55 protein-coding genes (2 of these 55 only partly in view) are annotated in these 56785 nt (G+C 62.3%); 18 read left to right on the top strand and 37 right to left on the bottom strand.

Annotated features, from left to right (window positions below; translation table 11 throughout):
* Together GJV18_RS02035 and GJV18_RS02030 are read left to right on the top strand one after the other, a co-directional pair.
* Positions 1-382, top strand: the end of a protein-coding gene (locus tag GJV18_RS02035; RefSeq protein WP_160343058.1) for an efflux RND transporter periplasmic adaptor subunit. The gene continues 713 nt to the left of window position 1, outside the view; the window shows 382 of its 1095 coding nt (coding positions 714-1095); its start codon lies beyond the left edge, outside the window; it ends in the stop codon at positions 380-382.
* Complete coding sequence (locus GJV18_RS02030) at positions 383-3451, top strand: efflux RND transporter permease subunit (RefSeq protein ID WP_160343057.1); 3069 nt, start codon at positions 383-385, stop codon at positions 3449-3451.
* A 102-nt stretch (positions 3452-3553) separates the two neighbouring features.
* Here the strand turns inward: GJV18_RS02030 and GJV18_RS02025 are convergent, their stop codons facing one another.
* The 23 genes from GJV18_RS02025 to rpmH all read right to left on the bottom strand — a co-directional run bounded on the left by GJV18_RS02025 (position 3554) and on the right by rpmH (position 24838).
* A complete protein-coding gene (locus GJV18_RS02025; protein WP_160343056.1) occupies positions 3554-4321 on the bottom strand; it encodes a YoaK family protein in 768 nt (255 codons plus the stop codon).
* A gap of 10 nt (positions 4322-4331) precedes the next feature.
* Positions 4332-4562: a hypothetical protein gene (locus GJV18_RS02020; RefSeq protein WP_160343055.1), complete on the bottom strand. Its 231-nt coding sequence runs from the start codon at positions 4560-4562 to the stop codon at positions 4332-4334.
* An 11-nt stretch (positions 4563-4573) separates the two neighbouring features.
* A complete protein-coding gene (glmS, locus tag GJV18_RS02015) occupies positions 4574-6424 on the bottom strand; it encodes a glutamine--fructose-6-phosphate transaminase (isomerizing) (protein ID WP_160343054.1) in 1851 nt (616 codons plus the stop codon).
* Positions 6425-6434: 10 nt separating this feature from the next.
* Positions 6435-7208: a DeoR/GlpR family DNA-binding transcription regulator gene (locus GJV18_RS02010; RefSeq protein ID WP_160343053.1), complete on the bottom strand. Its 774-nt coding sequence runs from the start codon at positions 7206-7208 to the stop codon at positions 6435-6437.
* Between the two features lie 192 nt (positions 7209-7400).
* Complete coding sequence (glmU, locus tag GJV18_RS02005) at positions 7401-8759, bottom strand: bifunctional UDP-N-acetylglucosamine diphosphorylase/glucosamine-1-phosphate N-acetyltransferase GlmU (protein ID WP_160343052.1); 1359 nt, start codon at positions 8757-8759, stop codon at positions 7401-7403.
* Positions 8760-8965: 206 nt separating this feature from the next.
* Entirely contained in the window at positions 8966-9391 is a 426-nt protein-coding gene (locus GJV18_RS02000) for a F0F1 ATP synthase subunit epsilon (RefSeq protein WP_160343051.1), read from the bottom strand.
* A 39-nt stretch (positions 9392-9430) separates the two neighbouring features.
* Complete coding sequence (atpD, locus tag GJV18_RS01995; RefSeq protein ID WP_160343050.1) at positions 9431-10807, bottom strand: F0F1 ATP synthase subunit beta; 1377 nt, start codon at positions 10805-10807, stop codon at positions 9431-9433.
* A 30-nt stretch (positions 10808-10837) separates the two neighbouring features.
* A complete protein-coding gene (gene atpG, locus GJV18_RS01990; RefSeq protein ID WP_160343049.1) occupies positions 10838-11701 on the bottom strand; it encodes a F0F1 ATP synthase subunit gamma in 864 nt (287 codons plus the stop codon).
* Positions 11702-11749: 48 nt separating this feature from the next.
* The gene (gene atpA, locus GJV18_RS01985) at positions 11750-13294 is read right to left on the bottom strand and encodes a F0F1 ATP synthase subunit alpha (RefSeq protein ID WP_160343048.1); all 1545 of its coding nucleotides are present in this window, start codon (positions 13292-13294) and stop codon (positions 11750-11752) included.
* Between the two features lie 15 nt (positions 13295-13309).
* Complete coding sequence (locus GJV18_RS01980) at positions 13310-13846, bottom strand: F0F1 ATP synthase subunit delta (RefSeq protein ID WP_160343047.1); 537 nt, start codon at positions 13844-13846, stop codon at positions 13310-13312.
* Positions 13847-13858: 12 nt separating this feature from the next.
* Positions 13859-14329, bottom strand: coding sequence for a F0F1 ATP synthase subunit B (locus GJV18_RS01975; protein WP_160343046.1), 471 nt, complete (start codon positions 14327-14329; stop codon positions 13859-13861).
* A 92-nt stretch (positions 14330-14421) separates the two neighbouring features.
* Positions 14422-14649, bottom strand: a complete 228-nt coding sequence (gene atpE / locus GJV18_RS01970; protein ID WP_160343045.1) for a F0F1 ATP synthase subunit C — start codon at positions 14647-14649, stop codon at positions 14422-14424.
* 66 nt (positions 14650-14715) lie between these two features.
* Positions 14716-15534: a F0F1 ATP synthase subunit A gene (atpB, locus tag GJV18_RS01965; RefSeq protein ID WP_160343044.1), complete on the bottom strand. Its 819-nt coding sequence runs from the start codon at positions 15532-15534 to the stop codon at positions 14716-14718.
* Between the two features lie 24 nt (positions 15535-15558).
* Positions 15559-15948 carry an ATP synthase subunit I gene (locus GJV18_RS01960; protein ID WP_160343043.1) on the bottom strand — a complete coding sequence of 130 codons (390 nt, stop codon included), beginning with the start codon at positions 15946-15948 and terminating at the stop codon, positions 15559-15561.
* A 136-nt stretch (positions 15949-16084) separates the two neighbouring features.
* Positions 16085-16957 (bottom strand): ParB/RepB/Spo0J family partition protein, encoded by an 873-nt coding sequence (locus tag GJV18_RS01955; protein WP_160343042.1) that lies wholly within the window; start codon positions 16955-16957, stop codon positions 16085-16087.
* A 10-nt stretch (positions 16958-16967) separates the two neighbouring features.
* Positions 16968-17756, bottom strand: a complete 789-nt coding sequence (locus GJV18_RS01950; protein WP_160343041.1) for a ParA family protein — start codon at positions 17754-17756, stop codon at positions 16968-16970.
* A 12-nt stretch (positions 17757-17768) separates the two neighbouring features.
* Positions 17769-18416 (bottom strand): 16S rRNA (guanine(527)-N(7))-methyltransferase RsmG, encoded by a 648-nt coding sequence (gene rsmG / locus GJV18_RS01945; protein ID WP_160345929.1) that lies wholly within the window; start codon positions 18414-18416, stop codon positions 17769-17771.
* Positions 18413-20305 carry a tRNA uridine-5-carboxymethylaminomethyl(34) synthesis enzyme MnmG gene (gene mnmG, locus GJV18_RS01940; RefSeq protein WP_160343040.1) on the bottom strand — a complete coding sequence of 631 codons (1893 nt, stop codon included), beginning with the start codon at positions 20303-20305 and terminating at the stop codon, positions 18413-18415. The genes rsmG and mnmG overlap by 4 nt, the downstream gene beginning before the upstream one ends.
* Positions 20306-20864: 559 nt before the next feature.
* Positions 20865-22232 (bottom strand): tRNA uridine-5-carboxymethylaminomethyl(34) synthesis GTPase MnmE, encoded by a 1368-nt coding sequence (gene mnmE / locus GJV18_RS01935; protein WP_160343039.1) that lies wholly within the window; start codon positions 22230-22232, stop codon positions 20865-20867.
* Between the two features lie 75 nt (positions 22233-22307).
* Complete coding sequence (yidC, locus tag GJV18_RS01930) at positions 22308-24047, bottom strand: membrane protein insertase YidC (protein WP_160343038.1); 1740 nt, start codon at positions 24045-24047, stop codon at positions 22308-22310.
* A gap of 2 nt (positions 24048-24049) precedes the next feature.
* A complete protein-coding gene (yidD, locus tag GJV18_RS01925) occupies positions 24050-24295 on the bottom strand; it encodes a membrane protein insertion efficiency factor YidD (RefSeq protein ID WP_160343037.1) in 246 nt (81 codons plus the stop codon).
* Positions 24288-24689, bottom strand: coding sequence for a ribonuclease P protein component (gene rnpA, locus GJV18_RS01920; protein ID WP_325065234.1), 402 nt, complete (start codon positions 24687-24689; stop codon positions 24288-24290). The genes yidD and rnpA overlap by 8 nt, the downstream gene beginning before the upstream one ends.
* Positions 24690-24703: 14 nt before the next feature.
* Positions 24704-24838 carry a 50S ribosomal protein L34 gene (gene rpmH / locus GJV18_RS01915; protein WP_003246698.1) on the bottom strand — a complete coding sequence of 45 codons (135 nt, stop codon included), beginning with the start codon at positions 24836-24838 and terminating at the stop codon, positions 24704-24706.
* Positions 24839-25362: 524 nt separating this feature from the next.
* Between rpmH and dnaA the strand changes: the two genes are divergently transcribed.
* From dnaA to gyrB, 4 genes are read left to right on the top strand one after another with little or no spacing between them, the layout of a single operon-like run.
* Positions 25363-26847 (top strand): chromosomal replication initiator protein DnaA, encoded by a 1485-nt coding sequence (dnaA, locus tag GJV18_RS01910; RefSeq protein WP_160343035.1) that lies wholly within the window; start codon positions 25363-25365, stop codon positions 26845-26847.
* Between the two features lie 31 nt (positions 26848-26878).
* Complete coding sequence (gene dnaN, locus GJV18_RS01905; RefSeq protein WP_160343034.1) at positions 26879-27982, top strand: DNA polymerase III subunit beta; 1104 nt, start codon at positions 26879-26881, stop codon at positions 27980-27982.
* A 7-nt stretch (positions 27983-27989) separates the two neighbouring features.
* Positions 27990-29093 (top strand): DNA replication/repair protein RecF, encoded by a 1104-nt coding sequence (gene recF, locus GJV18_RS01900; RefSeq protein WP_160343033.1) that lies wholly within the window; start codon positions 27990-27992, stop codon positions 29091-29093.
* Positions 29094-29097: 4 nt separating this feature from the next.
* Complete coding sequence (gyrB, locus tag GJV18_RS01895; protein ID WP_160343032.1) at positions 29098-31515, top strand: DNA topoisomerase (ATP-hydrolyzing) subunit B; 2418 nt, start codon at positions 29098-29100, stop codon at positions 31513-31515.
* A gap of 171 nt (positions 31516-31686) precedes the next feature.
* Here gyrB and GJV18_RS01890 read toward each other — a convergent pair whose 3' ends face one another.
* The 4 genes from GJV18_RS01890 to glyQ form a co-directional block, all read right to left on the bottom strand.
* The gene (locus GJV18_RS01890) at positions 31687-32460 is read right to left on the bottom strand and encodes a lysophospholipid acyltransferase family protein (protein WP_160343031.1); all 774 of its coding nucleotides are present in this window, start codon (positions 32458-32460) and stop codon (positions 31687-31689) included.
* A gap of 33 nt (positions 32461-32493) precedes the next feature.
* Positions 32494-33027, bottom strand: a complete 534-nt coding sequence (gene gmhB, locus GJV18_RS01885) for a D-glycero-beta-D-manno-heptose 1,7-bisphosphate 7-phosphatase (protein WP_160343030.1) — start codon at positions 33025-33027, stop codon at positions 32494-32496.
* Between the two features lie 141 nt (positions 33028-33168).
* The gene (glyS, locus tag GJV18_RS01880; RefSeq protein ID WP_160343029.1) at positions 33169-35223 is read right to left on the bottom strand and encodes a glycine--tRNA ligase subunit beta; all 2055 of its coding nucleotides are present in this window, start codon (positions 35221-35223) and stop codon (positions 33169-33171) included.
* A complete protein-coding gene (gene glyQ, locus GJV18_RS01875) occupies positions 35223-36203 on the bottom strand; it encodes a glycine--tRNA ligase subunit alpha (protein WP_160343028.1) in 981 nt (326 codons plus the stop codon). The genes glyS and glyQ overlap by 1 nt, the downstream gene beginning before the upstream one ends.
* 81 nt (positions 36204-36284) lie before the next feature.
* On the opposite strand from glyQ, the gene GJV18_RS01870 reads away from it, so the two are divergent.
* The 3 genes from GJV18_RS01870 to GJV18_RS01860 all read left to right on the top strand — a co-directional run bounded on the left by GJV18_RS01870 (position 36285) and on the right by GJV18_RS01860 (position 38120).
* Positions 36285-36842 carry a DNA-3-methyladenine glycosylase I gene (locus GJV18_RS01870; RefSeq protein WP_160343027.1) on the top strand — a complete coding sequence of 186 codons (558 nt, stop codon included), beginning with the start codon at positions 36285-36287 and terminating at the stop codon, positions 36840-36842.
* A 55-nt stretch (positions 36843-36897) separates the two neighbouring features.
* Positions 36898-37785: a lysophospholipid acyltransferase gene (locus GJV18_RS01865; RefSeq protein ID WP_160343026.1), complete on the top strand. Its 888-nt coding sequence runs from the start codon at positions 36898-36900 to the stop codon at positions 37783-37785.
* A gap of 68 nt (positions 37786-37853) precedes the next feature.
* Positions 37854-38120 (top strand): PilZ domain-containing protein, encoded by a 267-nt coding sequence (locus GJV18_RS01860; protein WP_160343025.1) that lies wholly within the window; start codon positions 37854-37856, stop codon positions 38118-38120.
* Between the two features lie 7 nt (positions 38121-38127).
* On the opposite strand, the gene GJV18_RS01855 is transcribed toward GJV18_RS01860, so the two are convergent.
* From GJV18_RS01855 to def, 5 genes are all read right to left on the bottom strand, one after another.
* The gene (locus GJV18_RS01855) at positions 38128-38448 is read right to left on the bottom strand and encodes a tetratricopeptide repeat protein (RefSeq protein WP_160343024.1); all 321 of its coding nucleotides are present in this window, start codon (positions 38446-38448) and stop codon (positions 38128-38130) included.
* A 340-nt stretch (positions 38449-38788) separates the two neighbouring features.
* The gene (gene trkA, locus GJV18_RS01850) at positions 38789-40162 is read right to left on the bottom strand and encodes a Trk system potassium transporter TrkA (protein ID WP_160343023.1); all 1374 of its coding nucleotides are present in this window, start codon (positions 40160-40162) and stop codon (positions 38789-38791) included.
* Positions 40163-40173: 11 nt separating this feature from the next.
* The gene (gene rsmB / locus GJV18_RS01845) at positions 40174-41487 is read right to left on the bottom strand and encodes a 16S rRNA (cytosine(967)-C(5))-methyltransferase RsmB (protein ID WP_160343022.1); all 1314 of its coding nucleotides are present in this window, start codon (positions 41485-41487) and stop codon (positions 40174-40176) included.
* Complete coding sequence (gene fmt / locus GJV18_RS01840) at positions 41484-42428, bottom strand: methionyl-tRNA formyltransferase (protein WP_160343021.1); 945 nt, start codon at positions 42426-42428, stop codon at positions 41484-41486. Before fmt ends, rsmB begins: the two co-directional genes overlap by 4 nt.
* Positions 42429-42486: 58 nt before the next feature.
* Positions 42487-42993: a peptide deformylase gene (def, locus tag GJV18_RS01835; protein ID WP_160343020.1), complete on the bottom strand. Its 507-nt coding sequence runs from the start codon at positions 42991-42993 to the stop codon at positions 42487-42489.
* A 153-nt stretch (positions 42994-43146) separates the two neighbouring features.
* On the opposite strand from def, the gene GJV18_RS01830 reads away from it, so the two are divergent.
* The 3 genes from GJV18_RS01830 (at position 43147) to GJV18_RS01820 (ending at position 46046) form a co-directional block, all read left to right on the top strand.
* Positions 43147-44172, top strand: a complete 1026-nt coding sequence (locus tag GJV18_RS01830) for a LysM peptidoglycan-binding domain-containing protein (RefSeq protein ID WP_160343019.1) — start codon at positions 43147-43149, stop codon at positions 44170-44172.
* Between the two features lie 81 nt (positions 44173-44253).
* Positions 44254-45375, top strand: coding sequence for a DNA-processing protein DprA (gene dprA, locus GJV18_RS01825; protein WP_160343018.1), 1122 nt, complete (start codon positions 44254-44256; stop codon positions 45373-45375).
* Positions 45376-45488: 113 nt separating this feature from the next.
* Entirely contained in the window at positions 45489-46046 is a 558-nt protein-coding gene (locus tag GJV18_RS01820) for an L-threonylcarbamoyladenylate synthase (RefSeq protein ID WP_160343017.1), read from the top strand.
* 181 nt (positions 46047-46227) lie between these two features.
* On the opposite strand, the gene GJV18_RS01815 is transcribed toward GJV18_RS01820, so the two are convergent.
* Positions 46228-47205 carry an NADPH:quinone reductase gene (locus GJV18_RS01815; protein ID WP_160343016.1) on the bottom strand — a complete coding sequence of 326 codons (978 nt, stop codon included), beginning with the start codon at positions 47203-47205 and terminating at the stop codon, positions 46228-46230.
* Between the two features lie 182 nt (positions 47206-47387).
* Between GJV18_RS01815 and hemF the strand changes: the two genes are divergently transcribed.
* The 3 genes from hemF to GJV18_RS01800 all read left to right on the top strand — a co-directional run bounded on the left by hemF (position 47388) and on the right by GJV18_RS01800 (position 50095).
* Positions 47388-48305 carry an oxygen-dependent coproporphyrinogen oxidase gene (hemF, locus tag GJV18_RS01810; RefSeq protein WP_160343015.1) on the top strand — a complete coding sequence of 306 codons (918 nt, stop codon included), beginning with the start codon at positions 47388-47390 and terminating at the stop codon, positions 48303-48305.
* Between the two features lie 75 nt (positions 48306-48380).
* Positions 48381-49205 carry a shikimate dehydrogenase gene (aroE, locus tag GJV18_RS01805; protein ID WP_160343014.1) on the top strand — a complete coding sequence of 275 codons (825 nt, stop codon included), beginning with the start codon at positions 48381-48383 and terminating at the stop codon, positions 49203-49205.
* 152 nt (positions 49206-49357) lie between these two features.
* A complete protein-coding gene (locus tag GJV18_RS01800; RefSeq protein ID WP_160343013.1) occupies positions 49358-50095 on the top strand; it encodes a hypothetical protein in 738 nt (245 codons plus the stop codon).
* Positions 50096-50302: 207 nt separating this feature from the next.
* Here GJV18_RS01800 and GJV18_RS01795 read toward each other — a convergent pair whose 3' ends face one another.
* A complete protein-coding gene (locus GJV18_RS01795) occupies positions 50303-50827 on the bottom strand; it encodes an Mpo1 family 2-hydroxy fatty acid dioxygenase (RefSeq protein WP_160343012.1) in 525 nt (174 codons plus the stop codon).
* A 105-nt stretch (positions 50828-50932) separates the two neighbouring features.
* Between GJV18_RS01795 and GJV18_RS01790 the strand changes: the two genes are divergently transcribed.
* Entirely contained in the window at positions 50933-51616 is a 684-nt protein-coding gene (locus tag GJV18_RS01790) for a Crp/Fnr family transcriptional regulator (protein ID WP_160343011.1), read from the top strand.
* A gap of 58 nt (positions 51617-51674) precedes the next feature.
* A complete protein-coding gene (locus tag GJV18_RS01785) occupies positions 51675-53636 on the top strand; it encodes a metallophosphoesterase family protein (RefSeq protein ID WP_160343010.1) in 1962 nt (653 codons plus the stop codon).
* Between the two features lie 109 nt (positions 53637-53745).
* Here GJV18_RS01785 and GJV18_RS01780 read toward each other — a convergent pair whose 3' ends face one another.
* Complete coding sequence (locus GJV18_RS01780) at positions 53746-55059, bottom strand: NAD(P)/FAD-dependent oxidoreductase (protein WP_160343009.1); 1314 nt, start codon at positions 55057-55059, stop codon at positions 53746-53748.
* A 73-nt stretch (positions 55060-55132) separates the two neighbouring features.
* Positions 55133-55294: a hypothetical protein gene (locus GJV18_RS18490; RefSeq protein WP_178113402.1), complete on the bottom strand. Its 162-nt coding sequence runs from the start codon at positions 55292-55294 to the stop codon at positions 55133-55135.
* Between the two features lie 148 nt (positions 55295-55442).
* Here GJV18_RS18490 and GJV18_RS01775 point away from each other — a divergent pair, with 148 nt between their 5' ends.
* Positions 55443-56093: a class I SAM-dependent methyltransferase gene (locus GJV18_RS01775; protein WP_325065233.1), complete on the top strand. Its 651-nt coding sequence runs from the start codon at positions 55443-55445 to the stop codon at positions 56091-56093.
* 89 nt (positions 56094-56182) lie between these two features.
* Here the strand turns inward: GJV18_RS01775 and GJV18_RS01770 are convergent, their stop codons facing one another.
* Positions 56183-56785, bottom strand: partial view of a methyl-accepting chemotaxis protein gene (locus tag GJV18_RS01770; RefSeq protein ID WP_407692343.1) — the final stretch only. It continues 882 nt past the right edge of the window; 603 of the gene's 1485 nt are visible here — the last part of the coding sequence; the start codon falls outside the window, past its right edge; the stop codon is at positions 56183-56185.

The following is a 56785-nucleotide window of genomic DNA, read 5'->3' as shown; positions in this document are numbered from 1 at the left end:
CGACCCCAAGACCCTGACCTATCAGGTGACCCTGTCCATGCCGCGTCCCGAAGGCCTCAACCTGCTGCCGGGGATGAGCGCCACGGTCAAGGTCGACTTCGCCCAGATCAGCCATAACCTGGGCAGCCGCCTGCTGGTGCCCGTGGAGGCGGTGTTCAGCCCGGACGACAGCAGCCCCGAGGTCAAGCAGGTGTGGGTGGCCCGCGAGCAGGATGGCATGCTACGCCTGACGGCGCGCCAGGTCGAGGTGGGCCAGCTGAGCCGCAACAGCATCGAGGTCCTCAGCGGCATCGAGCCCGGCGAGCAGATCGTTGCCGTGGGTGGCGCCGAGCTGGAGGAAGGTCAGGCGATTCGGCCCTGGGTTCGCGAGCGGGGGCTGTAAATGGATATCGCCGGTTATTTTATCCAGCGTCGCGTCACCAGCTGGCTGGTCACCCTGGTGCTGGGCATCGGCGGGCTACTGGCCTTTCTCGGCATCGGCCGCCTGGAAGACCCGTCCTTCACCCTGAAGAACGCCATGGTCATCACCAGCTACCCCGGCGCCTCGCCGCAGCAGGTGGAAGAGGAGGTCAGCTACCCGCTGGAGAACGCCATCCAGCAGCTGCCCTCGATCAAGAAGGTTACCTCCATCTCCAGCGCCGGGCTGTCGCAAATCAGCCTGGAGCTGCACAGCCAGTACAAGGCCGAGCAGATCCCGCAGATCTGGGACGAGCTGCGGCGCAAGATCAACGACCTGCAACCCAACCTGCCACCAGGGGTCAATCCGCCCCAGGTGCGCGACGACTTCAGCGATGTGTTCGGCTTTTTCCTGCTGCTTACCGGCGAAGGCTACAGCGCCCAGGAACTGCGCGACTTCGCCGACTACCTGCGCCGCGAGCTGGTGCTGCTGCCGGGTGTGGGCAAGGTCAGCCTGGCCGGCGTGCGCCAGGAGCAGGTGCAGGTGGAAATCTCGCGCAGCAAGATGAGCAGCCTGGGCATCGCGCCGCAGCGTCTGGCCGAGGTGCTCAGCCAGCAGAACGTGGTGTCCAACGCCGGGCGCATCCTCGCCGGCAGCGAATCGATCCGCCTGCACCCCACCGGCGAGCTGCAGGATGTACGCGAGCTTGAGCGCCTGGTGATCAGCGACCCGGGCAGCCCGCAGCAGATCACCCTCGGCGATATCGCTCAGGTCAGCCGCGGATTCAGCGAAACCCCGAGCAACCTCTACCGCATGAACGGCCAGCCGGCCCTGACCCTCGGCGTGTCCTTCGCGCCCAAGGTCAACGTGGTGGACGTGGGCGCGGCAATCAATGCGCGTCTGGCCGAGCTGGACAACCAGCGCCCGGCCGGCATGCAGCTGCAGGTGTTCTACGACCAGGCCGCCGAAGTGGAAAGCTCGGTGCGCGACTTCGTGATCAACTTCGTCGCCTCGGTGGTCATCGTCATCGTCGTACTGCTGATCTTCATGGGCCTGCGCAGCGGCCTGCTGATCGGCCTGATCCTGGCCCTGACGGTGCTCGGCAGCTTTATCTTCATGCGCATGCTGGGCATCGAGCTGCAGCGTATCTCCCTCGGCGCCCTGGTCATCGCCCTGGGCATGCTGGTGGACAACGCCATTGTCATTGTCGAGGGCATCCTGGTTGGCCGTCAGCGCGGCCAGAGTACCCTGGAAGCAGCACGGGCCATCGTCAAGCAGACCAACCTGCCGCTGCTCGGTGCCACCCTGATCGCCATCATCGCCTTTGCCCCCATCGGCCTGTCTGACGACTCCACCGGCGAGTTCTGCCTGTCACTGTTCCAGGTGCTGCTGATCTCCCTGCTGCTCAGCTGGGTCACCGCCATCACCCTGACGTCCTTCTTCGCCAGCCTGTTCTTTCGCGATAACCAGACCCTGACCAGCCAGGATCAGGGCGATCCCTATGGCGGGGTGATCTTCACCGCCTACCGTGCCCTGCTGGACTTCGCCCTCAAGCGCCGTGGCCTGACCCTCGGGCTGCTGGCGGTGCTGCTGGTGGTGGCCATCGGCGGTTTCGGCAAGGTGCGCCAGAGCTTCTTCCCGCCATCCAACACGCCGATGTTCTTTATCGACCTGTGGCTGCCCCAGGGCACCGATATCCGCTACACCGAGCAACTGGTGGCCGAGCTGGATCAGCATGTACTGCAGCAGGAAGGGGTGACCACGGTCAGCAGCAGCATCGGCCAGGGCGCCCTGCGCTTTATCCTCACCTACTCGCCGCAGAAGCAGTACCCCAACTATGCCCAGCTGCTGGTGCGCACCGACAACCTGGAGCGCATCGAGCCGCTGATCAACCAGCTGGAACTGCATGTTGCCGAGCAGTACCCGCAGGTCAAACCCAAGTTCAAGCAGCTGATGCTTGGCCCTGGCAACGACAGCAAGATCGAAGCGCGCTTTATCGGTGCCGACCCCGATGTGCTGCGCCAACTGGGCAGTGAAGCCATTCGGCGGATGCGCCAGGACCCGGTGGCCAATGCGGTGATGCACGACTGGCACGAGCGCACCAAGCTGATCCGCCCGCAGTTCGCCGAGGCCCGTGCCCGCGAGCTGGGGGTGGACAAGCATGAGCTGGACGAACTGCTGCGCATGAGTTTCTCCGGCACCACGGTCGGCCTGTACCGTGACGGCACCCGTTTGCTGCCGATTGTCGCGCGCCCCCCCGACAGTGAGCGGCTGAATGCCGACAGCCTGGGTGACCTGCAGATCTGGAGCAGTGTGCGCGGCATCTACCTGCCCATCGAGCAGGTGCTGCAGGGCTTTGCCACCGAATGGGAAGATCCGCTGATCATGCGCCTGGACCGCAAGCGCACCCTCACCGTGCAGGCCGATCCGGCCCTGCTTAGCGGCGAAACTGCGGCCCAGCTGTTCCAGCGCATCAAGCCCGAGGTCGAAGCCATCCCCCTGCCCGAGGGCTACAGCCTGGAGTGGGGCGGTGAATACGAAAGCTCGCGCAATGCCCAGGGCGCGGTATTCGGCAGCCTGCCCCTGGGTTATCTGGTGATGTTTATGATCACCATCCTGCTGTTCGACTCGTTCAAGCGCGCCACCGTGATCTGGCTGACCGTGCCCCTGGCGATGATCGGCGTAACCCTGGGCTTTTTGCTCACCGGCATTCCCTTCGGCTTTATGGCCCTGCTTGGCCTGCTCAGCCTGAGCGGCATGCTGGTGAAGAACGGCATCGTCCTGGTAGATGAAATCCAGCTGCAGCTGGCCAGCGGCAAGGATGCCCTGCAGGCCGTGGAAGAAGCCTCCATCAGCCGCGTGCGCCCGGTTTCCATGGCCGCCCTGACCACCATCCTGGGCATGAGCCCGCTGCTGACCGACGCCTTCTTCCAGAGCATGGCGGTGGTGATCATGTTCGGCCTGGGCTTCGCCACCCTGCTCACCCTGGTGGTGCTACCGGTGCTTTATTGCGTGTTCTACGGGATCAAGGCGCAGGCCACGGCAGAGGCCTGAGGTGCTGGTGGAAAACCCTTCGCGGTTTTCCACCCTACCCTCGCGTGACGTGACGACGTAGGGTGGACAACGCGCAGCTTGTCCACCGACTTTGATCCCCTGCTAACCCGGTCTGGCGCGCCTAAAGCGCCGCCAGCCCGAGCGCAGGTCATCCAGCATCGGCACCAGAGCCAGGCTGATCAGCAGCAAGGCCAGCGGCAGGGTAGAGACATAGCCCAGGCGATTAAAGCCAAAGGCCCCGGCAATCCCGCCCATAAAGAAATACAGGGCCAGCAGGCTCAGCACCTGCAGGCGCTGACGATCGACCTGAACCCGGCCGGGCTTGTGTTCATGGCGGTTCCAGTACAGCAGCTTGCCCAGCTCGATGCCGATATCGGTGACGATGCCGGTGATATGGGTGGTGCGGATTTCCGCCCGCGACAGCTTGGTGATCAGGGCGTTCTGCAGGCCCATGATGAAGCACAGCAGCATCACCGTCAGCGGCACGAACAGCCCCTCGATGCTCGCCAGGGTGGCGCCGAGCAAACCGAAGCACAACAGCAACGCGGCCTCGCAGAGCAGCGGCAGGGCGTTCTCGCTGTGCAGGCGACGACGCCGCGAATAGTTGACCAGCAGGGTCGAGGCGATGGCCCCGAGGATGAAGGACAGCACCCCGCCCAGGCCGCCGAGCACCAGACCATAGGCGCCCAGGGCGATATGGTCGGCCATGGCCGAGACGATCCCGGTCATATGCGAGGTGTACTGCTGCACGGCGAGAAACCCGCCGGCATTGATCGCCCCGGCGACAAAGGCCAGGGCATAGCCCAGGTGCCGGTTGGCCAGCACGCTGCGTTTGCGCCCGGTCAGACGCCTGGCATAGCGGATTGGCATGGCGCCCGCCCTAGCAGTGGATTTCCGCGTTCTTGATACCCAGCTGGCGCAACTCGTCGATCAGGGCGTTGAGGTCGGCGAAGGACTCCACCTCATCCTGCTCATCGATCAGGAAATAGCTGGTGCCCACGCCCTTCTTCAACAGCACGATCCACTCCCGGGTATTGCCCGGGTTGGGGATCAGATGGGTGTCGAACTGCACCCCGGCGGCATGCCGGGCACGGATATCTGCACGCTTCATGTCCGCTCCCGTTATTCCACCGTGACGCTTTTCGCCAGATTGCGCGGCTGGTCCACATCGGTGCCCTTGAGCACGGCGACATGGTAAGACAGCAGCTGCAAGGGGATGGTGTAGAGAATCGGCGCCAGCAGGTCATGGATATGCGGCATGTTCACCACATGGGTGCCCTCGCCGTTGCGCATGCCGGCCTGCTGATCGGCGAAAACGATCAGTTCACCGCCACGGGCGCGTACTTCCTGCAGGTTGGACTTGAGCTTCTCCAGCAGTTCGTTGTTCGGCGCCACGGTAACCACCGGCATATCGCTGTCCACCAGGGCCAGCGGCCCGTGCTTGAGCTCGCCGGCCGGATAAGCCTCGGCGTGGATATAGGAAATTTCCTTGAGTTTGAGCGCCCCTTCCATGGCCACCGGGTACTGGGCGCCACGGCCGAGGAACAGGCTGTGGTGCTTCTCGGCGAACAGTTCGGAGATTTTCTCCACGGTCTTGTCCATGGCCAGGGCTTCGCCCAGGCGGGTCGGCAGGCGCCGCAGCTCGTCCACCAGTTCGGCCTCCAGGGCCTTGTCCAGGGTGCCGCGCACCTGGCCCAGGGCCAGGGTCAGCAGCATCAGGCCGACCAGCTGGGTGGTGAAGGCCTTGGTCGAGGCCACGCCGATTTCCGGGCCGGCCTGGGTCAGCAGGCACAGGTCGGACTCGCGCACCAGGGAGCTGGTGCCAACGTTGCAGATCACCAGGCTGGCCAGGTAGCCGCCCTGGCCCGGGGCCTTGTCCTTGGCGTTGCGCAGGGCCGCCAGGGTGTCGGCGGTCTCGCCGGACTGGGAAATGCTGACAAACAGGGTATCGGGCTGCACCACCACCTTGCGGTAGCGGAACTCGCTGGCCACCTCGATCTGGCAGGGAATGCCGGCCAGCTCTTCCAGCCAGTAACGGGCCACCATGCCGGCGTGGTAACTGGTGCCGCAGGCGACGATCTGCACGTTCTTCACCTTGGCGAACAGCTCGGCGGCCTGGGGGCCGAAGGCCTGCACCAGAACGTGATCGCTGCCCAGGCGGCCTTCCAGGGTGCGCTGCACTACCCTGGGCTGTTCGAAGATTTCCTTGAGCATAAAGTGGCGGTACTCGCCCTTGTCGGCGGCTTCCGCGCCTTCGTGGTACTGCACGCTCTCGCGCTCCACTGCCTCGCCATCCACCGTCCAGATCTGCACGCTGTCGCGCTTGATCTCGGCGATATCGCCTTCTTCCAGGTACATAAAGCGGTCGGTGACCTGACGCAGGGCCAGCTGGTCGGAGGCCAGGAAGTTCTCGCCGAGCCCCAGGCCGATCACCAGCGGGCTGCCGCTGCGAGCGGCGAGCAGGCGATCCGGCTGGCGGGCCGAGATCACCGCCAGGCCATAGGCACCATGCAACTGCTTGACCGCTACCTTGAGGGCGTCGGCCAGGTCGGCATAGCTCTTGAGGGTGTGTTCCAACAGATGGACGATGGTTTCGGTGTCGGTATCCGAGGTGAACACATAGCCCAGGCCCTTGAGCTGTTCACGCAGCTCTTCGTGGTTTTCGATAATGCCGTTATGCACCACCGCAAGCTCCTGGCCGGAAAAATGCGGGTGGGCATTGCGCTCGCTCGGCGCGCCATGGGTGGCCCAGCGGGTGTGGGCGATGCCCAGACGTCCGGCCAGGGGTTCGGCCTGCAGGGCGGCCTGCAGTTCGCTGACCTTACCCACCCGGCGGCGGCGATCGAGCGCGCCCTGCTCGGTCAGCAGCGCCACCCCGGCGCTGTCATAGCCGCGGTATTCCAGGCGCTTGAGGCCCTCCACCAGCACGGCGGTGATATTGCGTTCGGCGACGGCGCCTACGATTCCACACATGGTCTTCTCCTTAAGAGGCGGTCAGCGGCGCGATAATTAGCTGGATATCGCGCGCGCATAGTTGTTCGGCCGCCTGGTCATCCAGGCGCTCATCGGTAATCAGGGTATGCACGCTGCTCCAGGGCAGTTCCAGGTTGGGAATGCGCCGGCCGATCTTGTCGCTCTCGACCATCACCACCACCTCGCGGGCCACCTCGGCCATGACCCGGGACAGGCCGAGCAGTTCATTGAAGGTGGTGGTGCCCCGGGCCAGGTCGATACCGGCGGCGCCGATAAACAGCTGGTCGAAGTCGTAGGAGCGCAGCACCTGCTCGGCCACCTGGCCCTGGAAGGATTCTGAATGGGGATCCCAGGTGCCGCCGGTCATCAATAGCACCGGCTCGTGTTCCAGTTCGCGCAGGGCATTGGCCACGTTCAGCGAGTTGGTCATCACCACCAGGCCGGGCTTGTGGCCGAGCTGGGGAATCATCGCCGCGGTGGTGGTGCCGCTGTCGATAATGATCCGCGCATGCTCGCGAATACGCGCCACGCCGGCACGGGCAATGGCCAGCTTGTAGGGCGAGAGCGCCTGCGCCGCCTCACCGATCAGCTCCTGGGGCATGGGCACCGCACCGCCATAGCGGCGCAGCAGCAGGCCGTTCTTTTCCAGGGCGGCGAGGTCCTTGCGAATGGTCACTTCACTGGTGGCGAAGGCTTTCGACAACTCATCCACACTCACCTCGCCCTGCTCGGCGAGCAGAGCGAGAATGGTATGACGACGTTGCGGCGTATTGCGCTTCGACATGCTTAAGTTTCGATTCGAAAGATAATGGCGCGAATCAAAACCTAACGAAGCTTTCGAGTCAAGCGCGAATCGACGTAGGGCAAGCATGAATGCCAGTGGCAAGTCGTAGGGTGGATGACGCTTTGCTCATCCACCCACCAAGCAACACTGGTGGAAACGCTGCGCGGTTTCCACCCTACTTCATACCCTGAGTTACTTCTTGGTTGGCCGCTTCCAGCCTTCGATATTGCGCTGCTTGGCGCGGCCCACGGCCAGGGTATTGGCGGGTACATCACTAGTCACCACCGAGCCGGCGCCGGTGGTGGCGCGGTCGCCCAGGGTCACGGGCGCGACCAGGGCGCTGTTGGAGCCGATAAACACGTCCTCGCCCAGCACCGTCTTGAACTTGTTGGCGCCATCGTAGTTGCAGGTGATGGTGCCGGCGCCGATATTGGTCCGCGCGCCGATCTCGGCATCGCCCAGGTAGCTCAGGTGACCGGCTTTGGCGCCTTCACCCAGCACCGCATTCTTCAGCTCCACGAAGTTACCCACATGGGCCTTGGCGCCCAGCACTGCACCGGGACGCAGACGGGCAAACGGACCGCAGTCGGCACCCTCGCCCACTTCAGCCCCTTCCAGATGGCTGTTGGCCTTGACGATAGCGCCACGGCGCAAGGTGCTGTTCTTGATCACGCAATTGGGGCCGATCTGCACACCGTCTTCGATCACCACCTGGCCTTCGAGTATCACGTTGACGTCGATGCTGACATCACGGCCTACCGTCACTTTGCCACGCAGGTCGAAGCGCGCCGGGTCGATCAGGGTCACGCCCTGCACCATCAGGCGGCGGGCGGCGCGGTACTGGTAATGGCGCTCCAGTTGCGCCAGCTGGATGCGGTCGTTGGCGCCCAGCACTTCCATCTCATCAATAGCCTGTTCGGTGGCGACCACCAGACCATCGGCCACCGCCATGGCAATCACGTCGGTCAGGTAGTACTCGCCCTGGGCGTTGCTGTTGGACAGACGACCGAGCCAGTCGCCGAGTTTTTTCCCCGGTACGGCGAGGATGCCGGTATTGCCCTCACGGATCAGGCGCTGCTCGGCACTGGCGTCCTTGTGCTCGACAATGGCTTTAACAACGCCGGCCGGGTCACGCACGATACGGCCATAGCCGGTGGGATCGTTCAGATTCACCGTCAGCAGGCCCAACTGCTGCTCGCTGACCTGTTGCAGCAGGCGCTGCAGGGTGTCCACCTCGATCAGCGGCACGTCGCCATAGAGAATCAGCACGCGCTCGGCGCTCAATGCCGGCAGCGCCTGGGCCACGGCATGGCCGGTGCCCAGCTGTTCGCTCTGCAAGACGAAGTTCAGGTCATCCGCCGCCAGACCCTCGCGTACCCGCTCCGCGCCATGGCCGATCACCACATGGATACCCTGGGGCTTGAGCTGGCGGGCGGTGTCGATCACATGGCCAAGCATGGCCTTGCCGGCCACCGGGTGCAGCACCTTGGGCAGGGCCGAGCGCATGCGGGTGCCTTGGCCGGCGGCGAGAATAACGATATCGAGGGACATAAGTGCGGGTCCTGAACAGCCCGGGCAGTGGCCCGGGGTTAAACGATTGCGAATATGCTGCATCCCCGTAGGGTGCGCCGTGCGTACCATCAAACAGCTGGGCCGGTGCGCACGGCGCACCCTACAGCATGCCGGGTAAAAACTGCAGGCAAAGAAAAAGGGTAGCCAAGGCTACCCTTTATCCTGTCAGCATTGAAGCCGGTGGCTTAGCCGCCGAACTTCTTGCGCAACTGCTGGACGGTACGCAGCTGGGCTGCAACCTCGGCCAGGTGAGCGGCTGCGGAACCGTAGTCGAACTCCGCGCCCTTCTCGTGCAGTGCACGCTCGGCAGCCTTGAGGGCTTCCTGAGCGGCCGCTTCATCGATATCAGCAGCACGCTGCACGGTATCGGCGAGCACTTTCACCACATTCGGCTGAACTTCCAGGAAGCCACCGGAGATGTAGTAGACCTCGGCCTGGCCACCCTGCTTGATCAAGCGAATCGGGCCTGGCTTGAGATCGGTCAACAGAGGCGCGTGGCCGGGTGCAATACCCAGGTCGCCCAGGTTGCCGTGTGCGATCACCATTTCCACCAGGCCGGAGAAGATTTCTCCCTCCGCACTGACGATATCGCAATGGACTGTCATGGCCATATCTAACCTCACGTGAGCGCCCGTTGCCGGGCGCACCGATTACAGCTTCTTGGCTTTTTCGACGGCTTCTTCGATACCGCCGACCATGTAGAACGCCTGCTCCGGCAGGTGGTCATAGTCGCCGTTGAGAATGCCGCTGAAGCCCGCGATGGTGTCCTTCAGGGAGACGTACTTGCCCGGGGAACCGGTGAAGACTTCGGCCACGAAGAACGGCTGGGACAGGAAGCGCTGGATCTTACGAGCACGGGCAACCAGCAGCTTGTCTTCTTCAGACAGCTCGTCCATACCGAGGATCGCGATGATGTCCTTCAGTTCCTTGTAACGCTGCAGCACGTACTGCACGCCGCGCGCGGTGTCGTAGTGCTCCTGGCCAATGACCAGCGGGTCCAGCTGACGGCTGGTGGAGTCCAGCGGGTCAACGGCTGGGTAGATACCCAGGGAAGCGATGTCACGGGACAGAACGACGGTGGCGTCCAAGTGGGCGAAGGTGGTCGCCGGGCTCGGGTCGGTGAGGTCGTCCGCAGGTACGTATACGGCCTGGATCGAGGTGATCGAGCCGGTCTTGGTGGAGGTGATGCGCTCCTGCAGAACGCCCATCTCTTCGGCCAGGGTCGGCTGATAACCTACTGCCGACGGCATACGGCCGAGCAGTGCGGATACTTCGGTACCGGCCAGGGTGTAACGGTAGATGTTGTCAACGAACAACAGTACGTCACGGCCTTCGTCACGGAACTTCTCGGCCATGGTCAGGCCGGTCAAAGCGACGCGCAGACGGTTGCCTGGTGGCTCGTTCATCTGACCGTAGACCAGGGCTACCTTGTCGAGAACGTTGGAGTCCTTCATCTCGTGGTAGAAGTCGTTACCCTCACGAGTACGCTCACCCACACCGGCGAACACGGAATAACCGCTGTGCTCGATGGCGATGTTACGGATCAGCTCCATCATGTTTACGGTTTTGCCCACACCGGCACCACCGAACAGACCGACCTTACCACCCTTGGCGAACGGGCAAACCAGGTCGATTACCTTGATACCGGTTTCCAGCAGCTCGTTGGAGCCAGCCTGGTCGGCATAGGACGGCGCAGCGCGGTGGATTTCCCACTGCTCTTCTTCGCCAATCGGACCGGCTTCGTCGATCGGGTTGCCCAGCACGTCCATGATCCGGCCCAGGGTCGCTTTACCGACCGGTACGGAGATGGCCTTGCCAGTGCTGGCGACGTCCAGGCCACGCTTGAGGCCTTCGGTCGAACCCATCGCAATGGTACGTACCACGCCGTCGCCCAGCTGCTGCTGGACTTCCAGAGTGGTTTCAGCGCCCTGAACCTTCAGGGCTTCGTAGACGCTCGGTACCTGATCGCGGGGGAATTCCACGTCGATAACGGCGCCGATGATTTGAACGATACGTCCGCTACTCATCTTTGGTTCCTCTGAATATTTGAACCGTTCTTAAACCGCGGCAGCGCCGCCGACGATTTCCGAAATCTCTTGGGTGATCGCTGCCTGACGCGCCTTGTTGTAGATCAGCTGCAAACCGCTGATCAGTTCACCGGCGTTGTCGGTGGCGTTCTTCATCGCGATCATCCGTGCGGCTTGTTCGCACGCACTGTTTTCCATCACGGCCTGGTACACCTGGGATTCAACGAAACGAACCATCAGGTTATCCAGCAGGTACTGTGCATCCGGCTCGTAGAGGTAATCCCACAGGCCCTTCTGCACGCCTTCTTCCTCGACCGCGGCCAGGGGCAGCAGCTGCTGCACTTCCGGCTTCTGCGTCATGGTGTTGACGAACTTGTTCGACACCAGATACAGACGGTCGATACGGCCTTCGGTATAGGCGTCGAGCATTACCTTGACGCTACCAATCAGGTCGTTGAGCGAAGGCTCTTCACCCAGCTTGCTCACGGCTGCAACCACGTTGCCACCGAAACTACGGAAGAAGCTCGCACCCTTGCTGCCGATAACGCAGAAATCAGCCTCGACCTTGGCTTCACGCCATTCGTTCATGTTCTTCAGCAACGACTTGAACAGGTTGATGTTCAAGCCACCGCACAGACCACGATCGGTCGATACCAGGATGTAGCCGACACGCTTGACTTCGCGTTCCACCATAAACGGGTGGCGGTATTCCGGGTTGGCCTTGGCCAGATGGCCAATCACCTGACGGATACGCTCGGCGTAGGGACGACCAGAAGCCATGCGCTGTTGAGCCTTGCGCATCTTGCTGACCGCCACTTTTTCCATGGCGCTGGTGATCTTCTGCGTGCTTTTGATGCTCGCGATCTTACTGCGAATCTCTTTTGCGCCTGCCATTTCACACCTTTTGGTTCAAGCAGGCGGGGGCCGAGGCCCCCGCTGCGGTTACCAGGTTTGGGTGGCTTTGAACTTCTCGATGCCGGCTTTCAGGCCTGCGTCGATCTCGTCGTTGAAGTCACCCTTCTCGTTGATCTTCGCCATCAGATCGGCGTGATCACGGTTGAAGAAGGCAAGCAGCGCTGCTTCGAAAGCGCCCACTTTCTTCACGTCCACGTCCTGCAGGAAGCCACGCTCGGCGGCATACAGGGAAACGGACATGTCGGCGATGGACATCGGCGCATATTGCTTCTGCTTCATCAGCTCGGTAACGCGCTGACCGTGCTCAAGCTGCTTGCGGGTGGCTTCGTCCAGGTCAGAGGCGAACTGGGCGAAGGCCGCCAGTTCACGGTACTGAGCCAGAGCGGTACGGATACCACCGGACAGCTTCTTGATGATCTTGGTCTGGGCTGCACCACCGACGCGGGATACCGAGATACCGGCGTTGACCGCAGGACGGATGCCCGAGTTGAACATGGCCGATTCCAGGAAGATCTGACCGTCGGTGATGGAGATCACGTTGGTCGGAACGAAGGCGGAAACGTCGCCAGCCTGGGTTTCGATGATCGGCAGAGCGGTCAGGGAACCGGTCTTGCCCTTCACGGCGCCATTGGTGAACTTCTCGACGTACTCTTCGGAAACGCGGGAAGCGCGCTCCAGCAGACGGCTGTGGAGATAGAACACGTCGCCCGGGTAGGCTTCACGGCCTGGTGGACGGCGCAGCAGCAGGGAGATCTGGCGATAAGCCACAGCCTGCTTGGACAGATCGTCATAAACGATCAGCGCGTCTTCACCGCGGTCGCGGAAGTATTCACCCATGGTGCAGCCGGCGTAGGGAGCCAGGAACTGCAGGGCAGCGGATTCGGAAGCCGAAGCTGCAACCACGATGGTGTTGGCCAGGGCGCCGGTTTCTTCCAGCTTGCGCACCACGTTGGCGATGGTCGACTGCTTCTGACCAATGGCGACGTAGACGCAGCGGATGCCGCTGTTCTTCTGGTTGATGATGGCGTCGACAGCCAGGGCGGTCTTACCGATCTGACGGTCACCGATGATCAGCTCGCGCTGGCCACGGCCGACCGGGATCATGGCGTCAACCGACTTGTAACCGGTCTGTACCGGCTGGTCGACCGACTTACGCCAGATCACGCCAGGGGCTACTTTCTCGACAGCGTCAGTGGCCTGGGCATTGACCGGGCCTTTGCCATCGATCGGGTTGCCCAGGGCATCGACCACGCGACCCAGCAGCTCCGGACCAACCGGAACTTCCAGGATGCGGCCGGTGCACTTGGCGCTCATGCCTTCGGCCAGGCTGGTGTAGGCACCCAGGACCACAGCACCCACGGAGTCTTGCTCCAGGTTCAGGGCCATACCGTAGACGCCACCAGGGAATTCGATCATCTCGCCGTACATCACGTCGGCGAGGCCGTAAATGCGCACGATACCGTCGGATACGCTGACGATGGTGCCTTCATTACGGGCTTGAGCGGTCACATCGAGCGCGCCAATGCGCTGCTTGATGATTTCGCTAATTTCGGAAGGATTCAGTTGCTGCATGCCAGTTCCCTCAAATCAGGATTTCAACGCTTCGGCCAGCTTGTTCAATTTGCCGCGGACCGAACTGTCGATGACCAGGTCACCCGCACGGATCAACAGACCACCAATCAGGGCAGTATTGATAACCGGCTTGGGCTGGACAGTTCGATCAAGCCGCTTGGAAAGGGCGGCAGCCAGGGTTTGGAGTTGCTCCGCAGAGAGCTCGAATGCAGTCTGCACCTCGACTTCGAGGGTGCTTTCGGCAACGGCCTTCAACGCGGTGAATTGCTCAAGTACGACGGGGAGCAGCGACAGACGGTCATTGCTGCCCAGGGTGCCGAGGAAGTTGACGAAGGTTTCGTCAACCTGACCACTGCAGACCTGTGCCAGCATTTTCACTTTCTGATCGCTGGTCAACGCGGGGTTGCCCAGCTGCTGTGCCACTTCCGGGGTCTGCACGGCGGCAGCGGAAAAGGACAGCATGGCCAACCAGGCGTCTGCCTTACCGGCATTGCTGGCGAACTCAAAAGCGGCTTTGGCGTAGGGCCGACCAAGCGTAATGGTATTGATCATCGCTTGCCTCGCTTAGAGTTGGGAGGCCAGTTTTGCGACCAGATCATTGTGCGCAGAGCCATCCACGGAGGACTCAAGAATCTTCTCGGCGCCTGCAACGGCCAGAGCCGCTACCTGTGCACGCAGTTGATCCTTGGCACGATTCACTTCCAGATCGATTTCGGCTTTGGCACCGGCAATCAGCTTCTCACCTTCGGTGCGAGCCTGAGCCTTGGCTTCCTCAACGATCGAGTTGGCGGTTTTATTCGCCCGATCGATGATGGCGGCAGCCTGCTCTTTGCTCTCGCGCAGCAGTTGGGCGGCGCGTTCCTGGGCGAGTTGCAGATCGTGCTCGGCACGTCCGGCAGCATCCAGACCTTCGGCGATTTTCTTCTGGCGTTCTTGCATGGCACCGGTGAGCGGCGGCCATACGTACTTCATGCAGAACCAGACGAAAATAGCGAAGGCAATCGTTTGACCGAACAGGGTCAGATTAATGTTCACAGCGATCTACCTCGTACTTTCTCGTGTTCCGGGAGGAAATACCTGAAGAGGCAGCCCCCGGGTGGGTGGCTGCCTCCGAAATTCAGGAACTCTTAGCCGGCAACAACGAAGATCAGGTACATCGCGATACCAACACCGATCATCGGAACGGCGTCGAGCAGACCAGCCATCAGGAAGGTCTTGGTTTGCAGCTGCGGGCCCAGCTCAGGCTGGCGAGCGGTGGATTCCAGCAGCTTGCCGCCCAGCAGGGCGAAGCCGATACCAGTACCCAGGGCACCCAGACCGATCATGAGGGCAGCGGCGATGTAGACGAGTTCCATAGTTAGCTCCAGAGTTTCAGAAGTTAAGGTTTTGTGTTGAACAGGTTGCGGGTGTCATGTTGCCGATTAGTGATGATCTTCGTGCGCTGCACTCAGATACACCACGGTCAGCACCATGAAGATAAAGGCCTGCAGCGGGATCACCAGGATGTGGAAGATCGCCCATGGCACGTTGAGCCCGAACTGGATATAGAACGGCAGCAACGCGATCAGGATGAACACCACTTCACCGGCATACATGTTGCCGAACAGACGCAGAGCCAGGCTCAGCGGCTTGGTCAGCAGACCGATGATTTCCAGGAACAGGTTGAACGGAATCAGCGCCCAGTGGTTGAAGGGGGTAAACGACAGTTCCTTGGTGAAACCGCCCAGGCCCTTGACCTTGATGCTGTAGAAGATGATCAGGATAAACACGCCCAGGGAGATGCCGAAGGTACCGTTCGGGTCGGCGGTGGGCACGATCTTGAAGTAGGGCAGTCCCAGCACCGAAGCCAGACCGGGAATGTAGTCAACCGGGATCCACTTCAGGCTGTTCATCAGGAACACCCAGACGAAGATGGTCAGGGCCAGCGGGGCCACCACCGGGTTACGCCCATGGAAGGTGTCCTTGACGATGCCCTGCACGAACTCGATGCACATCTCGGCCATGTTCTGCAGACCGCCGGGAGTACCGGTGGTGGCCTTCTTGGCGGCCAGGCGGAAAATGAACAGGAAGATCAGTCCCATGAACAGGGACCAGCCCATGGTGTCCACATGAACGGCCCAGAAGCCCATGGCTTTCACGTCTTCCGGGGTCTGGGCGATGACCCAGCCTTTTTCCGGGTGGGCGCCATAGACCAGGTTCTGCAGGTGATGCTGGATATATTCTGCCGGGGTGTTTGCCATAAACGCCTCAAACGCTCTAATGCTTCAGAAGTTTTTTATCAGTAGTGGAGCGCTGGCGGCTGCCGCCACAGCCAGCAGGTACCCGACGAACAACGCCGCGATATCCAGCTGCCTAATGCCCACAAACACCAGTGCAAACAGCACTGCTGTGAGAATCCATTTACCCATTGCTCCGGACCAGATGGCCTGGACAATCTCTCTTGCCGAACGCGCGCCAAAATAACGAAAGGCTTTGTACGCAAAAAACGCATTCGGGAGAAGGGCGATCAAACCACCCAGTAAAGCCGAATAACTCGCGGTCATGCCCTTGCCGAGAAAAAACAGCAGAGCGACCAACAGACCCACCAGGGCCTGGACAAACAAAACAGGAAACCCGGGCTGCTGGTGAAACGGGGCTTTATTGCGAATGGCCACGTCAACCTTACACTTGATTCAAGCCGCGAATGACGAGCCTGAAGCTCACAAAATTGCGCGGGGAGTATAGGGTCCTACCTGTTAGGGATCAACCGTCCTGTAGTCGGAGTTCCCCCCTACTACAGATGGAATTGTTTCAACGAATGTGGGCCAGCACACCCTGCAGTTCATCCAGGGAGCTGTAACTGATCACCAACTGGCCCTTGCCCTTTTGCCCATGCTTGATCTGCACCGGTGAGCCCAGACGCTCAGCCAGACGTTGTTCGAGACGGGTAATATCGGGGTCGGCCTTGGCCACCACGGCGGGCTTGTCCTTGCTGTTCAACCACTGGCGCACCAGGGCTTCGGTCTGACGGACGGTCAGACCCCGTGCGACAACATGTCGCGCCCCCTCGGTCTGCTGTTCGGCGGGCAGACCCAGCAGGGCACGGGCATGGCCCATTTCCAGGTCGCCATGGGCCAGCAGGGTTTTCACTTCTTCCGGCAGGGCGATCAGGCGCAGCAGGTTGCTGATGGTCACTCGCGACTTGCCCACGGCATCGGCGACCTGTTGCTGGGTCAGCTGGAACTCCTGCTGCAAACGCTGCAGGGCCATGGCTTCTTCGATGGGGTTGAGGTCTTCGCGCTGGATATTCTCGATCAGCGCCATGGCGATGGCCGCTTCATCCGGCAGCTCGCGGACCATGGCCGGAATCTTGTCCACCCCGGCCTGCTGGCTGGCCCGCCAGCGCCGCTCACCGGCGACGATCTCGAAGCGGCCGCCGCCGATGGGGCGCACGACGATGGGCTGCATCACCCCATGCAACTTGATCGACTGGGCCAGCTCTTCCAGGGCAGTGGCATCCATGTCGCGGCGCGGCTGGTATTTGCCGCGCTGCAGCAGATCCAGGGGCAGGTGCTGCAGTTCGCGGCTGTCGACCTGGGCGGCTTCTTCCTGCAGGGCACTGACGCTGGTTCCGCCCAGCAGGGCATCCAGACCGCGCCCCAGTCCTCGTTTTTTGACAGCCATGGGAATTTCCTTATGCGGTTGCGGTGTGGGCGCCTGCGCGCTGACGGCGGACCAGCTCGCCGGCCAAGGCCAGATAGGCAATGGCCCCACGGGATTGCTTGTCATACACCAGCGCCGGCATGCCGAAGCTGGGTGCCTCGGCCAGGCGCACGTTGCGCGGGATGACCACGTCGTACAGCTTGTCGCCAAAGTGCTGCTTGAGCTGGGCGCTGACGTCGTTGGTCAGGCTGATGCGTGGGTCATACATGGTGCGCAGCAGGCCTTCGATCTTCAATTTCGGGTTGAGCATCTCGCCGATGCGCTGGATGCTGTTGACCAGGTCACTCAGGCCTTCCAGGGCGTAGTACTCGCACTGCATGGGGATGATCACGCCATCGGCGGCTACCAGGGCGTTGACCGTGAGCATGGACAGGGCCGGCGGGCAGTCGATCAGGATGTAGTCGTAGTTCTCGCGGATCGGCGCCAGGGCGTACCGCAGGCGACTTTCCTTCATCTTCATTTCCAGCAGCGAGACTTCGGCGGCGGTGAGGTCGCGGTTGGCCGGCAGCAGCTGATAGCCGCCGTGCTCGGAGAACTGCATGGCTTCGACCAGATTGCATTCGCCGATCAGCACGTCATAGATCGAGTGCTCCAGGGCATGCTTATCCACACCACTGCCCATGGTCGCGTTGCCCTGGGGGTCGAGGTCGATCAGCAGCACGCGACGCTTGGTCGCCACCAGGGACGCAGCCAGATTGATGCAGGTGGTGGTCTTGCCCACGCCGCCTTTCTGGTTAGCGATTGCGAATACCTTAGCCATGTTGCGTTCCCCCTAGACCGAGCGACGCAGTATCAGCAGATGGCGCTGACCTTGGCAACCGGGAACCTTGAGTACATGGGTGGCGCTGAGACGAAAGTCCGCCGGCAGGGCCTGCAGTTCGTCGTCCGGATGCACGCCCTTCATCGCCAGCCACTGGGTTTGCCCGTCACCGAGATGGCGGGTCCAGTTGCTGAAATCTTCCAGCGAGCTAAAGGCCCGGGAGCAGATGCCACTGAACGGCACAGCCGGAGTAAACGCTTCAACCCGGCTGTGGATAACCTGCAGGTTGTCCAGTTTCAGCTCCAGCTTCACCTGGGTCAGAAAGCGCGTCTTCTTGCCGTTGGAGTCGAGCAGGGTGAATTGCCGCTGGGGAAACAGGATGGCCAAGGGAATACCCGGCATGCCACCACCGCTGCCGACGTCCAGCCAGTTATCCCCAGCCTCGGCCACGAAGGGCGCGACCGACAGGCTGTCGAGCAGATGACGCGAGACCATTTCGTCCGGGTCGCGCACCGCGGTGAGGTTGTAGGCCTTGTTCCACTTGATCAGCAGGGCCAGGTAGGCGAGCAGCTGTTCGTGCTGCTGCGGGCTGAGTTCGACGCCCAGTTCGCGAGCCCCCTGGCTGAGCTCTTCGGCATGGCGCTGGGTAACTGACATCAGGCGCTGTGCTCCAACTGCTGACCGGCAGTGCGCTTTTTCAGATGGATCAGCAGCAGGGAAATCGCCGCCGGGGTGACACCTGGGATACGCGAGGCCTGGCCCAGGGTCTGGGGCCGGGCATTGCCAAGCTTGTGCTGGATTTCCTTGGACAGCCCGGAAATCCCGGCATAGTCGATATCGGTCGGCAGCAGGGTGTCTTCGCTGGCGCGCAGGCGAGCGATCTCATCCTGCTGGCGGTCGATATAGCCGGCGTACTTGGTCTTGATTTCCAGCTGTTCAGCCACTTGCGGGTCCACGCTGGGCGCCTGGCTCAGTTCAGCCAGGGTCGCATAGTCGATTTCCGGACGCGCCAGCAGGTTGAGCAGGTTGTATTCGTGGGTCAGTGGGGTGCCGAAACGACTGGCAATGGCATCGCCCAGCGGCGTGCCGGGCCGTACCCAGGTGCTTTTCAGGCGCTGTTCTTCCTGGGCAATGCCTTCGCGCTTGGCCTCGAAGGCGGCCCAGCGTTCGTCATCCACCAGGCCCAGCTCGCGGCCCTTCTCGGTCAGACGCAGGTCGGCGTTGTCTTCACGCAGGATCAGCCGGTATTCGGCCCGCGAGGTAAACATGCGGTAGGGCTCCTGAGTACCCAGGGTGATCAGGTCGTCGACCAGCACGCCGATATAGGCTTCATCACGGCGTGGGCACCAGCTGTCCTTGCCCTGGGCGCGCAATGCGGCGTTGCAGCCGGCCAGCAACCCCTGGGCACCGGCTTCTTCATAGCCGGTGGTGCCGTTGATCTGCCCGGCAAAGAACAGCCCGCCGATCACCTTGGTTTCCAGGCTGTACTTGAGGTCGCGTGGGTCGAAGTAGTCGTACTCGATGGCGTAGCCCGGGCGCACGATATGGGCGTTTTCCATGCCGCGGATGCTGCGCACGATCTCCAACTGCACATCGAAGGGCAGCGAGGTAGAGATGCCGTTGGGGTACAGCTCATGGGTGGTCAGGCCTTCCGGCTCGATAAACACCTGATGGCTGTCCTTGTCGGCGAAGCGGTGGATCTTGTCTTCGATGGACGGGCAATAACGCGGGCCGACGCCTTCGATCACCCCGGAATACATGGGCGAGCGATCGAGGTTGGCCGCGATGATCTCGTGGGTGCGCGCATTGGTATGGGTGATCCAGCAGCTGATCTGCCGTGGCTGCTGCTCGGGCTTGCCAAGGAAGGACATCAGCGGCGTGGGCGTATCACCGGGCTGCTCGGTCATCACCGAAAAGTCGACCGTCCTGCCATCGATACGCGGCGGTGTACCGGTTTTCAGGCGGCCAACACGCAGCGGCAGTTCGCGCAGACGCTGCGCCAGGGCGATGGAGGGTGGATCACCGGCGCGACCACCGGAGTAGTTCTGCAGGCCTATGTGGATAAGTCCACCGAGGAAGGTGCCGGTGGTCAATACCACAGAATCCGCGTGGAAACGCAGGCCCATCTGGGTCACTACGCCTTTGACTTCGTCATTTTCGACGATCAGATCATCGGCGGCCTGCTGAAATATCCACAGGTTGGCCTGGTTTTCCAGCGTTTCGCGAATCGCGGCTTTGTACAGCACCCGGTCCGCCTGGGCGCGAGTGGCCCGCACCGCCGGGCCCTTGCGGCTGTTCAGTACACGGAACTGGATGCCGCCACGGTCGGTAGCCAGGGCCATGGCGCCGCCCAGGGCATCGATTTCCTTGACCAGATGGCTCTTGCCGATACCCCCAATGGCCGGGTTGCAGCTCATCTGCCCGAGGGTTTCCACATTGTGGGTCAGCAGCAGGGTTTTCACCCCCATACGGGCAGCTGCCAATGCGGCTTCAGTGCCGGCATGGCCACCGCCGATGACGATCACCTGAAAACGGGAAGGGAAATCCACCACGCACCTCGTGCCTGTTGAGAAAGGGGGTTTTCGAAAGGCGGCAAGTATAGGGACTTAACCGATGTGAAAGAAGCCTTTTGCACAAAAAATAGCCAGCTGCTCCGGGCGGTGTACTAGGGATCAGGTAAATAAAGAATAAAAGAAAGAATTTTTATAAAGCCTTGTTTATATGTTTATTAAGTATGCAGCGCTTTTCTGTGGATAGATGGCTGCAGCCCTTTAACAGCAGGTGCTGTAGCCTTTCAAAAGGCTGTGATAATCCTGGCGTCTGCCTGTTCAGTTGCCGTACGCAAGCTGTGGATGAATAGGCACCTTATCCACAGACGCAGTTATGCGCTGGTTTATCACAGGCTTATGGGCATAGCTCAGGGCTGGTTTTCCACAGGGCTCAGGGGAATAAATAAGTGCTTGGGCGTGGGGAGAAGTTGCGGATGTGGCGCAGGATTCGATGCGCCGTAACCCATCGGGAATGTGGGGCTGGTGATGGGTTACGCGGCGTACGGGTCTCTGCGCTGACTGTATCTGAGATGACCTGCGCCGCTAACCCATCCTAGGGTCATTTACCGATGCAGAAACTGGAGAAGATCCGCCCCAGCAGGTCATCGGAACTGAACGCGCCGGTGATCTCACCCAGTGCCTGTTGCGCCATGCGCAGGTCTTCGGCCAGCAGTTCGCCGGCCCCGGCCAGGGTCAGTTGGGCGTGACCATGTTCAAGGTGGCTGGCCGCCTGACGCAGCGCTTCCAGATGGCGACGACGGGCGCTAAAACTGCTTTCCGCTGTCTGTTCGTAGCCCATGCAAGCCTTTAGATGTTCCCTGAGCAGATCCAGCCCCTCGGTGGATTTGGCCGACAAGCTGATGGTGATATGGCCATCAGCGCAGCTCTCCAGTCCGACGCTTTCTCCTGAGAGGTCGGCCTTGTTGCGGATCAGGGTGACCTTGGCCGGGTCGGGACGCTGGTCGAGAAACTCCGGCCACAGGGCAAAGGGATCGGCCGCTTCGGGGGCGGTGGCATCCACCACCAGCAGGATGCGGTCGGCTTCGGCAATGGCCTTTAGTGCACGTTCCACGCCGATGCGCTCCACCTGATCCTCGGTATCGCGCAGGCCGGCGGTATCGACTACATGCAGGGGCATACCGTCGATATGGATATGTTCACGCAGCACATCGCGGGTGGTACCGGCGATCTCGGTGACGATGGCCGCTTCACGCCCGGCCAGGGCATTAAGCAGGCTGGACTTGCCGGCATTCGGCCGGCCGGCGATCACCACGGTCATGCCGTCGCGCAGCAGGGCGCCTTGCCCGGCCTCACGTAGCACGCCCACCAGGTCGCTACGTACGCCATCGAGCAGATTCAGCACATGGCCATCGGCAAGAAAATCGATTTCTTCCTCGGGGAAGTCGATGGCCGCTTCCACATAGATACGCAGACTGATCAGGCGTTCGGTCAGGCCATGTACGCGGCGGGAGAATTCGCCCTGCAGCGAGCGCAGGGCATTGCGCGCGGCCTGTTCGGAGCTGGCTTCGATCAGATCGGCAATCGCCTCGGCCTGGGCCAGGTCGAGCTTGTCGTTAAGAAAGGCGCGCTCGCTGAACTCCCCGGGGCGCGCCAGGCGTGCACCGAGTTGCAGGCAACGACGCAGCAGCAGATCCAGCACCACCGGCCCACCATGGCCCTGCAACTCCAGCACGTCTTCGCCGGTAAAGGAGTTCGGTCCCGGAAAGTACAGGGCCAGGCCCTCATCCAGCACCTGCCCGGCCTCGGCGAAGAAGGGGCCGTAATGGGCATAGCGGGGTTTTAGCTCTCGCTGGCAAATGGCCCTGGCCAGTGCGCCGACCAGAGGCCCAGAGACCCGCACGATGCCCACCCCACCACGGCCCTGGGCGGTGGCGACGGCGGCGATGGTTTCGGTGACGCTGGGCATAGGGCTCTCCTGCAAACGACATAACAAAACGCCCCTGAAAAGGGGCGTTTGTTACAGCTTAGAAGTCATTGCAACTCAGGCACTGGCCGCCTTGGTTGCCGCTTCGATCTTGCGCGTAATGTACCACTGCTGGGCAATGGACAGGACGTTGTTGACCACCCAGTACAGCACCAGACCGGCCGGGAACCAGAGGAAGAAGAAGGTGAAGATAATTGGCATCATCTTCAACACCTTGGCCTGCATCGGGTCCGGCGGAGTCGGGTTGAGCTGCTGCTGAATAAACATGGTGGCGCCCATGATGATCGGCAGGATGAAGTAGGGATCCTTGATCGCCAGGTCGGTAATCCACAGCAGCCAGGGCGCCTGGCGCATTTCCACGGATTCCAGCAGTACCCAGTAGAGGGCGAGGAAGACCGGCATCTGCACCAGGATCGGCAGGCAGCCGCCCAGGGGATTGATCTTCTCCTTCTTGTACAGCTCCATCATGGCCTGGGACATCTTCTGCCGGTCGTCGCCATGCTGCTCCTTCAGCTGGGCCAGCTTAGGCGCCACCGCACGCATGCGCGCCATGGACTTGTAGCTGGCGGCCGAAAGCGGGAAGAAGATCAGCTTGATGATGATGGTCAGAAAGATGATCGACCAGCCCCAGTTGCCGAGCAGGCCGTGGATCGCTTCCAGCAGCCAGAAGATCGGCTGGGCGAGGAACCACAGGAAACCGTAGTCGACGGTCAGCTCAAGTCCTGGCGACAGCTCTTCCAGGTGACCTTGAAGTTTCGGTCCCGCATAGAGAATGGCGCTGGTTTCGGCTTGAGCGCCGGCTGCAACCTGAATGGACGGGCCGGTAAAACCGACGATGTAGTTGCCCTGGCTATCCTTGCGGGTCTGTACCTGGTTGGTGCTGTCTTTGCTGGGAACCCAGGCGGTAACGAAGTAGTGCTGCAGCCAGGCAACCCAGCCTCCTTGAACGCTTTCTTTAAAGGGTTGCTTGTCGATATCGCTCATCGACACTTTCTTGTACGGCTCTTCCGCCGTCCACAGCGCGCCGCCCAGGTAGGTGGCCGTGCCGGTGGCAGTGGTGGAGGACGGATCGCCACTGCTATCGCGCTTGAGCTGGGCGAACATATTGCCGCTCCAGGTCTGCCCGCTCTGGTTGTCGATCAGGTAAGTGATCGTCAGCTGGTAGGCCGCAGGATCCACACAGCCGGTCTTCTTCTGCTCCTGCTCGCGCGGTGAGCACTCCGGATTGAGCCCACGCTTGAAGGTAAAGCGCTTGATGTAATTGACGCCCTCTTCGCTCAGGGTCAGATCGACAATCAGGCTGTCCTGGCCTTCGGCCAGTTCGTAGCTCTGTTTCTCACTGGCCCACAGCGCTCGACCACTGGACTTGTCCGGAGCATTGACACCGATCAGGCCGCTTTGCGCCAGGTAGGTACGCTCGCCACCGTTATCGAACAGCTGGAAGGGCACGTCCGGACGATCCTGACGACGTGGGTACTGCGGCAGACGCAGTTGCACCACGTCACCGCCGCGCGGATCAATGGCCAGATCCAGTACGTCGGTCTTGACCCGGATCAGCTGATCGCTGACGGCGGCCGGCATCACGCTGGCGGCACTGGGTTCAACCACGGCGCTGGGGATATCGTCGGCGCTGCTTTCAGCACCTGGAATGCTGTCCGGCAAGGCGGGAATGGTCACATTGGCTGACTGCGCCTGCTGCGGCAGTTCTGCCTGCCCATAATCCTGATTCCATTGCAGGACCATCAGGTAGGACACGACTGCCAGGGCGACGATCAGGATCGAACGTTGAATATCCATGATTATTCGGCCATCGAAGAGGAACGGGAGGATTGCACGGGTGGAACCGGATCGTAGCCGCCGGGATTCCACGGATGACAGCGACCAAGCCGACGAGCAGCCAGCCAGCCACCGCGCAGGACACCATATTGCTCAATGGCCTCTTGCGCGTAGCAGGAACAGCTTGGATAGAAGCGACAGTGACTGGCCATCAAAGGGCTGATGGCGTAGCGGTAGAACTGGATGGGAAGCAGGGCCAGTTTACGCATCGGGACAGTCGCTTATCCCGGCTGGGGCAGTAACTGCGGGCGTGACCTTGCTGCGTGCCAGGCGTTTCCAGAGTTTGCCAAACTGTTCAGCCAGTTCGGTGTTTTCCAGATCGCCCAAGCCCTTGCGCGCTACCACCACGATATCCCAGCCCACCAGTTTGTCCTGGTTGAGGCGAAAGGATTCACGGATCTGGCGTTTCAGGCGATTGCGCTCAACAGCGAGCTTGACGCTCTTCTTGCCAATCACCAGGCCCAAACGGGGGTGATCGAGCTCGTTGTTGCGCGCGAGCAGCAGGACATTTTTGCCCGGAGCTTTACCGCTAGGGGAGTCGAAGACTGCCTTGAACTGTCGGGGGGTTAGCAGACGCTTTGCCCGACTGAAGTCTCGACTCACCACAAGAACGGGATTTAGACGGTCAGACGCTTACGGCCCTTGGCGCGGCGACGCGACAGGACAGCACGGCCGTTCTTGGTGGCCATACGGGCACGGAAACCGTGGGTGCGGGCGCGTTTGATAGTGCTGGGTTGGAAAGTACGTTTCATGGTGCGGTACCTGGGTGGTCGACTACGGGCCGGAATGGCCCCCGTTTTTAAGAGACCGGCAATTCTAGAGAAACCAGCGGGTCAGGTCAATTTCCAACCAGCGCTTTTCCTGAATAAAAGAATATAGTGAAGAAAATCTTTAAAGATGTTTAGTAGCGTTTAAAGCTATTAGTCGGCACATGAGCTGTGCATAAGTGCCTGCAGCCCTTTGCTGATGGGCGCTTTCCGGAACCTGAAGCCTGTCGAAAAGCTTTGGGGCAACTGTGTGATCAGGGCGTACAAGCTGGGTATGAAAGGCTGATTTACCCACAGGCAGGTTTTCAACGGGTCTGCCCACAGGCTTATATGCAGGGCTCAAGAACGTTTATCCACAGGTTTTATGAGTCCGTACAGGATTACCCCGTGAGTCAATAAGGCATTGATTTTCCTTGGCTGCATCGGCGTTTTCATGTGGATAACTTGTCTGCCCGGGACTACAATGGCGGCTTGTTTTTGCCTCACCGCCTTTCCATTAGGGGACGCCTGTGTCTGTGGAACTTTGGCAGCAGTGCGTGGAACTTCTGCGCGACGAACTGCCTGCCCAGCAATTCAACACCTGGATCCGACCGTTGCAGGTCGAAGCGGAAGGCGATGAGCTGCGTGTCTACGCGCCAAACCGCTTTGTGCTCGACTGGGTCAACGAGAAATACCTGACCCGTCTGCTGGAGTTGCTCGGCGAACGTACCAATGGCCTGGTCCCCGCCCTTTCCTTATTGATAGGTAGCAAGCGTGGCGCTGCAGCACGTTCTGTGGCGCCCAGCACGGCAGCTCCAGCAGCTGCCAGCGCGGCGCCGCTCAACGAGCCGCTGGCACAGACGTCCCGGCAGTCGAACACTCAGGACGCCTTTAACGCCAACACCGCGCACGTGCATGTGTCGCCGGCCAGCAGTCCCTCCCAGCAGCCGGCACGCACAGAACGGACCGTGCAGGTCGAAGGCGCGCTCAAGCACACCAGTTATCTGAATCGGACCTTTACCTTCGACAACTTCGTCGAGGGCAAGTCCAACCAGTTGGCCCGCGCCGCAGCTTGGCAGGTGGCGGATAACCCCAAGCACGGTTACAACCCGCTGTTCCTCTATGGGGGTGTGGGCCTGGGCAAGACTCACCTGATGCATGCGGTGGGCAACCATCTGCTGGCCAAGAACCCCAACGCCAAGGTGGTCTACCTGCATTCCGAGCGCTTTGTCGCCGACATGGTCAAGGCGTTGCAGCTCAATGCGATCAACGAATTCAAGCGCTTCTACCGTTCGGTGGATGCGCTGCTGATCGACGACATCCAGTTCTTCGCCAAGAAAGAGCGTTCTCAGGAAGAGTTTTTCCACACCTTCAACGCCCTGCTCGAAGGCGGTCAGCAGGTGATTCTCACCAGTGACCGCTACCCGAAGGAGATCGAAGGCCTGGAAGAGCGCCTGAAATCACGCTTCGGCTGGGGCCTGACCGTGGCAGTGGAGCCGCCGGAGCTGGAAACCCGGGTGGCGATCCTGATGAAGAAGGCCGACCAGGCCAAAGTCGATCTGCCCCACGACGCCGCCTTCTTTATTGCACAGCGCATTCGCTCCAACGTGCGCGAGCTGGAAGGCGCGCTGAAACGGGTGATTGCCCACTCGCACTTCATGGGCCGTGATATCACCATCGAACTGATTCGCGAATCGCTCAAGGATCTGCTCGCCCTGCAGGACAAACTGGTCAGCATCGACAATATCCAGCGCACCACGGCCGAGTACTACAAGATCAAGATTTCCGACCTGCTTTCCAAGCGCCGTTCTCGTTCGGTGGCGCGACCGCGTCAGGTGGCCATGGCGTTGTCCAAGGAGCTGACCAATCACAGTCTGCCGGAAATTGGCGATGCCTTTGGTGGGCGCGATCACACGACGGTATTGCATGCTTGCCGTAAGATTGCTGAACTTAGGGAATCCGACGCGGACATCCGCGAGGACTACAAGAATTTGCTGCGCACGCTGACTACTTAATCCGCGACTCCACTAGGCAAGGGACTAGACCATGCATTTCACCATTCAACGCGAAGCCCTGTTGAAACCCCTGCAACTGGTCGCTGGTGTCGTGGAACGACGCCAGACCTTGCCAGTGCTCTCCAATGTGCTGCTGGTGGTCGAAGGCCAGCAATTGTCCCTGACCGGTACCGACCTTGAGGTCGAGCTGGTGGGCCGTGTCACCCTGGAGGAGCCGGCCGAGCCAGGCGAGATCACCGTACCGGCGCGCAAGCTGATGGACATCTGCAAAAGCCTGCCCAGTGATGCCCTGATCGATATCCGCATCGACGAGCAGAAGCTGCTGGTCAAGGCCGGGCGTAGCCGCTTTACCCTTTCCACCCTGCCGGCCAACGATTTCCCCACGGTCGAAGAAGGTCCCGGCTCTTTGACCTTCAACCTGGTGCAGAGCAAGGTACGTCGCCTGATCGAGCGCACCAGCTTCGCCATGGCCCAGCAGGATGTGCGCTACTACCTCAACGGCATGCTGCTGGAAGTGCAAAGCGGTCTGTTGCGCGCGGTAGCCACCGATGGTCACCGTCTGGCCATGTGTTCCATGGAAGCGGCCATCGAACAGGACGGCAAGCATCAGGTTATCGTGCCGCGAAAAGGTATCCTGGAGCTGGCACGTCTGCTCACTGAGCAGGATGGAAACGTCAGCATCGTGCTCGGTCAGCACCACATTCGCGCCACCACTGGTGAGTTTACCTTCACCTCCAAGCTGGTCGACGGCAAGTTCCCCGACTACGAGCGCGTGTTGCCCCGTGGCGGCGACAAGCTGGTGGTGGCTGATCGTCAGGGCCTGCGTGAAGCCTTTAGCCGCACGGCGATTCTCTCCAACGAGAAGTACCGTGGCATCCGTCTGCAACTGGAATCTGGTCTGCTGAAAATTCAGGCCAACAACCCGGAGCAGGAAGAAGCCGAAGAAGAAATCCTGGTGGACTACAATGGCAGCTCTCTGGAAATCGGTTTCAACGTCAGCTACCTGCTCGATGTGCTGAGCGTGATGACCACCGAACAGGTGCGTCTGATTCTCTCTGATGCCAACAGCAGTGCCCTGGTGCAGGAAGCCGACAACGACGATTCCTCTTACGTCGTTATGCCGATGCGTCTGTAATAGTTGCATGTCCCTTACTCGCTTTGCCGTCACCGCGGTGCGCAACCTGCACCCGGTGACCCTCTCCCCTTCCCCGCGTATCAATATCCTTTCCGGCGACAACGGCAGCGGCAAGACCAGTCTGCTTGAAGCCATTCACCTGCTTGGCCTGGCCCGTTCCTTTCGCAGCACCCGCCTGCTTCCTGTCATTCAGTACGAACAGCTGGCCTGCACCATCTTTGGCCAGGTGCAGTTGGCCGATGGGCGGCAGAGCAGTCTGGGTATTTCCCGGGATCGACAGGGTGAGTTTCAGATTCGTATCGACGGACAGAATGCGCGTAGTGCGGCCCAGCTTGCCGAAACCCTGCCACTGCAGTTGATCAACCCGGACAGTTTTCGCTTGCTGGAAGGCGCCCCAAAGATTCGTCGGCAGTTTCTCGACTGGGGAGTGTTCCACGTGGAACCTCGCTTTATGCCGGCCTGGCAGAGGCTGCAGAAGGCCCTGCGCCAGCGGAACTCATGGCTGCGCCGTGGTACACTTGACGCCGCTTCACAGGCGGCCTGGGACCGTGAATTGTGCCTGGCCAGCGACGAGATCGATGCCTACAGACGGGCCTATATTCAAGCCCTCAAGCCGGTCTTCGAGCGTACCCTGAGCGAGTTGCTGGACCTCGAAGGTTTAACCCTGAGTTACTACCGAGGCTGGGACAAGGAGCGCGAGTTGAATGACGTGCTCGCTGCCAGCCTGATCCGTGATCAGCAACTGGGGCACACCCAGTCGGGCCCGCAGCGCGCCGATTTACGATTGCGCCTAGGCGCCCATAATGCCGCGGAGATTCTGTCCCGTGGCCAACAGAAGTTGGTTGTATGTGCCCTGCGCATTTCTCAGGGCCATCTGGTTAACCAGGCCAAGCGCGGCCAATGCATCTATCTGGTGGATGACCTGCCGTCAGAACTGGATGAGCAGCATCGACGCGCTTTGTGCCGATTGTTGGAAGATTTGCACTGCCAGGTATTTATCACCTGTGTAGACCATGAATTGTTGAGGGAAGGCTGGCGCACGGATACGCCAGTGGCCATGTTCCACGTGGAACATGGTTGCATCACCCAGACCCACGACCACCGGGAGTGAAGGCATGAGCGAGAACCAAACGTACGACTCCAATAACATTAAGGTCCTCAAAGGCCTGGATGCCGTACGCAAGCGGCCTGGTATGTACATCGGCGATACCGACGATGGCAGCGGTCTGCACCACATGGTCTTCGAGGTGGTCGATAACTCGATTGACGAAGCTCTGGCCGGGCATTGCAGTGAGATCGTCATCACCATTCACCCGGATGAGTCGATCAGTGTGCGCGACAACGGGCGCGGTATTCCGGTGGACATCCACAAGGATGAAGGTGTTTCCGCCGCTGAAGTGATCATGACCGTACTGCATGCGGGTGGTAAATTCGACGACAACAGCTACAAGGTCTCCGGTGGTCTGCACGGTGTGGGTGTCTCCGTGGTCAACGCCCTGTCCAAGGAACTGGTCCTGACTATCCGTCGTGGCGGCAAGATCTGGGAACAGACCTATGTGCATGGTGTGCCCCAGGCTCCCCTGGCCGCCGTGGGTGATACCGAAGGCACCGGCACGCAGATCCACTTCAAACCCTCGGAAGAGACCTTCGCCAATATCCACTTCAGCTGGGACATTCTGGCCAAGCGATTGCGCGAACTGTCTTTCCTCAACTCTGGCGTCGGCATCCTGCTCAAGGATGAACGCAGCGGCAAGGAAGAGCTGTTCAAGTACGAAGGTGGTCTGCGCGCCTTCGTCGAATACCTCAACCACAACAAGACGGCGGTCAACCAGGTGTTCCACTTCACCGTGCAGCGTGATGACGGTGTCGGTGTGGAGGTCGCTCTGCAGTGGAACGACAGCTTCAACGAGAATCTGCTGTGCTTCACCAACAATATTCCCCAGCGTGATGGCGGTACCCACCTGGCCGGTTTCCGCTCGGCCCTGACGCGTAACCTGAACGCCTATATCGAGCAGGAAGGCCTGGCCAAGAAGCACAAGATCGCCACCACCGGTGACGATGCCCGGGAAGGTCTGACAGCCATCATTTCGGTAAAAGTACCGGATCCGAAGTTCAGCTCGCAGACCAAGGACAAGCTGGTTTCCAGCGAAGTGAAAACTGCGGTCGAGCAGGAAATGGGCAAATACTTCTCCGACTTCCTGCTGGAGAACCCCAACGAAGCCAAGGCCGTGGTCGGCAAGATGATCGACGCCGCGCGCGCCCGTGAAGCCGCGCGCAAGGCGCGGGAAATGACCCGCCGTAAAGGCGCTCTGGATATTGCCGGGCTGCCAGGCAAACTGGCCGACTGCCAGGAGAAGGACCCTGCCCTCTCCGAACTCTACATAGTGGAGGGTGACTCCGCGGGCGGTTCTGCCAAGCAGGGCCGCAACCGCAAGACCCAGGCCATCCTGCCGCTCAAGGGCAAGATCCTCAACGTCGAGAAAGCCCGCTTCGACAAGATGATTTCCTCCCAGGAAGTCGGCACCCTGATCACCGCCCTGGGCTGTGGTATCGGCCGCGATGAGTACAACATCGACAAGCTGCGTTATCACAACATCATCATCATGACCGATGCTGACGTCGACGGTTCGCACATCCGTACCCTGCTGCTGACCTTCTTCTTCCGTCAGCTGCCGGAGCTGATCGAGCGCGGTTATATCTATATCGCCCAGCCGCCACTGTACAAGGTCAAGAAGGGCAAGCAGGAGCAGTACATCAAGGACGACGAGGCCATGGATGAATACATGACCCAGTCGGCCCTGGAAGATGCCAGCCTGCATGTCAATGAAAGCGCCCCAGGCCTGTCCGGCGGTGCGCTGGAGCGTCTGGTCAATGATTACCGCCTGGTGATGAAGACCCTCAACCGTCTATCGCGTCTCTACCCCATCGAACTGACCGAGCATTTCGTCTATATCCCGCGGGTGGAAACCGAACAACTGGCGGACAAGGCAGCCATGCAACAATGGCTAGGACTGCTCGATACCCGCCTCAAGGGCATGGAAAAGTCCGGCCTTGTGTACAAGACCAGCCTGCACGAAGACACTGAACGCCACCTCTGGTTGCCTCAGGTAGAACTGGTTTCCCACGGGGTTTCCAGCTACATCATCTTCAACCGCGACTTCTTCGCCAGCAACGACTACAAGACGGTGACCAGCCTCGGTGACCAGCTGAACAACCTGCTGGAAGACGGTGCCTATGTGCAGCGTGGCGAGCGCAAGAAACCGGTCAGCACCTTCAAGGATGCGCTGGCCTGGTTGATGGCCGAAAGCACCAAGCGCCACAGCATTCAGCGCTATAAGGGGCTGGGTGAAATGAACCCGGACCAGCTGTGGGAAACCACCATGGACCCGGACGTGCGCCGCATGCTCAAGGTGCGTATTGAAGACGCCATCGCCGCCGACCAGATCTTCAACACCCTGATGGGCGATGCGGTAGAACCTCGTAGGGACTTTATCGAGACCAACGCCCTGGCGGTGTCCAACCTGGATTTCTAATCCAATGCGCACATAAAAAACCGGCTTAAAGCCGGTTTTTTATGTGCTGACAAATACTTATGCACCAAGAGCGTAAATTTTCTGATTAGGTAAAAGCTATATAAATCAGCAGACTGCAAGCTGTAATGGCACTCTGCTGGTATTTGACGCACAGCTTATCCACAGAATGGATCAGACCACTTCAGTGGCTTCGCAGGGCACGCTGTTGGCGCTCAGGGAACCGATTTCCCGTTGTGCCTGGCTGACCCATTCAAAGGCTCGGTCGTTGAGCTCGGCGATGGCACGGGGGCCTTCGCCCTGGGCGTGCATCAGCGGGCCGATCACCACCTGGATGGTGCCGGGGGTCTTGCTCCAGCCGTGCTTGGGCCAGAAGTGCCCGGCATTGTGGGCAATCGGCAGTACCGGCAGGTTGGCGTTGACTGCCAGGGCAGCGCCGCCGCGGCTGAACTTGCCGATCTGGCCTGGGGGAATGCGTGTGCCTTCCGGGAAGATCAGGACCCAGGCGCCCTGCCCCAGGCGTTCATGGCCCTGCTTGGCCAGCTGCTTGAGGGCGGCCTTGGGGTTGCTGCGGTCGATGGCAATGGGCTTGAGCATGGCCATGGCCCAGCCGAAGAACGGCACGTACAGCAGCTCACGCTTGAGCACCTGGCTCAGGGGCTCGAACAGGGCGGAGAGGAAGAAGGTTTCCCAGGTGCTCTGGTGCTTGGCCAGGATCACGCAGGGCTGTTCGGGGATGTTCTCCAGGCCTTTGACTTCATAGTTGATGCCAACCAGAACCTTGGCCAGCCATACAGCGCAGCGGCACCAGTTCTGGATCACGAAGCGGTAGCGGGCGCGGAAAGACAGGAAGGGCGCAACGAAGACGCTGATGATGCACCAGACAAAGGCGCTGGATGCGAGAAGAAAGTAGAAAAGAACCGTTCTGAAGGCCTGCACTGTCGACATGGGTAGCGTTACCGTCGCAGGCCTGGGCCTGCTTTATAAGTGGAGGAGCTGGTCGGCGACTGCCGCCAGATCATCGAATACCAGGGTGCCCGCTGGCAATGGCTTGGCCAGGGTACGTTCGCCTTTGCCGGTCTTTACCAGAACCGGCTGACAATCGACGGCCCGGGCGGCGCTCAGGTCACCGCTGCTGTCGCCGACAAACCAGATGCCCTTGAGCATGACGCCATAGTACGCCGCTATCTGCTCCAGCATGCCAGGTTTGGGTTTGCGGCAGCTGCAGTCGTCATCCGGGCCATGGGGGCAGTGGACGATCAGGCCGAGTTCACCACCCTGCTCCGCCACCAGTTCGCGCAGGCGTGTGTGCATGGCCTGCAGGGTGGCTTCGTCGTAGTAGCCGCGAGCGAGGCCGGACTGGTTGGTGGCCACGGCCACGGTCCATCCGGCCTTGGACAAGCGAGCGATGGCCTCGATGGCCCCGGGAATGGGAATCCACTCGTCGAGGGATTTGATATAGGCGTCGGAGTCGTGATTGATCACGCCGTCGCGGTCGAGAATCAGCAGTTTCATAACGGCACAGCTTCGTAGGATGGGTTAGCCGCCATGCGGCGTAACCCATCGTATATGCAGGGTGATGGGTATCGCTGCGCTCCACCCATCCTACGATCAATTCAGGACGTAGGGTGGACAGGCCGAAGGCTTGTCCATCGCTTATCCCAAAACCGAGATATCGGCGACGCCAAGGAACAGGCCGCGTAGCTTGGCCAACAGGGCGTAACGGTTGGCGCGGACCTTGGCGTCTTCGGCGTTGACCAGCACGGCCTCGAAGAAGGCATCCACCGGCTCGCGCAGGTTGGCCAGCTGGCTCAGGGCCAGGTTGTACTGGCGCGCTGCCGCCAGGGGCTGCACCCCATGCTCGGCCTGCTGGATGGCGGCGTTCAGGGCAAACTCGCTGGGGTTGTCGAAGTAGTGGGCTTCGACACTGGCAGCCACCTGCCCTTCGGCCTTGGCCAGGATATTCGATACACGCTTGTTGGCGGCGGCCAGGGCTTCGGCCTGGGGCAGGCTGCGGAAGGCCTGCACGGCCTGTACGCGCTGGTCGAAGTCCAGCGGCGAGGTCGGGCTGACGGCGCGCACAGCCTGGTACACGGCCACGTCCACGCCTTCGTCCTCGTAACGGGCGCGCAGGCGGTCGAAGATAAAGTCCAACACCTGGGGCGCCAGGCCTTCGGCCTTGACCTTGCCGGCGAACTGCTCGATGGCGAAGGTGACGGCCTCGGCCAGATCCAGATCCAGTTCCTTCTCAATCAGGATGCGCAGCACGCCCAAGGCGGCGCGGCGCAGGGCGTAGGGGTCCTTGGAGCCTGTGGGCAGCATGCCGATGCCGAAGATGCCCACCAGGGTGTCCAGCTTGTCGGCCAGGGCCACGGCGGCGCCGGTCAGGGTGCTGGGCAGCTCGGCGCCGGCACCGCGGGGCATATATTGCTCGTTGAGGGCCAGGGCCACGTCTTGCGGCTCGCCATCATTGAGGGCGTAGTAGTAGCCGGCGATGCCCTGCATCTCGGGGAACTCGCCGACCATCTCGCTGGCCAGGTCGCACTTGCACAGCAGGCCGGCGCGGGCGGCGCGCTGGGCGTCACCCTTGATGCGCTGGGCGATAAAACCGGCCAGGGCGGAAACCCGCTGGGCCTTGTCGAACACGCTACCGAGCTGAGCCTGGAACACCACATTGGCCAGGCGCAGGTTGAAGCTTTCCAGCTTCTGCTTCTTGTCTTGCTTGAAGAAGAACTCGGCGTCGGTCAGGCGTGGGCGCACCACCTTCTCGTTGCCGGCCACGATCTGCGCCGGGTCCTTGGACTCGATATTGGCCACGGTGATAAAGCGCGGCAGCAGCTTGCCACCCGCATCCAGCAGGCAGAAGTACTTCTGGTTGTCCTGCATGGTGGTGATCAGGGCTTCCTGGGGTACCTCAAGGAAACGCTCCTCGAAGGCGCAGACCAGCGGCACCGGCCACTCCACCAGGGCGCTGACTTCATCCAGCAGCGCTGGCGGAACGATGGCGCTGCCCTGCTCGGCGGTGGCCAGCTGTTCGATGCGGGCGGCGATCTGCGCGCGGCGCTCGGCAAAATCGGCAATCACATAGGCGCTGCGCAGGTCTTCGGCGTAGCTGGCCGGGCTGCTGATGCGCACCTCATGGTTGGCGTGGAAGCGATGGCCACGGGAAATGCGTCCGGCCTTCTGGGCGAGGATCTCGCAGTCGATCACCTCATCACCGAACAGCATCACCAGCCACTGGCTGGGGCGAACGAATTCGGTCTTGCGCGCACCCCAGCGCATGCGCTTGGGGATCGGCAGCTCGTTCAGCGAGGTCTCGACGATGCCGGGCAGCAGGCCGGCGGCGGCCTGGCCCGGGATATGCTGGCTGAACTTGAGCTTGGGCCCACTGCGGTCTATATCGGCCAGGTCGACGCCACATTTCTTGGCGAAACCCAGGGCGGCCTGGGTGGGGTTGCCGTCCTTGTCGAAGGCAGCCTGCACGGGCGGGCCGTCGAGGTTCTGGGTGCGATCCGGCTGCTGGTTGGCCAGCTGCTCGACCAGCACCGCCAGACGCCGGGGTGCGGCGTAGTAGCGGGCGCCGCTGTAGCTCAGGCCGGCGCCTTTCAGGCCCTTCTCGATGCCTGCGAGGAAGGCTTCGCCCAGGGTCTTCAGGGCCTTGGGTGGCAGCTCTTCGGTGCCCAGCTCTACAAGAAAATCATGGGCGCTCATCAGTTGGCCTCCTTCAGGTTGTCGTCCGCCAGCAGGCCGGCCTCATTCAGCTTGCCCAGCACCTCGTCGCGCAGTTCGGCGGTGGCCATGGGGAAGCCCAGGCGGGCGCGGGCCAGCAGGTAGCTCTGGGCGATATTACGGGCCAGGGTACGCACGCGCAGGATGTACTGCTGACGAGCGGTGACCGAGATGGCGCGGCGCGCATCCAGCAGGTTGAAGGTGTGCGAGGCCTTGATCACCATCTCATAGGCCGGCAGCGGCAGCTGGACGTCCATCAGGCGGTTGGCTTCGCCTTCGTAGAAGTCGAACAGTTCGAACAGCTTGTCGACATTGGCGTGTTCGAAGTTGTAGGTGGACTGCTCCACCTCGTTCTGGTGGAACACGTCCCCATAGGTCACGGTGCCGAAGGGGCCGTCGGTCCAGATCAGGTCGTAGACCGAGTCCACACCCTGCAGGTACATGGCCAGGCGCTCCAGGCCGTAGGTGATCTCGCCGGTGACCGGGTAGCACTCCACCCCGCCGACCTGCTGGAAGTAGGTGAACTGGGTGACTTCCATGCCGTTGAGCCAGACTTCCCAGCCCAGGCCCCAGGCGCCCAGGGTCGGCGACTCCCAATTGTCTTCGACAAAGCGGATATCGTGCACGCTGGTGTCCACGCCAATCCGGCGCAGGGACTCCAGGTACAGGTCCTGGATATTTTCCGGGTTGGGTTTGAGCACCACCTGGAACTGGTAGTAGTGCTGCAGGCGGTTGGGGTTCTCGCCATAGCGGCCGTCGGCGGGACGGCGGGACGGCTGCACATAGGCGGCGTTCCAGGTCTCGGGGCCGATGGCACGCAGGAAGGTGGCGGTGTGGAAGGTGCCCGCACCCATTTCCATATCGTAGGGCTGCAGTACCACGCAGCCCTGCTCGGCCCAGTACTGCTGCAGGGCGAGGATCAAGTCTTGGAAGGTGCGCACGGCAGGCGTAGTCTGGCTCACGAAAAATTCACCTGTTGGCTGCGACAGAAAGGGCGGGAGTATACCCCAATCCGCGCCGCCTCCACTGCCCTGGAAGGCCCTATGCCACGCTGCTTTTGGTGCACCGATGACCCGCTGTACGTCGCCTACCACGACCACGAATGGGGCGTGCCGCTGCGCGACCCGCAGGCGCTGTTCGAATTGCTGCTGCTGGAGGGTTTCCAGGCCGGCCTGTCGTGGATCACCGTGCTGAAAAAGCGCGAACGCTACCGTGAGGTGCTGTTTGGCTTCGACGTGCAGCGCCTGGCCGCGCTGACGGATGAGTACATCGAACAGACCCTGATGCAGGATGCCGGGATTATCCGCAACCGCCTGAAGCTCAGGGCCGCACGGCAGAATGCCCAGGCCTGGTTGCGCCTGGATGATCCCGTGGCGCTGCTCTGGTCCTTTGTCGGTGGCGTGCCAAAAATCAATCACTTCAGTGAACGCAGCCAGGTGCCGGCGGTGACCGCCGAGGCCGAGGCCATGAGTCGCGCGCTGAAGAAGGCCGGCTTTACCTTTGTCGGCCCGACCATCTGCTACGCCTACATGCAGGCCGCCGGTATGGTGATGGATCACACCATCGATTGCGATCGCTACGCCGCCCTTTGCCAGGGCTGACCAGACGTTTGCTCTGGCGGTTACAATGAGCGCCTTTTGACCCTTGGAGTCCTGTGTGGAAAAGCTCAAAGGTGCCCTGGTGGTGGGCCTTCTGCGTGTGTTCGCCTTGCTGCCCTGGGGCGCCGTGCAGGTGGTGGGCGCGGCCATTGGCTGGCTGATGTGGAAGCTGCCGAACCGCTCCCGTGAAGTGGTGAGGATCAACCTGGCGGGCTGTTTTCCCGAGCTGACGGAACCGCAGCGCGAAGCCATGGTGGGTCAGTGCCTGCGTGATACCGGCAGGACCCTGACCGAAAGCGCCTGTTCCTGGATCTGGCCAGCCCACAAGACGCTGGGCCTGATCAAGCAGGTGGAGGGGCTGCCGGTGCTGCAGGCGGCCCTGGACCGGGGCAAGGGTGTGGTGCTGATCAGCAGCCACCTGGGTAACTGGGAAGTGCTGCTGCAATATGCCTCTTCCATCTGCCAGCCTGTGCTGTTGTACCGGCCGATCAAGATGCAGGCGGTCGATGAGTTGCTGCAGGAGAAACGAGCCCAGCTGGGCAGCACCATGGCCCCTTCGACCAAGGAGGGCATCCTTAGCCTGATCAAGGCCGTGCGCAAAGGCGGCGTGGCCGGTATCGCCGCCGATCCCGAACCGAGCCTGAGCAGCGGTGTATTCGTGCCCTTTTTCGGCGTCCCGGCGCTGACCAGCAAGTTCGTGCCGTCCCTGGTGCAGGGGCACAAGGCCGAAGCGGTTTTTATCCATGCCCTGCGTCTGGACGATGGCAGCGGCTATCGGGTGGTGATCGAGGCTGCGCCCGAGGCGCTCTATGGCGAGGATATCGAGGCGGCGGTCAGCGCCCTCAACCAGGGCATCGAAAAGCAGGTACGCCAGGCGCCCAGCCAATATATGTGGAACATGAAACGCTTCAAGAAGCGCCCGGCAGGCGAAGCCAAGTGGTATTGAACAGCGTCGATTTGCCCGTGGGGGGCGCTGTCGGCTAGTCTGCTGAAATCGACCCGGATGGATCCAGCATGAGCGACCAGCGTCATAATGTCCGCACCCCCCTCAAGGTTCGTCTGCGCATCGAGCACCCGCTGCATGGCGAAATGCTGGTGAGCACCCGGGACATCTCCGATACAGGGGTCTATATCCTGCTGGATCAGGCCCATGACCTGCTCACGATTGGTGAGCGGGTCAGTGGCCAGGTGCAGGGCTTGCCGATGGAGGCGCCGATCCTGCAGCTGGAGGTGGTGCGGGTCGAGCTGCTGGGCGTTGGTTTGCGCTTTATCAAGGATTGAGCCGTGCTCAGCCCTGCGAGTGCTTGTCCAGGCGCTTGAGAAAGACCGTCATTTCCTTTTCCGCCTGCTTGTCGCCCTTCTCACGGGCCACTGCCAGGCCCTGTTGCCAGGCCCCTCGCGCGTCATCCAGCAGACTCTGCTTTTGCAGGGCCTGGCCGAGCAGTTTCCACGCCGCCGAATAGCCGGGGTCCAGTTTCACGCAGCGTTGCAGGTGTTCGGCGGCGCGGGCGAATTCGCCGGTATCCAGATAGCCCTTGCCCAGGCCGAAACGCAGCAGCGCGTTATCCAGGCCCTTGGCCAGCATATTTTCCAGGGATTGGATACTCATGGCAGATCCTGCTTGATAGCCCGGATGCAATCCGGGGTCAGCGTGCCGGCTTGCCCGGATTGGCTTCGGACGAGTGATGGCCTTAGCAGGTTGTTGAAAAGCTACCTGCGTTGCCATCGCGGCGTTAAAAACAGGCTCACAGCCAACGGCTGAACGTGCTTTAGCACGGCCCCGAAGGGGTGAGCGAAGCGAATCAAATGCTCATTTACCACTTGTAAACTGCGCTTTTGACTCACTGCGTTCGCCCTGCGGGCCAGCCTGCGGCTGTTACTCCGCTTCGCTGCGTAGCGCCTGTTTTTGCCTTGCGCTGGCGGCCTCGTCAACGCTTTTCAACAGCCTGCTAGAAGAAGGTTAGCCCGACCTGGAACAGGCGTTCGGCGTCGCGGATATATTTCTTGTCGACCAGGAACAGGATCACATGGTCGCCGGACTCGATCACCGTCTTGTCGTGGGCGATCAGCACCTCGTCGTCGCGGATAATGGCGCCGATGGTGGTGCCCGGCGGCAGGGCGATTTCCTGAATGGCGCGGCCGACCACCTTGCTCGACTTGGCATCACCATGGGCAATCGCCTCGATGGCCTCGGCAGCGCCACGGCGCAGGCTGTGCACGCTTTCGATATCGCCACGGCGCACGTGGGTCAGCAGGGTGCCGATGGTGGCCAGCTGCGGGCTGATGGCGATGTCGATTTCGCCGCCCTGGACCAGGTCGACATAGGCCGGGTTGTTGATGATGGTCATCACCTTGCGCGCACCCAGGCGTTTGGCCAGCAGCGAGGACATGATATTGGCCTCGTCGTCGTTGGTCAGCGCGAGGAAGATATCGGCATCGTTGATGTTCTCCTCCACTAGCAGATCGCGGTCCGAGGCGCTGCCCTGCAGCACGATGGTGCTGTCCAGGGTTTCCGAGAGGTAGCGGCAGCGCGCCGGGTTCATCTCGATGATCTTCACCTGATAGCGGCTCTCGATGGCCTCGGCCAGGCGCTCGCCGATATGCCCGCCGCCAGCGATCACCACCTTCTTGTAGCTGTCTTCCATACGGCGCATTTCGCTCATCACCGCACGGATATGGGCCTTGGCGGCGATAAAGAACACCTCGTCGTCCGCTTCGATCACCGTGTCGCCCTGGGGCATGATCGCCCGGTTGCGGCGGAAGATGGCGGCCACGCGGGTGTCGACATTGGGCATATGCTCGCGCAGCTGACGCAGCTGCTGACCGACCAGCGGCCCGCCGTAGTAAGCCTTGACCGCCACCAGCTGGGCCTTGCCTTCGGCGAAGTCGATCACCTGCAGGGCGCCGGGGTATTCGATCAGGCGCTTGATGTAGTTGGTCACCACCTGCTCGGGGCTGATCAGCACGTCGACCGGGATCGACTCGTTGCTGAACAGGCCGCTGCGGGTCAGGTAGGCCGCCTCGCGCACCCGGGCGATCTTGGTCGGGGTGTGGAACAGGCTGTAGGCCACCTGGCAGGCGATCATGTTGATTTCATCGCTGTTGGTCACCGCCACCAGCATGTCGGCGTCGTCCGCGCCGGCCTGGCGCAGCACCGTGGGGAAGGAGCCGCGACCCTGTACGGTACGAATATCCAGGCGGTCGCCGAGGTCGCGCAGGCGGTCGCCGTCGGTGTCGACCACGGTGATGTCGTTGGCCTCGCTGGCCAGGTGTTCAGCCAGGGTGCCACCAACCTGACCTGCTCCGAGAATGATGATCTTCACAGCGTGCTCCGTTAGCCGCGGGGTGAGGCGGCGATCTTGATCAGCTTGGCATAGTAGAAGCCGTCATGGCCGTCGATTTGCGGCAACAACTGGCGACCATGGGTGGCCTTGAGGCCGAACGGACCGGGGATATCCAGCTCGCGGGCGCTAGGGGTACGGGCCAGAAAGGCGGCGATGGTGTCGCTGTTCTCCGCCGGCAGCACCGAGCAGGTGGCGTAGAGCAGGATGCCGCCAACTTCCAGGGTCGGCCACAGGGCATCCAGCAGTTCGCCCTGCAGCTGGGCCAGGGCAGTGATGTCTTCTGGTTGACGGGTCAGTTTGATATCCGGGTGGCGACGAATCACCCCGGTGGCCGAACAGGGCGCATCCAGCAGGATGCGCTGAAAGGCCTGGCCATCCCACCAGGCCTGGGTATCGCGGCCATCGGCGGCAATCAGCTGGGCATCCAGGCCCAGGCGTTGCAGATTCTCGCGCACCCGCGCCAGGCGCTTTTCTTCCAGATCCACCGCCAGCACGCCGGCCAGCTGTGGCTCGGCTTCCAGCAGGTGGCAGGTCTTGCCGCCGGGCGCGGCGCAGGCATCCAGCACCCGTTGGCCGGGGGCCAGATCGAGCAGGTCGGCGGCCAGCTGCGCCGCTTCGTCCTGCACGCTGACGCGGCCGTCGGCAAAGCCCGGCAGGGTGGTGACATCGCAGGCCTGCAGCAAACGAATGCCGTCTTGGCTATAGGTGCAGGATTCGGCCTCAAAGCCGACACGGCGCAGTTCGGCCAGGTAGTCGTCACGGCTGCCATGGCGGCGATTGACCCGCAGGATCAGCGGCGGGTGGGCGTTGTTGGCGGCGCAGATGGCCTGCCACTGCTCGGGCCAGTCGGCCTTCAGGCGCTTCTGCAGCCAGCGCGGGTGGGCCGTATGCAGAACCGGGTCGCGGTCGAGGCCGGCGATAATGGTCTCGCCGTCACGCTGGGCATTGCGCAGCACGGCATTGAGCAGGCCCTTGAGCGAGGACTTCTTCAGTTTGTCGACGCAGGCCACCGTCTCGCCGATGGCGGCATGGGCCGGAATGCGGGTGTAGAACAGCTGATACAGACCGATCAGCAGCAGCGCCTCGACGTCGCGGTCGGTGGCCTTGAACGGCTTTTGCAGCAGCTGTTCGGCGATCAGGGCCAACCGTGGCTGCCAGCGCGCGGCGCCAAAGGCCAGATCCTGGGCCAGACCGCGATCGCGGGCTTCGACCCTGTCCAGCAGTGGCGGCAGGCTGCTGCCCAGCGAGGCCTTGCCGGCCAGCACGCTGGCCAGGGCGCGGGCGGCGGCGAGACGCGGATTCATGCGCCCAACACCAGGCCAACGGCAAACTGCTCGCGGCGGCTGTTGTACAGGTCGCTGAAGTTCAGCGCCTTGCCGCCGGGCAGCTGCAGGCGGGTCAGGCGCAGTGCGCCTTGGCCACAGGCCACGGTCAGGCCGGATTTATCGGCAGCGAGAATAGTGCCTGGGGCACCACTGCCCTCGCCCAGTGTTGCCGCATGTACTTTCAGGGCTTCGCCATTAAGCGTGCTATGGCAGATCGGCCAGGGATGGAAGGCACGCACCAGACGCTCCAGTTCGATGGCCGGGCGGCTCCAGTCCAGGCGCGCTTCATCCTTGTTCAGCTTGTGCGCGTAGGTGGCCAGGCTGTCGTCCTGCACCTCGCCCTTGAGGGTGCCGGCAGCCAGACCGCTGATCGCCTCGATCACCGCCCGGGGGCCGAGCTGGGCCAGGCGGTCATGCAGGCTGCCACCGGTATCGTCTGCGGCAATGGGGGTGCTGACTTTCAGCAGCATCGGCCCGGTATCCAGGCCGGCTTCCATCTGCATCACGGTCACGCCTGACTCGGCATCGCCAGCTTCGACGGCACGCTGGATCGGCGCCGCGCCGCGCCAACGTGGCAGCAGCGAGGCATGGCTGTTGATGCAGCCCAGGCGCGGGGTATCCAGCACCACCTGCGGCAGGATCAGGCCGTAGGCCACCACCACCATCAGGTCGGGCTTGAGCGCAGCCAGTTCGGCCTGGGCGGCGGGGTCACGCAGGGTCTGCGGTTGGTACACCGGGATGCCATGCTCCAAGGCCAACTGCTTGACCGGGCTGGGTGTGAGCTTCTGTCCACGGCCGGCAGGGCGATCCGGCTGGCTGTACACCGCGACGATCTGATGGGGGCTGTTTAATAGCGCCTTAAGGTGCTCGGCGGCGAATTCGGGGGTGCCGGCAAAGACAATGCGCAAAGAATCAGACATGGGTTCTCACTGCTAGAAAGAAAAAGGCTTGCCGCAGCAAGCCTTTGCAATATCGAAGTCAGGCGCGCTGACGATGCTGTTTTTCCAGCTTTTTCTTGATCCGGTCGCGCTTGAGGTTGGACAGGTAGTCGACAAACAGCTTGCCATTGAGGTGATCACACTCATGCTGAATGCACACGGCGAGCAGGCCTTCGGCGATCAGCTCATAGGGCTGGCCATCGCGGTCCAGGGCCTTGATCCTGACCTTCTGCGGGCGGTCGACGTTCTCATAGAAGCCGGGCACCGACAGGCAGCCTTCCTGGTACTGATCCATCTCCTCGGTGAGCGGTTCGAACTCGGGGTTGATAAACACCCGCGGCTCGGACTTGTCTTCGGACAGGTCCATCACCACTACGCGCTTGTGCACGTTGACCTGGGTGGCGGCCAGACCGATACCGGGGGCGTCGTACATGGTCTCGAACATGTCGTCGACCAGCTGACGAATGGAGTCGTCGACCACGTCCACCGGTTTGGCGATGGTACGCAGGCGTGGATCGGGAAATTCGAGGATATTCAGGATCGCCATATGCGTTTGTGATGCACTTGTGGAATAAAGTCAAAATCCGCTGCTAAGATGATGAGCAGCATTGGAAAAACGGCTTCACGCCGCGTTCCCACTGGGTTCAGTCGCGGCGCTAGGGCGCTCCACGTGTAGACACATAATAAAGGGATTCACCGCATGAGGAAATCACTACTCGCCCTGCTGCTGCTTGCCGCAAGCGGCTTGGCCCAGGCAGAAGTGCAACTCAAGGACGGTCACCCAGACCGTTATACCGTGGTCAAAGGCGATACCCTGTGGGATATCTCCGGTCGATTTCTGACCCAGCCCTGGAAATGGCCGGAAATCTGGCATGCCAACCCCCAGGTGGAAAACCCCCATCTGATCTACCCCGGCGATCAGCTCAGCCTGGTATATGTCGACGGTCAGCCGCGTCTGATGCTCAACCGTGGTGAATCCCGCGGCACCATCAAACTGTCGCCGCAGGTGCGCAGCACGCCCATGGCCGAAGCCATCCCGGCCATTCCGCTGGAGGCGATCAACAGCTTCCTGCTGAGCAACCGTATCGTCGATACGCCTGAGCAGTTCGATGCCGCGCCCTATATCGTCGCCGGCAATGCCGAGCGCGTGGTCAGCGGTGCCGGTGACCGGGTCTACGCCCGTGGCCAGTTCGACGAGCGTGCGCCGGTGTATGGCATCTTCCGCCAGGGCAAGACCTATCTGGATCCGGATACCCAGGAATTTCTAGGGATCAACGCCGACGATATCGGCAGTGGGCAGATCGTCGCCGAGGAAGGCGATATCGGCACCATGCTGCTGACCCGCTCGACTCAGGAAGTGCGTCTGGCTGACCGTTTGTTCCCCACCGAGGAGCGTTCGATCAACTCGTCATTTATGCCCAGCGAGCCGGCCAATGAAATCAATGGGGTGATCCTCGATGTGCCCCGTGGCGTGACTCAGATTGGTCAGTTCGATGTGGTCACCCTGAACAAGGGCGCCCGTGATGGTCTGGTAGAAGGCAATGTGCTGGCCATCTACAAGACCGGTGAAACCGTGCGTGACCGGGTCACTGGCGAAGCGGTGAAGATCCCGGACGAGCGCTCGGGCCTGCTGATGGTGTTCCGTACCTACGACAAGCTCAGCTACGCCCTGGTGCTGAACGCCTCGCGTCAGCTGGCGATTCTCGACAAGGTGCGTAACCCGTAACACCCACAAGCCCCGCTTTCGCGGGGTTTGTTCTTTCTGCCTGCGCCGTTTCGGCGGCGTATTTGATCAAGGATGATCATCATGCCGCCGCCATGTGCCGCTCTCTCGTCTGCCGTCTCTCCAGCCGAACTCGAAGCCCGTCTGCGCCTGCACCTGTTGCCGGAGTTGGGGCCGCGGCGCTTTCGCAAACTGCTCAGCGCCTTTGACAGTGCTTCGGCCGCCCTTAGCGCGCCGGCCAGTGCCTGGCGTGCCCTGGGGCTGCCTGCGGCCTGTGCCGAGCCACGGCGCAGTGCCGAGATTGGTCAGCGGGCAGCGGCGGCCCTGGCCTGGCTGGAGGCGCCGCAGCAGCACCTGCTGATGTGGGATGATCCGGCCTACCCGGCCCTGCTGGCGGAACTGAGCGATGCCCCGCCGCTGCTGTTCGTTGCCGGTGATCCAGGCCTGCTGGAGCAGCCGCAACTGGCCATGGTCGGTAGTCGGCGAGCATCTCGGCCCGGACTGGACAATGCCCGGCACTTTGCCCGGAGCCTGGCCGCCGGTGGCTTCGTCATCACCAGTGGTCTGGCCCTGGGGATTGACGGGGCCGCCCATCAGGGCGCTCTGGAGGGCGGCGGCAAGACCATTGCCGTGCTCGGAACGGGCTTGCAGTGCCTGTATCCGTCGCGGCACAAGAAGTTGGCAGCCGATATTGTTGAAGGCGGCGGTGCAATGGTGTCCGAACTGCCACTGGATTGCCCACCCCAGGCCAGCAACTTTCCCCGGCGCAATAGAATTATCAGTGGCTTAGCGTTGGGCGTGTTGGTGGTCGAGGCCAGCCCCTCCAGTGGCTCGCTGATCACTGCGCGCCTGGCCGCCGAACAGGGGCGTGAGGTCTATGCCATTCCCGGCTCCATCCATCACCCCGGGGCGCGTGGTTGCCACCAGCTGATCCGTGAGGGCGCCGCCCTGGTGGAAAGCATCGATGATATCCTCGAAGCCCTGCGTGGCTGGCAGCATGCAGCCCGCGCACCCTGCGAGCAGGCGCCCGCTCCCGTTGCACATCCACTGCTGCAGCTGCTGCATGCCGCGCCCCACAGTAGCGAAGAGCTGGCGCTGGTCAGCGGCCTGTCCTTGCCCGAGGTGCTGGCAACCTTGACTGAGCTGGAGCTACAGGGACTGGTAGGTTGCGAGGGCGGGATCTGGTTGGGGCGTGGCGCCCCCTAGGTCAGTGCCATTCCCCTGTGCCCGTCATACCGGGTCAACAGATCCGCGGGTTTTGCCTGCCGCAAACCGAGCCGCTTGGATAAACTGCCGCCATGGTTTATCGGGAGTATTCAATGGTCAGCAATTGGCAGGTGCAGCAGGCGGCGCGCGTGGTGCGTCAGGGTGGGGTGATTGCCTATCCCACCGAGGCGGTCTGGGGACTGGGCTGCGATCCCTGGGATGAGGAGGCAGTACAGCGCCTGCTGGCCCTCAAGGAGCGGCCGGTGCACAAGGGTCTGATCCTGGTGGCCGACTGCATCGAGCAGTTCGACTTTCTCCTCGAAGACCTGCCGGAGATCTGGCAGCAGCGCCTGGCCGGCAGCTGGCCGGGGCCCAATACCTGGCTGGTGCCCCATCAGCAGCGCTTGCCCGAGTGGATTACCGGAGTGCATGACTCGGTGGCCCTGCGGGTCAGCGATCATCCCGGTGTGCAGGCGCTGTGTCGCCTGACCGGGCCGCTGGTGTCCACCTCGGCTAATCCGGCCGGGCGGCCAGCGGCGCGTTCACGGCTGCGGGTGGAGCAGTACTTCCCGCGTCAGCTGGATCATGTCCTGGGTGGCGCCCTGGGCGGGCGCAAGAATCCCAGCCTGATCCGCGACCTGCGCACGGGTGATGTGATCCGCCCGTCCTGAAGGCTTCCGCTTGCGTAGGGTGGGTTAGCGGCGCATTGCCACTCAATTGAAAGTTGTGCGGTGTGTGAGCGCTGCGTAACCCACCATCAGGTGCCGCAGATGGCCATGGTGGGTTACGGCGCGACAGGCATTGAACTGTGCCTGTGAAACCGGTTGGCGCGCCTAACCCACCCTACGGGTTTTACGGCAGCAAAATGGTCGAGCCGGTGGTCTGCCGGGCACTCAGGGCGGCTTGCGCGGCTGCGGCGTCCTTGAGCGCATGGCGATTGCTGATCTCGACCTTGAGCTGGCCGCTTTCGATCATGGCGAACAGTTCGTCGGCCATCATCTGCAGGCGCTGCGGGGTATCGGCGTAGCCGGCCAGGGTCGGTCGGGTGACGAACAGCGAGCCCTTCTGCGCCAGGATGCCGAGGTTGACCCCGGTCACCGCACCGGAGGCATTGCCGAAGCTGACCAGCAAGCCCCGGGGCGCTACGCAATCCAGCGAGGTTTCCCAGGTGTCCTTGCCGACGCCGTCATAGACCACCGGGCACTTGGCCCCGTCGGTCAGCTCCAGTACCCGCTGGGCGACATTCTCATGGCTGTAGTCGATGGTCGCCCAGGCGCCCTGCTCCTTGGCCCGTGCGGCTTTTTCAGCGGAGCTGACGGTGCCGATCAGCTTGACCCCGAGCGCCCTGGCCCACTGGCAGGCCAAGGAGCCGACCCCGCCCGCCGCGGCGTGGAACAGGATGGTTTCGCCACCCTTGAGCGGATAGGTCTGGCGCAGCAGGTACTGCACGGTCAGGCCCTTGAGCATGACCGCTGCGGCCTGCTCGAAGCTGATGGCGTCCGGCAGTTTCACCAGTCGCTCCGCTGGCAGCACATGCAGCTCGCTGTAGGCGCCCAGCGGCCCGGTGGCATAGGCCACACGGTCGCCGACCTGGAAGCCGCTGACGGCCGAACCCACCGCCTCGACAATGCCGGCACCTTCGCTGCCAAGGCCGGACGGCAGGGCCGGCGGCGGATAGAGGCCGCTGCGAAAATAGGTGTCGATAAAGTTCAGGCCAATGGCCTGATTCTGCACTCGTACTTCATTAGGGCCTGGGATGGCGGGGTTGTAGTCGGTGTATTCGAGAACGTCCGGACCGCCGTGGCGGTTGAACTGGATACGCTTGGCCATTTTCAGGGTCTTCCGCGATTGAATGCCTGGATGATGCCCGCACGGGCGTAAAGGTGCCGTTATCCAATCGTCTCCATTGACCGCCGTCAACTGCGGCCGTGGGGTGGCAAATGTTATGCTGGCCGCCCATTTTTCCCTGCGGCCACGTGCCGCCTGGCCTTACCCGCTTTCAAGGTGCTGCCGTGAGTGACCGTACTGAGGCCGTCAAAGCCTACCTGCTGGATCTGCAAGACCGTATCTGTGCCGCCCTGCAAGCCGAGGATGGCGGTGCCGAATTCTTCGAGGATGCCTGGCAACGTCCGGCCGGTGGCGGCGGTCGCACCCGGGTGATGGAAAACGGCGCGCTGATCGAAAAGGGCGGGGTGAACTTCTCCCATGTATTCGGCGACAGCCTGCCGCCCTCGGCCAGTGCCCACCGTCCGGAACTCGCCGGCCGTGGTTTCGAGGCCCTTGGTGTGTCCCTGGTGATCCATCCGGAAAACCCCTACGTGCCGACCTCCCACGCCAACGTGCGCTTCTTCAGCGCCGAGAAGGCCGGCGAAGAGCCGGTCTGGTGGTTCGGTGGCGGCTTCGACCTGACCCCCTACTACGGTAATGAAGAAGACTGCCGGCACTGGCACCAGGTCGCCTTCGAGGCCTGCGCGCCCTTCGGCGCCGAGGTCTATCCGAAGTTCAAGGCCTGGTGTGATCGCTACTTCCACCTCAAGCACCGCGGCGAGCCACGCGGCATCGGCGGGCTGTTTTTCGATGACCTGAACCAGTGGGATTTCGACACCAGCTTCGCCTTTATGCGCGCCATCGGCGATGCCTACCTGGCCGCCTATCTGCCCATCGTGCAGCGGCGCAAGCTGACTCCTTATGGCGAGCGCGAGCGTGAGTTCCAGGCCTTTCGCCGGGGCCGCTATGTGGAATTCAACCTGGTATTCGACCGCGGCACTCTGTTTGGCCTGCAGTCCGGCGGCCGTACCGAGTCGATCCTGATGTCGCTGCCGCCCCATGTACGCTGGGGGTATGACTGGAAACCGGAGCCGGGCAGCGAGGAAGCACGCCTGACCGAGTATTTTCTGACCGACCGTGATTGGCTGAAAGAGCAGCCGTAAGCCCTAAGCGGTAAGCCACAAGTCGAGCAATCACGCTTGTCGCTTGAGGCTTGCAGCTTACAACTGAGGAATCCCATGGACCGCTACGGCGTATTCGGCAACCCCATCGGCCACAGCAAGTCGCCGCTGATCCACGGCCTGTTTGCTCAGCAGACCGGCGAGCCACTGAGTTACGAGGCTCTGTTGGCGCCGCTGGAGGATTTTCCCGGTTTTGCCCGTGCCTTCTTTAACGAGGGGTTGGGCGCCAATGTCACCGTGCCGTTCAAGGAACAAGCCTTTCAACTGGCTGATGAACTGACGGCCCGCGCCCAGCGTGCCGGCGCGGTCAATACCCTGAAGAAGCTGGCAGATGGTCGCCTGCTGGGCGACAACACCGATGGTGCGGGCCTGGTGAGGGACCTCACAGTCAATGCCGGTATAGGCCTCAAGGGTCAACGCATCCTCCTGCTGGGCGCTGGCGGCGCGGTGCGCGGGGTGCTGGAACCGCTGCTGGCCGAGCAGCCGGCGGCCCTGGTGATCGCCAACCGCACGGTGCAGAAGGCCGAGCAGCTGGCCCGCGAGTTCGCCGATCTGGGCCCGGTGGTGGCCAGCGGTTTTGACTGGATCGACGCGCCGGTGGACCTGATCATCAATGGCACCTCAGCCAGCCTGGCCGGCGAGCTGCCGCCGCTTGCCCCCAGCCTGATCCAGGCCGGTCATACCCTCTGCTACGACATGATGTATGGCAAGGAGCCCACCGCCTTCAACCGCTGGGCGGCCGAACAGGGTGCAGCGCTGACACTGGACGGACTGGGCATGCTGGTGGAGCAGGCCGCTGAGGCTTTTTGCCTGTGGCGTGGGGTGCGCCCGGATACCGGCCCGGTGCTGGCCGAGTTGCGCCGCCTGCTGGCCGAAGCTTGAGGGCCGCACTTGGCATTTGGCGTGCAATGACCCTGCAAATCACTCTTTAGGCTACTTTCAGGCGAGGTGCGGCGTAGTAGGCTAATGCGCGAAAAGAAGGGCCCTGGCGGCGCTTCATATTGCTCACAAAAATAATTAGGAGCATCCCCGCAATGAGTTGTAAGCCATTGTTGCGCAAGCTGTTTTTCTGGTCTTTCGGACTGCTCGCCGGGCTCTCTCCCGCAGCCTTCGCCGAGGCGGTCAGTCCCCAGGAGCAGGTGCAGATCCAGGCCAGCCGAGTAACCAGTAGCCTGATGTTGTTACGGGGTGAGGGTTTCCAAAAGAAACATCAGGAGGCGCTGGAAGCCGATCTGCAGGCGCTGGCTGCCGCAGTTCAGAGCTTGCCGCAAAGTTCGGACACTCTGCGTAGTGCCCATCAGGAACTGGTGATCCAGATCCGTCGTGGTGTGTCCTTTGGCCCCAACGAGGACGACATGCCCTGGCGCTACCCGGAGGAGCTGAGCAAGGCCCTGCTGGGTGTCCTGGATGAGTCACGCAAGCTGGCGCCGGCCGGCAGCAGCGAACTGGCGGCCAAACTGGAATACCTCTCGGTGCAATACCTGAGCCGCTCCTATATGGGCAATTTCGAGATTGCCCGCGAGCAGACCGATATCTACCTGGGACAGGACGAGCGCAAGCTGATCCCCCAGGTTGACGAGGAACTGGCCGCCCAGCAGGGCAATGGCGAGCTGGCCAAGCTGAAAGTGCGCTGGGAATACCTCAAGGCCGCGCTGAGCGACCTCAACAGCCAGAGCAGCGCCCTGGCCAGCGCCTCGGGCCGGCCTTTCGCCCCGATCACCGTGTATCGCCACACCCGTTCGCTGACCAGTCAGTGGATGGCGATGTATTAAGTCCGTCTTCGATCTGCTGCGCGTCGGCCCTGCTGCGTTACAACGACCAACGGGAGTAACAGCCGCAGGCTGGCCCGAAGGGCGAGCAACGCGAGTAAAACAGGCTCGGAATGCTCATGTACAACAGTACACTCCGCTTCCTCGCCTGTTTTTGCCTTGCAGTACTCTAGCTTGCGAGATCTTGATTACGCTCTAGGCGTGAATCGATCAAGCAGTGGCTTTCTTCTCGCGAATACAGGTGGGGCCGGCGCGCTGCACCACCGCCTGCTCCACTTCCCGGCGCATACCCAGTAGAAAGGCGGCCTCGGCGACGACAAACAGTGGGCCGATCACCAGGCCCATGACATCGTCGACAAATGCCGGTTTACGCCCCTCGTAGTAGTGGCCGACAAACTGGATGACCCAGCCGAGCACAAACAGGCCGATGCCGCTGCCCAGCCACAGGCCGGTTGGCTGGCTTGCCAGGTTGGCCGCCGCCCACAGGCAGAGGCCCAGCAGGGCGCTCATCAGCAGGCCGAAGCGCAGGTCCAGGCGCAGGTAGAACAGCGCCGCCGCCAGGGCCACCAGGGTTGCCGGTGACAGCCACAACCCGGCCACCTCCACGGCCGGCCGCGCCAGCAGCACGGTGACCGCCAGCACGATCATGGGAATGCCGATAAAGTGGCTGGCGATATTGCGCCGGTCACGGTGATAGGCCGCATATTGGGCCAGGTGATCAATCAGGGTTTTCATGGTTATGCTGCTCTCGTTGCACACAAGGTGCAGGCATGATCGGCTGCGGCACGGCCATACTCTGTCAGCTAGGCGACAAAGCGTCGCAGCCATTTAGGAAACTGCATGTCCGATGCCTTGATTCATCACCCCCTGCTGCTGGCCGGCCACTGGTATGCCAGCCTGCCCGCCGAATTGCAGCAGGCCCTGCTGGGCATGGCCCGGGTGCAGCGCCTGAGTGCCGGTCAGCGCCTGTTCAGCCGGGGCGACAAGCCCAGTGGGCTGTACGCGGTGGTGGACGGCGCCATGCGCATCGGCGCGGTCAGCAGCAGCGGCAAGGAGGCGCTGCTGACCCTGGTGGAGCCGCCCTACTGGTTTGGCGAAATTTCCCTGTTCGATGGTCAGCCGCGTACCCACGACGCCTTCGCCGAAGGCCCCTGTACCCTGCTGCTGGTGCCCCAGGTCAGCCTGCTGGCCCTGCTCGATGCTCAGCCCCGCTACTGGCGCGATATTGCCCTGTTGATGAGCCAGAAGCTGCGCCTGGCCTTTATCGCCCTGGAGGAAATGAGCCTGCTGCCCGCCGCCCCGCGCCTGGCCCGGCGCCTGCTGCTGATGGCCGAGAACTACGGCGAGGGCGAACCGCGCCGCGTGCTGCATCTGGCCCAGGAACAGCTGGCCCTGATGCTGGCGCTTTCACGGCAGACCACCAACCAGATCCTCAAGGAACTGGAGGCCCAGGGTATTCTGCGTCTGACCTATGGCGAGATCGAGATCCTCGACCTCGGGCGCCTGCGCCAGGCTGCCGGATGAACTGGCGCGGGTCGGCTACTGTCCATAAGCAGTCTTGCCTGTCGAACGGATCATGCTGATGGCGTCCACGCGTATCGATCACTTGCCCGACGTCCTGGCCGGGCCGCTGCTGCGCCGCCTGGAGCCGACCCGCCTGGTGCTGTGGCTGGTGGCCAGCCGGCCGTTGCCACTGCAACTGTGCCTGCAGGCCGAGGGTGAGCCAGAGCGCGTCCTGGCGCTGGATAAGCACTGCCGGCAGCTGCCGCTGGGCCGATATGCGGTGCTGCACCTGATCGACCTGCCTATGCCTTCGGCGCTGCCGCAGGATGTGCGGATTGCCTACGACCTGCAGATCCTCGATCAGCAGCAGGCGCCGCGCGGGATGGCCGACTGGGCGCCGCATCTGCTGTATCCTGGGCGGCCCCGTGCCGACTTTGTGCTCAAGTCGCGGATCGACCAGCTGCTCCACGGCTCCTGCCGCAAACCCCATCACCCGGCGCCCGACGGCCTGCTCTGCGCCGATCGCCTGCTGGCCGAGTCCGGCGATGCCAGCCAGCGTCCGGCCTTGCTGCTGATGAGCGGTGATCAGGTGTATGTCGATGATGTGGCCGGGCCCATGCTCTGTGCCATCCACCAGCTGATCAAACGCCTGCAACTGTTCGACGAAGTCCTGGAGGGTAGCCTGGTCGCCGACAGCCGCGCGCTGTATCGCGAACCCCTGGGCTACTACCGGCGTGCCGAATTGCTGCCGGAGCTGAAGAGCAACCAGACCCTGCGTGACAAGTTCTTTGGCGGGGTGAAGAAGCCGATCTTCACCAGCAGCAATGCCGACAACCATCTGGTTACCTTCGCCGAGATGATTGCCCTGTACCTGCTGGTCTGGTCGCCCGTGCCCTGGACACTGCTCGACGAGAGCGAGCCGGCATTGGCGCCCGAGCTGCGGCCGCGTTATCTGGCCGAGCGCGAGCAGCTTGAGGGCTTTCGCCAGAGTCTGGGCCAGGCCGCGCGGGTCATGGCCCATCTGCCGACCCTGATGATCTTCGATGACCACGACGTCACCGACGACTGGAACCTGTCCGCCCGCTGGGAGCAGACGGCTTACAGTCACCCTTTCTCCAGGCGCATCATCGGCAACGCCCTGCTCGCCTACCTGTTGTGCCAGGGCTGGGGGAACCAGCCAGACGCATTCAGCCAGGTGCTGGAGCAGTTCGCCGCCTGGCTGCAGCCCGCGCAGGCAAGCGGTGAACTGCAGCCGCTGGGCCAGGATGAACTGATCGACAGCCTGCTGCACTGGCGGCACTGGCACTACGTGCTGCCCACCACCCCGGCCTTGCTGGTGCTGGATACCCGTACCCGCCGCTGGCGCAGTGAGCGGCGCCTGTCGCGGCCTTCGGGGCTGATGGACTGGGAGGCGCTGTGCGAATTCCAGCAGGCCCTGATTGATCACCCTGCCTGCATCATCGTTTCACCGGCACCGATGTTCGGGGTCAAGCTGATCGAGGGTATCCAGAAGCTGTTCACCCTGGCCGGGCACCCGCTGCTGGTCGATGCGGAGAACTGGATGGCCCACCGTGGCGCCGCCAGCGTGATGCTGAATATCTTCCGTCACTCGCGCACCCCGGGGGACTTCGTGATCCTGTCCGGTGACGTGCACTATTCCTTTGTCTATCAGGTGAGCATCCGCCAGCGCCGGGCCAGCCCGACCATCTGGCAGATCACCAGCAGCGGCATCAAGAACGAGTTTCCGCCGCGCCTGCTGGACTGGTTCGACCGCCTAAACCGCTGGCTCTATGCGCCCTGGTCGCCGCTCAACTGGCTGACCAAGCGCCGCCGTATGCGCGTCACTCCGCTGATCCCGCAGCGCAGCCGGGCCGGTGAGCGGCTATGGAATGGTGCAGGCCTGGGTCAGGTGGTCTTCAACGCTGACGGCCAGCCGCAGCGCATCCTCCAGCTCAACGCCGATGGCTCGCCGGCGGTGGCCTTTGTCGGTGAACGCGAGCCGCGTCAGCCGCGCGAGGTGCAAGACCCCAGCCCGGGTTAGGCCGCGGTATCGGTGAGCGGTGGATGCATAAAGCGGCAGCCACCCTAGGCCCGCCCGGCAGATAGTCGGTGAAATCCCGCAGCGTTTTCCAGCGTCTCTGCAGAGTCGCTTAGCGCAGCTTTTCCAGCATCTGGTAGTACCACATGCCGGCCGCCAGCATCGGGTTGCCCAGCTGGTCGCCCAACGGCACCTTGATGTGTTTGCAGGCGGCGAAGGTGTCGAACTGGCCGAGGCTGCCGGTCAGGGCGTTGGCCATGATCTCGCCCATGATATGGGTGGTGGCGATGCCGTGGCCGGAGTAGCCCTGGCAGTACCAGACGTTGTCCGAGAGCTTGCCCAGCTGCGGGATGCGGTTCATCACGATGCCCATGGCGCAGCTCCACTGGAAGTCGATCTGTACGCCCCTGAGCTGGGGGAAGGTGCTTTCGATGCAGGGGCGCAGCTCGGCGGCGATATCCCGCGAGTCGCGCCCTGAGTAGTTGCAGCCGCCGCCAAACAGCAGGCGGCCGTCGGCGGTCAGGCGGTAGTAGTCGAGGACGAAGCGGCAGTCGTAGACGGCCAGGTCCTGGGGGTTGAGTTCCTTGGCCAGATCGCCCAGGGGCGCGCTGGTGACGATGCCGCCCATGGCCGGGAAGATCATGCCCTTGAGCTTCTTGCGCTCCAGCTTGTGGTATACGTCGCCGGCCAGCAGCACCTGCTTGGCCTTGATCCGCCCGCCCGCGGTGACCACCGCCGGGTTGGCGCCGTGGATGATATCCAGCACCTCGGAATGTTCGAAGATCAGTGCGCCCAGGCTTTCCGCAGCCTTGGCCTCGCCGATGCACAGGTTGAGCGGGTGCAGGTGCATATTGCGGGTGTTCTTGATTGCCCCGCAGTACAGGTCGCTGGCCAGGTGCGCGCGTACCCCGGCGCCATCCAGCAGGCTGACTTCATCGCCCATGCCGCGGCGCACGGCTTCCTCATAGGACGCCTTGAGTTCATCCATATGCACCGGCTTCATGGCCGCATGCAGATGACCGTGCTTGAGGTCGCACTGGATGCCGTACTTTTCCACCCGGCTCTTGATGATCTGGTGGCCGCGCCAGCGCAGGTGCCAGATAAAGTCGTCCACCTCCTCGCCCAGGGTCTTGCGCATCTGCTTGGCCATGGCGGCGTCCCCCGACAGGCTGCCGGTGACCTGGCCGCCGTTGCGCCCGGTGGCGCCCCAGCCGATCTTGTGGGTCTCGACTATGGCCACCTTGAGGCCGCGCTCGGCCAGCTCCACCGCCGTGGCCACGCCGGTAAAACCGCCGCCGATGATCACCACATCGACACTGACCTCACCCTGCAGGGTCGGGTAGTCGGTTTCCTGGTTGAGGCTGGCGGCATAGTAGGACGGCGCGCGCTCGGCGGCGGGGACAACGGGGCTGACAGGGGCATTCATAGGGGTATTCCTTGTGCGGCGGCGTATCGCCAGGGGCGACACGGCGAGAAATGGTCGGCTGAGCCTGGGTTTGCTAGCAGGCCGGGGCATCCGGGGGGCGGGCATGGCGGCAGTGCCACAGGGCCCAGAAGGCGAGGATCAGCGGGAACAGTGGGTTGACCCGAGCCATGCCGAGGCCACGCATCCGCTGCAGGGAGGCATAACGACGATGGGCGCACAGATAGGGGGTAGTCATGACCAGCAGGCTCGCACAGGCTCAAGCGTGCTTTAAATCTGATTTTTATCATGCTTGGTTTTGTTCTAACTAAACATTAGCTGGCGTATGGCCTGGGCTCGACTAGGCTTGCCGGGCCGTTTGCAGGCTGCGCCCGGGTGGCCTGCACGTGCTGCGGGCTATCGACAAGGAGAAGCACATGAAGCATTCACAAGCCTTCTGGGATAAGGCGGCAGCGCGCTACGCCAGAAGCCCGATCAGGGACGAGCAGAGCTATCAGAAGAAGCTGGCGATCACCCAGGGCTACTTGCGCCCCGACTGGTCCGTGCTCGAATTTGGCTGCGGTACCGGGAGTACGGCCCTGGTGCACGCCGCCTATGTCAGACAGATTCTTGCGACCGATCTGTCCGCCCAGATGGTGGCGATCGCCCGGGACAAGGCGCGCCAGGCCGGCATCAGCAATGTCCGTTTCGAGCAGGGCACCCTGGATAGCCCGGCATTGACGGCGGCCAGCTTCGACGCGGTGCTGGGTCTCAATGTGCTGCACCTAGTGGAAGACACCGAGGCAGCTGTTGTGCGTGTCGCTCACCTGCTCAAGCCCGGCGGCATCTTTGTCAGCAGCACAGCCCTGATCGCGGAACTGGCGCGTTATTGGCGGCTGCTGATTCCAGCCATGCAAGCCCTGGGGCTGGCTCCTGCGGTGAGCCGTTTCGACAGGCAGGCGCTGCTGGCCATGCTGACCCGGGCCGGCTTTGACATTGACTACGAATGGCAGCCGGCCAAGGCGCAGCTCTTTCTCGTGGCGCGCAAGGCCAGGTGACAGCGGTGCATATACCGGCAGGCCATTCCGGCCTGCCGGTATCGATCTTTTCGTCGGCGCACTGATCGGCTGATCGCGGCTCTGCGCCCTCAGGGCTCGGGCTTGTAGCCCAGGCGCAGCCCGCCCCAGTGGCGACCCTGGAGCATGATCGGCACCGACAGGTCGTGCATCAGCTCACCGGTGTCGCGCATATAGGTCTGCAGCAACAGTGGCTGCTGGTGGCTGCCGCAGCGGATGCCGGTGCGGTCATTGAACAGGCGCTTGCTGCGGCTCTTCAGGCGGTCCACCTCGGGGTTGCCGCTGGGGGGGTGGTTGAAGGCGTTGTTGTGGGTTGGCACATAGCCCTCGGGCGTGCAGGCAATGGCGAATACCAGGCCTTCGTGCTGGCTCAACAGCGGCTCCTGGATGGCCGGTAGCACCTGGTCGGCGTAACGGTCGAAGCGGGTGCTGTAGCGGATCGGCTGGCTGCCGGCGATGGGCTGGTAGTGGCGGTCGAACAGGTCGCTGAGGCTGATGCGCCCGGCCTGGATATCCGCCTCGAACTGCGCGGCGATCTGCGCGGCCCCCTGGCGGGCCAGGTCGTAGATACGCTGGTGATAGTCATCCAGGCCGACGCCGGCCAGTTGCTCGCTGACCGTCTCGGCCTGCCCCACCAGCTGTTCGGCGGCGCCGCCGAGCTGACGGGTCTGGCC

It is taken from the genome of Pseudomonas xionganensis, assembly GCF_009763245.1.
GTDB classification, from domain to species: Bacteria; Pseudomonadota; Gammaproteobacteria; order Pseudomonadales; family Pseudomonadaceae; genus Aquipseudomonas; species Aquipseudomonas xionganensis.
Note: the sequence above shows the minus strand (reverse complement) of the source record. Positions and strands in the feature narration are given on the sequence as shown.

What these genes read in the sequence shown, in the direction of transcription:
- GJV18_RS02030 (WP_160343057.1), top strand. Translation starts at nt 383, where the DNA reads ATGGATATCGCCGGTTATTTTATCCAGCGTCGCGTCACCAGCTGGCTG.
- GJV18_RS02025 (WP_160343056.1), bottom strand. Translation starts at nt 4,321, where the DNA reads ATGCCAATCCGCTATGCCAGGCGTCTGACCGGGCGCAAACGCAGCGTG.
- GJV18_RS02020 (WP_160343055.1), bottom strand. Translation starts at nt 4,562, where the DNA reads ATGAAGCGTGCAGATATCCGTGCCCGGCATGCCGCCGGGGTGCAGTTC.
- glmS (WP_160343054.1), bottom strand. Translation starts at nt 6,424, where the DNA reads ATGTGTGGAATCGTAGGCGCCGTCGCCGAACGCAATATCACCGCCGTG.
- GJV18_RS02010 (WP_160343053.1), bottom strand. Translation starts at nt 7,208, where the DNA reads ATGTCGAAGCGCAATACGCCGCAACGTCGTCATACCATTCTCGCTCTG.
- glmU (WP_160343052.1), bottom strand. Translation starts at nt 8,759, where the DNA reads ATGTCCCTCGATATCGTTATTCTCGCCGCCGGCCAAGGCACCCGCATG.
- GJV18_RS02000 (WP_160343051.1), bottom strand. Translation starts at nt 9,391, where the DNA reads ATGGCCATGACAGTCCATTGCGATATCGTCAGTGCGGAGGGAGAAATC.
- atpD (WP_160343050.1), bottom strand. Translation starts at nt 10,807, where the DNA reads ATGAGTAGCGGACGTATCGTTCAAATCATCGGCGCCGTTATCGACGTG.
- atpG (WP_160343049.1), bottom strand. Translation starts at nt 11,701, where the DNA reads ATGGCAGGCGCAAAAGAGATTCGCAGTAAGATCGCGAGCATCAAAAGC.
- atpA (WP_160343048.1), bottom strand. Translation starts at nt 13,294, where the DNA reads ATGCAGCAACTGAATCCTTCCGAAATTAGCGAAATCATCAAGCAGCGC.
- GJV18_RS01980 (WP_160343047.1), bottom strand. Translation starts at nt 13,846, where the DNA reads ATGATCAATACCATTACGCTTGGTCGGCCCTACGCCAAAGCCGCTTTT.
- atpE (WP_160343045.1), bottom strand. Translation starts at nt 14,649, where the DNA reads ATGGAACTCGTCTACATCGCCGCTGCCCTCATGATCGGTCTGGGTGCC.
- atpB (WP_160343044.1), bottom strand. Translation starts at nt 15,534, where the DNA reads ATGGCAAACACCCCGGCAGAATATATCCAGCATCACCTGCAGAACCTG.
- GJV18_RS01955 (WP_160343042.1), bottom strand. Translation starts at nt 16,957, where the DNA reads ATGGCTGTCAAAAAACGAGGACTGGGGCGCGGTCTGGATGCCCTGCTG.
- GJV18_RS01950 (WP_160343041.1), bottom strand. Translation starts at nt 17,756, where the DNA reads ATGGCTAAGGTATTCGCAATCGCTAACCAGAAAGGCGGCGTGGGCAAG.
- mnmE (WP_160343039.1), bottom strand. Translation starts at nt 22,232, where the DNA reads ATGCCCAGCGTCACCGAAACCATCGCCGCCGTCGCCACCGCCCAGGGC.
- yidC (WP_160343038.1), bottom strand. Translation starts at nt 24,047, where the DNA reads ATGGATATTCAACGTTCGATCCTGATCGTCGCCCTGGCAGTCGTGTCC.
- yidD (WP_160343037.1), bottom strand. Translation starts at nt 24,295, where the DNA reads ATGCGTAAACTGGCCCTGCTTCCCATCCAGTTCTACCGCTACGCCATC.
- rpmH (WP_003246698.1), bottom strand. Translation starts at nt 24,838, where the DNA reads ATGAAACGTACTTTCCAACCCAGCACTATCAAACGCGCCCGCACCCAC.
- dnaN (WP_160343034.1), top strand. Translation starts at nt 26,879, where the DNA reads ATGCATTTCACCATTCAACGCGAAGCCCTGTTGAAACCCCTGCAACTG.
- recF (WP_160343033.1), top strand. Translation starts at nt 27,990, where the DNA reads ATGTCCCTTACTCGCTTTGCCGTCACCGCGGTGCGCAACCTGCACCCG.
- gyrB (WP_160343032.1), top strand. Translation starts at nt 29,098, where the DNA reads ATGAGCGAGAACCAAACGTACGACTCCAATAACATTAAGGTCCTCAAA.
- GJV18_RS01890 (WP_160343031.1), bottom strand. Translation starts at nt 32,460, where the DNA reads ATGTCGACAGTGCAGGCCTTCAGAACGGTTCTTTTCTACTTTCTTCTC.
- gmhB (WP_160343030.1), bottom strand. Translation starts at nt 33,027, where the DNA reads ATGAAACTGCTGATTCTCGACCGCGACGGCGTGATCAATCACGACTCC.
- glyS (WP_160343029.1), bottom strand. Translation starts at nt 35,223, where the DNA reads ATGAGCGCCCATGATTTTCTTGTAGAGCTGGGCACCGAAGAGCTGCCA.
- GJV18_RS01870 (WP_160343027.1), top strand. Translation starts at nt 36,285, where the DNA reads ATGCCACGCTGCTTTTGGTGCACCGATGACCCGCTGTACGTCGCCTAC.
- GJV18_RS01860 (WP_160343025.1), top strand. Translation starts at nt 37,854, where the DNA reads ATGAGCGACCAGCGTCATAATGTCCGCACCCCCCTCAAGGTTCGTCTG.
- GJV18_RS01855 (WP_160343024.1), bottom strand. Translation starts at nt 38,448, where the DNA reads ATGAGTATCCAATCCCTGGAAAATATGCTGGCCAAGGGCCTGGATAAC.
- rsmB (WP_160343022.1), bottom strand. Translation starts at nt 41,487, where the DNA reads ATGAATCCGCGTCTCGCCGCCGCCCGCGCCCTGGCCAGCGTGCTGGCC.
- fmt (WP_160343021.1), bottom strand. Translation starts at nt 42,428, where the DNA reads ATGTCTGATTCTTTGCGCATTGTCTTTGCCGGCACCCCCGAATTCGCC.
- def (WP_160343020.1), bottom strand. Translation starts at nt 42,993, where the DNA reads ATGGCGATCCTGAATATCCTCGAATTTCCCGATCCACGCCTGCGTACC.
- GJV18_RS01830 (WP_160343019.1), top strand. Translation starts at nt 43,147, where the DNA reads ATGAGGAAATCACTACTCGCCCTGCTGCTGCTTGCCGCAAGCGGCTTG.
- dprA (WP_160343018.1), top strand. Translation starts at nt 44,254, where the DNA reads ATGCCGCCGCCATGTGCCGCTCTCTCGTCTGCCGTCTCTCCAGCCGAA.
- GJV18_RS01820 (WP_160343017.1), top strand. Translation starts at nt 45,489, where the DNA reads ATGGTCAGCAATTGGCAGGTGCAGCAGGCGGCGCGCGTGGTGCGTCAG.
- GJV18_RS01815 (WP_160343016.1), bottom strand. Translation starts at nt 47,205, where the DNA reads ATGGCCAAGCGTATCCAGTTCAACCGCCACGGCGGTCCGGACGTTCTC.
- aroE (WP_160343014.1), top strand. Translation starts at nt 48,381, where the DNA reads ATGGACCGCTACGGCGTATTCGGCAACCCCATCGGCCACAGCAAGTCG.
- GJV18_RS01800 (WP_160343013.1), top strand. Translation starts at nt 49,358, where the DNA reads ATGAGTTGTAAGCCATTGTTGCGCAAGCTGTTTTTCTGGTCTTTCGGA.
- GJV18_RS01795 (WP_160343012.1), bottom strand. Translation starts at nt 50,827, where the DNA reads ATGAAAACCCTGATTGATCACCTGGCCCAATATGCGGCCTATCACCGT.
- GJV18_RS01790 (WP_160343011.1), top strand. Translation starts at nt 50,933, where the DNA reads ATGTCCGATGCCTTGATTCATCACCCCCTGCTGCTGGCCGGCCACTGG.
- GJV18_RS01785 (WP_160343010.1), top strand. Translation starts at nt 51,675, where the DNA reads ATGGCGTCCACGCGTATCGATCACTTGCCCGACGTCCTGGCCGGGCCG.
- GJV18_RS01780 (WP_160343009.1), bottom strand. Translation starts at nt 55,059, where the DNA reads ATGAATGCCCCTGTCAGCCCCGTTGTCCCCGCCGCCGAGCGCGCGCCG.
- GJV18_RS18490 (WP_178113402.1), bottom strand. Translation starts at nt 55,294, where the DNA reads ATGACTACCCCCTATCTGTGCGCCCATCGTCGTTATGCCTCCCTGCAG.